This window comes from Thiothrix winogradskyi (assembly GCF_021650935.1).
Taxonomy (GTDB): Bacteria; Pseudomonadota; Gammaproteobacteria; order Thiotrichales; family Thiotrichaceae; genus Thiothrix; species Thiothrix winogradskyi.
Genome location: NZ_CP091244.1, coordinates 3,080,590 through 3,138,260 on the forward strand (window position 1 = coordinate 3,080,590; position 57,671 = coordinate 3,138,260).

General features: G+C 51.4%; 35 protein-coding genes and 1 pseudogene (2 of these 36 only partly in view). 12 read left to right on the forward strand and 24 right to left on the reverse strand.

Features of this window, described 5'->3' with window-relative positions; all coding sequences use genetic code 11:
• From L2Y54_RS15380 to L2Y54_RS15410, 7 genes are all read right to left on the reverse strand, one after another.
• Positions 1–1,286 carry the 5' portion of a DUF4091 domain-containing protein gene (locus tag L2Y54_RS15380; RefSeq protein WP_236497322.1) on the reverse strand. It extends 499 nt beyond the left edge of the window, so the window shows 1,286 of its 1,785 coding nt (coding positions 1–1,286); it begins with the start codon at positions 1,284–1,286; its stop codon lies off the left edge, out of view.
• Entirely contained in the window at positions 1,271–2,338 is a 1,068-nt protein-coding gene (locus L2Y54_RS15385; RefSeq protein ID WP_236497323.1) for a glycosyltransferase, read from the reverse strand. Before L2Y54_RS15385 ends, L2Y54_RS15380 begins: the two co-directional genes overlap by 16 nt.
• The gene (locus L2Y54_RS15390) at positions 2,335–4,017 is read right to left on the reverse strand and encodes a glucosamine inositolphosphorylceramide transferase family protein (RefSeq protein ID WP_236497325.1); all 1,683 of its coding nucleotides are present in this window, start codon (positions 4,015–4,017) and stop codon (positions 2,335–2,337) included. The genes L2Y54_RS15385 and L2Y54_RS15390 overlap by 4 nt, the downstream gene beginning before the upstream one ends.
• A 43-nt stretch (positions 4,018–4,060) precedes the next feature.
• Positions 4,061–5,662 carry an EAL domain-containing protein gene (locus L2Y54_RS15395; protein ID WP_236497327.1) on the reverse strand — a complete coding sequence of 534 codons (1,602 nt, stop codon included), beginning with the start codon at positions 5,660–5,662 and terminating at the stop codon, positions 4,061–4,063.
• Between the two features lie 89 nt (positions 5,663–5,751).
• A complete protein-coding gene (locus L2Y54_RS15400) occupies positions 5,752–7,422 on the reverse strand; it encodes a hypothetical protein (protein ID WP_236497328.1) in 1,671 nt (556 codons plus the stop codon).
• Between the two features lie 96 nt (positions 7,423–7,518).
• Positions 7,519–9,972: an ABC transporter permease gene (locus L2Y54_RS15405; protein WP_236497329.1), complete on the reverse strand. Its 2,454-nt coding sequence runs from the start codon at positions 9,970–9,972 to the stop codon at positions 7,519–7,521.
• Complete coding sequence (locus L2Y54_RS15410; RefSeq protein WP_236497330.1) at positions 9,969–10,655, reverse strand: ABC transporter ATP-binding protein; 687 nt, start codon at positions 10,653–10,655, stop codon at positions 9,969–9,971. Before L2Y54_RS15410 ends, L2Y54_RS15405 begins: the two co-directional genes overlap by 4 nt.
• A 19-nt stretch (positions 10,656–10,674) precedes the next feature.
• On the opposite strand from L2Y54_RS15410, the gene L2Y54_RS15415 reads away from it, so the two are divergent.
• From L2Y54_RS15415 to L2Y54_RS15430, 4 genes are all read left to right on the forward strand, one after another.
• Positions 10,675–11,307 carry an arylesterase gene (locus L2Y54_RS15415; RefSeq protein WP_311196198.1) on the forward strand — a complete coding sequence of 211 codons (633 nt, stop codon included), beginning with the start codon at positions 10,675–10,677 and terminating at the stop codon, positions 11,305–11,307.
• 127 nt (positions 11,308–11,434) lie between these two features.
• Positions 11,435–12,946, forward strand: coding sequence for a circularly permuted type 2 ATP-grasp protein (locus L2Y54_RS15420; protein ID WP_236497331.1), 1,512 nt, complete (start codon positions 11,435–11,437; stop codon positions 12,944–12,946).
• On the forward strand, positions 12,946–13,905 hold the full coding sequence (locus L2Y54_RS15425) for an alpha-E domain-containing protein (protein ID WP_236497332.1): 960 nt from the start codon (positions 12,946–12,948) through the stop codon (positions 13,903–13,905). The genes L2Y54_RS15420 and L2Y54_RS15425 overlap by 1 nt, the downstream gene beginning before the upstream one ends.
• The gene (locus tag L2Y54_RS15430; RefSeq protein ID WP_236497333.1) at positions 13,906–17,265 is read left to right on the forward strand and encodes a transglutaminase family protein; all 3,360 of its coding nucleotides are present in this window, start codon (positions 13,906–13,908) and stop codon (positions 17,263–17,265) included. It begins immediately after the preceding gene.
• Positions 17,266–17,350: 85 nt separating this feature from the next.
• Here the strand turns inward: L2Y54_RS15430 and L2Y54_RS15435 are convergent, their stop codons facing one another.
• The 3 genes from L2Y54_RS15435 to L2Y54_RS15445 form a co-directional block, all read right to left on the reverse strand.
• Entirely contained in the window at positions 17,351–18,451 is a 1,101-nt protein-coding gene (locus tag L2Y54_RS15435) for a hypothetical protein (RefSeq protein WP_236497334.1), read from the reverse strand.
• A gap of 158 nt (positions 18,452–18,609) precedes the next feature.
• On the reverse strand, positions 18,610–19,761 hold the full coding sequence (locus L2Y54_RS15440) for a CARDB domain-containing protein (protein WP_236497335.1): 1,152 nt from the start codon (positions 19,759–19,761) through the stop codon (positions 18,610–18,612).
• A 54-nt stretch (positions 19,762–19,815) separates the two neighbouring features.
• Positions 19,816–20,703 carry a hypothetical protein gene (locus tag L2Y54_RS15445; protein ID WP_236497337.1) on the reverse strand — a complete coding sequence of 296 codons (888 nt, stop codon included), beginning with the start codon at positions 20,701–20,703 and terminating at the stop codon, positions 19,816–19,818.
• A gap of 410 nt (positions 20,704–21,113) precedes the next feature.
• Between L2Y54_RS15445 and L2Y54_RS15450 the strand changes: the two are divergent.
• The 3 genes and pseudogenes from L2Y54_RS15450 to L2Y54_RS15460 all read left to right on the forward strand — a co-directional run.
• Positions 21,114–22,409, forward strand: a pseudogene (locus tag L2Y54_RS15450) (transglutaminase family protein); the annotation flags it as partial.
• Between the two features lie 135 nt (positions 22,410–22,544).
• Positions 22,545–22,982, forward strand: coding sequence for a hypothetical protein (locus L2Y54_RS15455; RefSeq protein ID WP_236497338.1), 438 nt, complete (start codon positions 22,545–22,547; stop codon positions 22,980–22,982).
• A 12-nt stretch (positions 22,983–22,994) separates the two neighbouring features.
• Positions 22,995–23,438, forward strand: a complete 444-nt coding sequence (locus tag L2Y54_RS15460) for a putative toxin-antitoxin system toxin component, PIN family (RefSeq protein WP_236497339.1) — start codon at positions 22,995–22,997, stop codon at positions 23,436–23,438.
• Between the two features lie 20 nt (positions 23,439–23,458).
• Here the strand turns inward: L2Y54_RS15460 and L2Y54_RS15465 are convergent, their stop codons facing one another.
• The gene (locus L2Y54_RS15465) at positions 23,459–23,773 is read right to left on the reverse strand and encodes a hypothetical protein (RefSeq protein ID WP_236497340.1); all 315 of its coding nucleotides are present in this window, start codon (positions 23,771–23,773) and stop codon (positions 23,459–23,461) included.
• Between the two features lie 119 nt (positions 23,774–23,892).
• On the opposite strand from L2Y54_RS15465, the gene L2Y54_RS15470 reads away from it, so the two are divergent.
• The gene (locus L2Y54_RS15470) at positions 23,893–24,933 is read left to right on the forward strand and encodes an IS5 family transposase (protein ID WP_236497341.1); all 1,041 of its coding nucleotides are present in this window, start codon (positions 23,893–23,895) and stop codon (positions 24,931–24,933) included.
• A 115-nt stretch (positions 24,934–25,048) separates the two neighbouring features.
• Here the strand turns inward: L2Y54_RS15470 and L2Y54_RS15475 are convergent, their stop codons facing one another.
• From L2Y54_RS15475 to L2Y54_RS15500, 6 genes are all read right to left on the reverse strand, one after another.
• A complete protein-coding gene (locus L2Y54_RS15475; protein ID WP_236497342.1) occupies positions 25,049–25,819 on the reverse strand; it encodes a class I SAM-dependent methyltransferase in 771 nt (256 codons plus the stop codon).
• Positions 25,820–25,896: 77 nt separating this feature from the next.
• Positions 25,897–26,901, reverse strand: coding sequence for a porphobilinogen synthase (gene hemB / locus L2Y54_RS15480; RefSeq protein ID WP_236497343.1), 1,005 nt, complete (start codon positions 26,899–26,901; stop codon positions 25,897–25,899).
• Positions 26,902–27,011: 110 nt separating this feature from the next.
• Positions 27,012–27,371, reverse strand: a complete 360-nt coding sequence (locus tag L2Y54_RS15485; protein ID WP_236497346.1) for a hypothetical protein — start codon at positions 27,369–27,371, stop codon at positions 27,012–27,014.
• Between the two features lie 105 nt (positions 27,372–27,476).
• Positions 27,477–28,346 (reverse strand): IS982 family transposase, encoded by an 870-nt coding sequence (locus tag L2Y54_RS15490; protein WP_236496529.1) that lies wholly within the window; start codon positions 28,344–28,346, stop codon positions 27,477–27,479.
• Between the two features lie 293 nt (positions 28,347–28,639).
• On the reverse strand, positions 28,640–29,680 hold the full coding sequence (locus L2Y54_RS15495) for an IS5 family transposase (RefSeq protein WP_236497348.1): 1,041 nt from the start codon (positions 29,678–29,680) through the stop codon (positions 28,640–28,642).
• Positions 29,681–29,734: 54 nt separating this feature from the next.
• Entirely contained in the window at positions 29,735–35,461 is a 5,727-nt protein-coding gene (locus L2Y54_RS15500) for a hypothetical protein (RefSeq protein ID WP_236502048.1), read from the reverse strand.
• On the opposite strand from L2Y54_RS15500, the gene L2Y54_RS15505 reads away from it, so the two are divergent.
• The 4 genes from L2Y54_RS15505 (at position 35,442) to L2Y54_RS15520 (ending at position 39,068) form a co-directional block, all read left to right on the forward strand.
• Positions 35,442–36,482 (forward strand): IS5 family transposase, encoded by a 1,041-nt coding sequence (locus L2Y54_RS15505; protein ID WP_236497348.1) that lies wholly within the window; start codon positions 35,442–35,444, stop codon positions 36,480–36,482. The two genes, L2Y54_RS15500 and L2Y54_RS15505, sit on opposite strands and share 20 nt — an antisense overlap.
• Before the next feature lie 369 nt (positions 36,483–36,851).
• Positions 36,852–37,127, forward strand: a complete 276-nt coding sequence (locus tag L2Y54_RS15510) for a hypothetical protein (protein WP_236497350.1) — start codon at positions 36,852–36,854, stop codon at positions 37,125–37,127.
• Positions 37,127–37,516 (forward strand): type II toxin-antitoxin system VapC family toxin, encoded by a 390-nt coding sequence (locus L2Y54_RS15515; RefSeq protein ID WP_236497352.1) that lies wholly within the window; start codon positions 37,127–37,129, stop codon positions 37,514–37,516. The genes L2Y54_RS15510 and L2Y54_RS15515 overlap by 1 nt, the downstream gene beginning before the upstream one ends.
• Positions 37,517–37,526: 10 nt before the next feature.
• A complete protein-coding gene (locus tag L2Y54_RS15520; RefSeq protein ID WP_236497355.1) occupies positions 37,527–39,068 on the forward strand; it encodes an ATP-binding protein in 1,542 nt (513 codons plus the stop codon).
• Positions 39,069–39,077: 9 nt separating this feature from the next.
• On the opposite strand, the gene pgl is transcribed toward L2Y54_RS15520, so the two are convergent.
• The 7 genes from pgl to L2Y54_RS15555 all read right to left on the reverse strand — a co-directional run.
• Positions 39,078–39,812 carry a 6-phosphogluconolactonase gene (gene pgl / locus L2Y54_RS15525; protein ID WP_236497358.1) on the reverse strand — a complete coding sequence of 245 codons (735 nt, stop codon included), beginning with the start codon at positions 39,810–39,812 and terminating at the stop codon, positions 39,078–39,080.
• Positions 39,812–41,311, reverse strand: coding sequence for a glucose-6-phosphate dehydrogenase (zwf, locus tag L2Y54_RS15530; RefSeq protein WP_236497361.1), 1,500 nt, complete (start codon positions 41,309–41,311; stop codon positions 39,812–39,814). The genes pgl and zwf overlap by 1 nt, the downstream gene beginning before the upstream one ends.
• Positions 41,308–42,780 (reverse strand): decarboxylating NADP(+)-dependent phosphogluconate dehydrogenase, encoded by a 1,473-nt coding sequence (gnd, locus tag L2Y54_RS15535; protein ID WP_236497363.1) that lies wholly within the window; start codon positions 42,778–42,780, stop codon positions 41,308–41,310. Before gnd ends, zwf begins: the two co-directional genes overlap by 4 nt.
• A gap of 109 nt (positions 42,781–42,889) precedes the next feature.
• On the reverse strand, positions 42,890–51,460 hold the full coding sequence (locus tag L2Y54_RS15540; protein ID WP_236497366.1) for a glycoside hydrolase family 9 protein: 8,571 nt from the start codon (positions 51,458–51,460) through the stop codon (positions 42,890–42,892).
• A gap of 28 nt (positions 51,461–51,488) precedes the next feature.
• Positions 51,489–55,451, reverse strand: a complete 3,963-nt coding sequence (locus tag L2Y54_RS15545) for a hypothetical protein (RefSeq protein WP_236497369.1) — start codon at positions 55,449–55,451, stop codon at positions 51,489–51,491.
• A 105-nt stretch (positions 55,452–55,556) separates the two neighbouring features.
• Positions 55,557–56,612 (reverse strand): heat-inducible transcriptional repressor HrcA, encoded by a 1,056-nt coding sequence (gene hrcA / locus L2Y54_RS15550; protein ID WP_236497372.1) that lies wholly within the window; start codon positions 56,610–56,612, stop codon positions 55,557–55,559.
• A gap of 152 nt (positions 56,613–56,764) precedes the next feature.
• Positions 56,765–57,671, reverse strand: partial view of a hypothetical protein gene (locus L2Y54_RS15555; protein WP_236497374.1) — the 3' portion only. The gene runs 371 nt beyond the window's last position; only the last 907 of its 1,278 coding nucleotides appear in the window; the start codon falls outside the window, past its right edge; it ends in the stop codon at positions 56,765–56,767.

Here is a 57,671-nt window from a genome sequence, read left to right on the forward strand (position 1 = left end):
ACCAAAGCAGTGTATGCCCACACTTCTTCACCCGCATTCAGCCGCTGTGCCGTGACATTTTTACCCAGATGATCCACGTCGCGCCACAAATCATAGAACTTCGGAATCCACACATCCACCGCCCCGGTCAACGAACCCAACGCAAGGTCTTCATTTAACGGCGGCTCACTCACCTGATAACGAATTTTTTCACCCTTTGGCAAGCGCATCTCATCAAAAAATTCACCCCAGCGCCGCGCATACGCATACGCCTCACGGGTATCTGGCTCATCCACAAACGACGGGTCGGTGTAACACCGGTCTGCGCCCGCGTGTGCCGCACACCAACCGGCATATTCCCGCATGAAACGCTGCGCCTTAGTCCGGTCTTTACCCAAAGGATCGGCAAACGGGTAGCTATCCGCAAACACATAGGTATACGCCGAAGCGTGTTTGTCCTGCATGTAATGGCGCATGTTTTCCGTCACTGTCCCCAAACCCGCAAACTCACGCTGAAAATCGGGTTTGCCATCTGCACCGGCTTCAGGTGAAGCATCCCACAAACTTTCCGGCGACAAATAATGATCCAGCATGAAATCATTGTAAGCGCGAATCAAACGGTTATCAGCCGCCGATTCCCCCGTGCGCTCAAACCCGTAAATTTCCGCCACCCGGTAGCCATTCGTGCCAAACACCGTGCGCAACGGCGAACGTGCAGGCAAGCTAAAACCCCACACCGTCAATTGCACTGGCAATTCGACTGAATCATGCCCATCCGCACTCACGGTCACTTTCGCGCTGTACACCCCCGGTTTAGTCTCAGCAGGCACATGCACATCCACCCACACCGGCAAGTTTTCACCTACACTCAAATTTTGCGGGAATGCCCGGTAAGCGCTGCTTACACCGGGGGATGTATTCACCGCTGGCAATAAAATATCCGGCCATGACTGTGGTGTGTAAGGCGAATGCGGGGAGGGCGTACTGACTTTCACATAACGTTCCCGAAAAACTTCCACACCCTCAATCACGTCTCCCGCTGCACTGCGCAACGGCGACAGGCTCACTTGCACATTTGCCGCGCCCGCTTGCCCTGCCGTGATGACAAACTGGAAACCCTCGTATTCATTGCGGGCAGCGAAAATCGCCACACTATCCGTACCCACGACTGGCTCGAAAGGCGCAAAGCGTTCCAATAGCCCAATCGCTTTCACCTGTAAACCCGGCAGTGACGGCTCAGGCGAACAAGCACTCAATCCCAGCACCAATAAAGCATAGCCATACCAACGCTTTACAGTGCCAGCCATTGTTCTGCCACCTTTTCAATATCCAGATACGCCACCGAGGGAAGCGCGTGTTGCTGGAAGTGCGCGTGTAAATCAGCATCAAGGCAAACCCGATCCAATGCCGTCGCCAACGCTTCCAGATCAGCGGTTGGCACTAATAAACCATTCTCACCGTCACGGATAATCTCACGCGGCCCGGTTTCACAATCGGTCGAAATCACCGGACGCCCTAGCCCCAAGGCTTCAATCAAAATCACCGGGAAACCTTCGTGCAAACTCGACAATACCAAACACTGTGCATTCGCAATATACGGGTAAGGGTTACGCATAAACCCCGGCATCAGCACCTGCCCTTCCAGATTTAAGCGCTTAATGTGTTGCTCCAGCGTCGCCCGCTCTGAACCTTCCCCTAAAATCAGCAACTTAAACGCTTGAGACGCTTGTGAATGTGCATAAGCCTCCAGTAAACCGGGAAAGTTTTTTTCAGGACTCAAGCGCCCTGCCGCCACAATATACGCGCCATCCACGTTAATGGCAGGACGCTCTTTGGCTAACTCACGAATGCGATACAAATTCACCGGGTTATACAAGCAATCAAGATTTTGCAAGCCTAGGTGTTGCTGAAAAATACGCATTCCTTCTCTGGAAACCGCGATGACTTTTTTAGCACGCGGGTACAACCACCGCGCAAACAGCCAATCAAACCGCGTGAAATTGCGTTCAGGGTTACAATGATTCGCCGCAATAGTTTGGCGACTCGCCAAGATGGAAGGAAAGTTGGCGTGTTCCATCACACTGATAATGGTATCAAATTGCTTGACGTTAAAAATGCGCCGAAGCTGGCTGGCACGATCCAAGAAATTGAACACCTTGGATAGAAACCCCGCTTTGGAAGGACACTGAATATCAATCAATTCTCCCGCATACGGGTAATAGCGTTGGCTGCCGTCAAACAGGATCAGCGTCACATCATGTTGCTTGGCAAACTGGAATGACAAATCAGACACCACTTTTTCTGCACCACCCATGCCCAGCGAGTAAACCACCAAAGCGATTTTTCTGCGTACCGTCATGAACTGATTACCAGCGGCTGGCTAAAAAAACGGTTTAACTTCACCACCCAGCGATCCACTCTCCCCAAACGGCGATGCACATGCACCGCATCCGCCACCGATACTGGCGAACTTACACCCAAGGTGTGCATTCCATTCATATCGTGCTGCCCATCGGGCAAATAATGGCTAACCAGTTGTTCACGGTAGGTATTCACATCCAATTGCTGAATCCGATTAATATTCAAGCCACGCCCATAGGTTCCCGCGCAATTTTGTGACGGTCGATACCATTGCCCTGCTGCATTAAAAATACGCCCTGCCGGACGCGCCCGCGCCGCACTTGCCACCACCGGATTTTGCGGATGAGGCTGCCATTTAGTACTCAACGGATCATCCGCATGAAACAAATACAAGGCTTCACTGGGTGAACAGCGTTGGTCCTGGCGCATACTCGCAAACAACCACCAACGCCCCTCGTATTCCATTAATGTCGCATCGTAGGCTTCCACACCGGTCATCAGATTCTTCTCAAACACCCAACGGTGCGGAAAGTCTTCGCATCGGTAAACCTCCACCGTATGATTGCCCGCCGTTTCGGGAATCATGTAATACTGCCCCTGATGCTGAAACACAAACGGATACGACAGGTGGTAGGGCTTTTCCAAAATAGTCACCGGGTCAGAATGCGAACCGTCGGCATTCAGCCGCACACAAGCCAAATGCCCAATGCCCCGTGCGTAAATCAATTCCTCAAAAAATACGTATTGTTCACCGGAGTACTCAACCACAAACGGGTCAGCCCAAAAACGGTCACGCGGCGGAATCCATTTACGAAATTGTTCCAATGCCCCCGCCTCTGTCAACGCTCCTGTGGCTTTACTGAGCAAAATCCATTGTTCCGCACGAAACAGGGAAATGAATAATTTATTGAGGAAATTATTGGGGTAACGCCATAACACTTGCAGTATCGCAGCCACACCGAAATGCGCTGTTTTTTCCGGCGGCGCTAATGCTAAGGGCTGCATCCGCACCTTCACGTTTTGAGAAAATGTATTTTCCCCAAGGTTCAGCAGTTCTTGTAAACGCTGCGGAATAAAGTCCGCCATTTTCCACAAGGTACGCTCGATCCCACGGTTAATTGAAGCCGCATCGGTGCTAGTCGTCGCAGCGAAAATATACTCAGGGGCAGTTTGACCAGCCATCCAACGCTCAAGACCTGAGAGTATCTCGGCTTGCTGATTAGCGTATTCCCGAATGCCGGTGTAACGATCGGAACACTCAAACGCCTGACCAAAAAAGTGCCGCCACACACCGTATGGAGCCACATCAACCAATTCAGCCAACGGTGTCTGCGTACTTAAATCAATCACCACATCCAACGTTTGCTGCTCAAGCAAAGTGTGGTAACGCTTGCCACCCGCATCGCAGCACCCCACATCCCCCAGTAAATGCAGAAAACTGGTGGGTTGCTGTGCCGCTACCGGGCATTTGAACAACTTACCATCAACATAATGCAAGGCATTCAATAAGGCGGCGTTAAGGCGTTGTAGCAGTGTCAACGCAACAGGCTGACGAAAAACAACCATCACCAAGTGCACACAACCGGATGCGAGTAAACGCTCCAGCATTTGATACTGCCATGCGGCAATGTATTCGCCCTCTACGACTAGGGCAGCCCTGAAAGCGTTCACAGACATTAACGACGCTCACTTACTATTGTTAGTCATTGTTACCGATTGCTTATGTCATTGCGCCACCCTGTACATAGGCGGCAGCGGTGGAATAAGCCACTTTGAGGAATTGCTTATCCTGAACAGACGGAATAATCACCTTGCAGCGGCTATCGGCTAATTGATAAATTAAGCGCTGCAAACGCTCAATATTAGCACTGCGGATACTCTCATTAACCAAACCGACCTCCACACTCACCAAAACGGGCTTCACCGTTTGGGCAAATTTCAGCGCTTGAGGCGAATCTGACAGACCATCAACCGCCAAGCGCACACCGAGTGCTTTCAACAGCTTAATAACTTTGCCAAATTGCGAGAGGTGCGCCATGCAATTCTGATAGGAAAGTGCCAATACTATCCGTTTCGCCGCATCCGGCGCAGCATTCAACAACTCGACTACCCGCTTTAGCTCGGTTTCATTATTCAGAATTGCACTGCCTACCGACACAAAAACCAGATAACTGGGCTTTTCATTCCCCTGAGATGACAGGTGCAGCACCACTTGCCCAAGATTCCAGTAATCCAACCGCGAACGCCCGTCCCCATTACCCAATTGTTTGACTAACGCGGCGTAGTCTAATTTCTGTGTCTTTTGTTGAAACTCAGGTTCTGCCAAATAAATACTCGGCAAGTTTTCCTTCATGCGCTGAAGTTTGTGGAAAACCATTTTCATCCCCGCCACGGCTGGCGGCACAATTGGCACAGTGTGTGAAACGCCGTTAGGTAGTGTGCGGGATAACTGCTCATGGTTAATGGCTGGTGCAACACGCGGCGCAGCCGCATTTTGCAAACGCTGCTCTGTAGCCTCCCAGGGGTTATCCTGCTTACGCAGGGAAACGCCTTTCAGCATATTGCGCTCCAGCGGGCGCACATGTAACTGGGTGCAGCGCTTGCCCTTAAGCACCGCCGGGATGAAACGGACTTCCCCACGCATCCGTTCACCCTCCAGCGTGCGTAAGGTAATCAATAAACGGTTAGAAGGCTTACTACCGACATCAGCCGACTTACTCATGGCTTCAAAGGTTTTGCGCTCCGGGCTATCCACCAAATGTGCCACCGGCATGGAACGCACTTCTGCCATGCTTTCAAACCCAAACAAGGTCACATAGGCATTGTTCGCATACAAATGCATTCCCTGAGAAATATAGGCAATCGCTTCCCATGAATAATCCACCAGCCAATGGCAGCGCAATTCCGCCACCCCCAACAAGTGTTTACAGTCACGAAAATCCTGTTTAATCGCGGAATAGCGCAGCAAAAAATCAATGTATTGGGAAAAGTATTCCAAGTCATTCAGCGGCAGGATACAAGACTCCACCCCCATCAACCAAGTCGTTAAACCCTGCCATTCATCACGCGCCACCCACACCAGCAAGGTATCAGGCGAATAACGCTGCAACGTCTCCAATAACTCAGTCGCTGGCTTGGTTTTATCGTGCGGGCAAAACAACAGGTGCGGCTGAAGCTCTTGCAACACGGGGATCAGTTGCTGCACTGATGCCACTTGTTTCAGCTCCAGCAGCATATCAGAATGGCGCAAGGCAGCATCCAGCGAGGCTGTTACCTCGACATCCTGATCAACGACAACACAATGTATCTTCTGCTTTCTCATACCACAGAAGATACGCATCACCTCATGACAAACCTAGATAAAGACCGATTATCGAGTATGACTAGGGGATGAACTGCGAGACGCGTGGTTTAAAGGGACTGCCACAATGAAGTAAAGTCATCCTCATCTTCTTCCAACCCTTTATCAACCAGTGTGGTAAAGCGGAAATACGCAAACGCCCCCAAACATTCATCCAGCAATACCAACCGCACCCGCTCTTCACGCTCGGCAAATTCCAAACGGATTTCATCGCTGACCTGAAAAATATAGGCGGGCAAAATCAACGCTGGGTCAGGGCGCACGCCCTCAATACTGGGCAACATCAAGCCTTCCTGTGGCATTTTCTGTGTCACCTGACGGTTCAGTACTTGCAACACTGACACCTCCATGATTTTGGTAGACAGCAATTCAACGCCGCTGCACAAACCCTTACCCGCGACAAATTCCATCCACTTAATCACACCGATCATCCAGACCGAACTTTCCGCGTTGAAGTCACGCAAGGCTACAATTTCACCCACTCGTGCACCCGACGCCTCCTTGCCTTCCCACCGCAAACCATAACCGCCCACACTGGTATTCATCACTCGCCATGTTTGGATACATGCCCCCTCATCCTCAGCTACCCGATGGATCACTGCTTTGCGTGCCTCGCCCTCATCTTCGTAATCACTCGCCATAAACACATTGAACAACATGTCTTCAGCTTCCGCATCCTCACTCGCTTCGGTTTTATGGGCGCGGCGAATCACCGACAACACATCCGGCATCCGCGTGACCATGCCAATCTGCTCATTTTTCGGAAAGCGGTTATAACTGCGGTTCTGCACCGCCGTCAGGTGATAAATGACCCGCTTGGCAAGGTTACGGCTCAAACCTTCCTGAAGGATCATGGCGGGTACACCCTTCGCCTCCAGCTCACGGATGTGCGCATCCATCTGCGCCACCAACGCACTCAAATTCAGCACCCGCACCGTGGGTGAATGTGGCAAATCACTCGCCAACATCATCACTGCCGGTTCGTCACTATTGAGAATCGCGGCATGAACATAAGCCCCCATCTGTTCCCCACCAGTATCCCGTGAAATCATCACCACATGCGTGTATTGCGTGAAATACTGCATTAAACGCCCAGCTTCCCCCTGACGTAAGCAGTAAGGTTTGGCCAGCGCCAACAAATTCATCTGGGTGTAGCGGGTTTCAATCGTTGGTGCGCCGGGGGCAGCATCCCGCAAAGCAATCTTTTCCACGCCATTTTCAACCGCCAATAAATAGAGGTGGTGAATGTCGTGCCACAAGGTTTCGCGGGTGCGCACATAGACCGAATACGTGAGCAATAGCACCTTGCCCATGAAATCCAGCGCCCGATAAATCGCCAGTTGCAAGGACTTTTTATTGCCCTCTTTTTTGGTCATCATATCCAACGCCGCGACTTGATACGACCCGGCAAACTCCAGCATCAACGACTGGGTAAGCTCAAAAATCTTCTGACTTTTCAAGGTTAAGGGGAATGCCCGCGCCTCCAAGTGACGTTGTAATGCCTCCAGCGCCACATCAACGGCGGGGCGCAACATTTCACTGATCTGCAAACGTGCCATTGCAGGCAACGCCCGCCGGTTCAAATCCACCAGACCGTGAAAAATTCGCCGTGTGGTTTCACCGGGGTCAGTCAATGGCAAGGCGGCAATCCACTCACGCGCCTTGCTGGGTGACAGGGGAATAAATCGATGGTTGGAAATCTGCGCTTCTTCGGTAGCCATGTTCGCTGTGTCCACTATTATTTTTTATATATCTTCCGAGTGTAACAGCACGCCAGACAACAGGCGAACATGAGGCGACAATCGCGGCATTCCCCCTCAGGTTTTCAGCAAGGATAAAGGCAACACAGCCAGCAAGCCCCGTAAATTCCAATACCCCGCTACCCCGACCAACAGACTGCCCAACACTGTCCCGATAAGCAGCGGCAATAAATTCAGGCGCATATCCAGATCAAACAAGGAATACGCCAACACATTGCCCGCCGTTAATGCCAGCAACCCAGCTAACGCGCCCGCCAATGCCCCCAGCAATAAAAACTCCCCCCAAATACGCCGTTGCAGCAATGCCCGCCCTGCCCCCAAGGATTTAAGGATCGCCAATTCACGCCGCCGCTCCGCCTTTTGGGACTGCAACGCTGCCACCAATACCACCACCCCGGCAATCAGGGTGAACACAAAAATCCCCTGTACCGCCAGACTCACTTGCCCCACCAGTGAACGCACTTCGTTCACAATCGCCCCCACATCAATCGCGGTCACGCTGGGAAACTGGCGAATCAACGCCGTCACCAACGGCTTTTGCTCACCCAAATGGACGCTGGTAATCAACGTTTGCGGCAAGGCATCCACACTGCCCGGTGCAGCAATCACAAAGAAATTTGGCTGCATACTGTCCCAACGCACTTCGCGCACACTGGTCACGGTATCGCTCAGCCGTTGCCCCGCAATATCAAACGTCAGCTTGTCGCCCATGCCAAAGCTTAAGGTTTCACCAATACCCTGCTCAATCGACAAACCGCCCCGCTTCCCGTCAAACCATTCTCCCTCCAATAAGGCATTACTCGCCGGAAACGTTGCAAACGATGACAGGTTAAATTCACGTTCCAGCAAACGTTGCGCCCGCTGTTCCTGATAATCATCTGCCTTCACGGGTTTGCCGTTGATTTCCACCAAACGCCCCCGAATCATCGGGTATAGATTCGTTTTCACGCCACGCTCATTCAAGAAACGTTGCAACGGCTCCGCTTCTGCCGGTTGGATATTAATCAGGAAATGATCCGGTGCATCCGCTGGCAAAGTTTGCTCCCAACGATCCAGCAAATCGGTACGCACCGTGGTCAACAACAGCAACGCAAACAATCCCGTGGCAAACACCACCACCAACAGCACCGCCCGTTTGGAACGCCCTAACGCAGGCAACCAACCCCAACCGGCACGTTTACCCACATTCTGTACCAAGCGCAAACCCGCCCCCGCCAATGCCACAAACAAACCAATTCCAACGATCAGCCCGACCAGCAATAATCCCGCCAGCAGCACATCCCGCGCCTGCAACCACAGCAGGCCAAACACCGCCGACACCAAACACACCACCACCAACCAGGTTGATTGCTGCGTTCCTTGCAACGCACCTTGCAAAATTTGCATCGGCGAGGTATTGACCAAGCGCAATAACGGCGGCAACGCAAACCCCAGCAGCAACACCACCGCCGTCAATAAACCGCTCAACGCAGGCATGGCACTCGGTGCAGGCAATTCCTTACCCACAAAGCGGCTCAACCACTCCGCCAAGCCAAACTGCAACAGCAAGCCCAATGCCACCCCAATCGCGGCTGCCAGCAACGCCGTCAACAACAGCGAAAACGCATAATCCACCAACACTTGCCGCCGCGACATTCCCATCGCTTTCAACACCGCCACCGCAGGCAATTCCCGCCGCATCAAACTCGCGGAAGTCAGCACCACTGCCGCCCCCGCTAATACCACACTCAATAATGCCGCCAACCCCAAGAAACGCCCCGAACGCTGCAAGGTTTGCTGCACCGATGCCAAATCTTCATCCAAGGTGCGTACCCGCTCCGTCGGCTTTAATTGCGGTTCAAGATCCTGCTGCAACTGCTTAATCAGCTTGAGTTCCCCAGCAAACAACTGATTGAAACGCGCCCGACTTGCAGGCGACAACAATTGCGTAGCGGGCAAATCCTCCAGATTCATCAACACTACCGGCGCAAGCTGGAACAAATTGCTGCTACGATCCGGCTCTTGCGTCACCACCCGCGTCAATGTGAAAGTACTACGCCCCAAGGTCACGGTTGCCCCCGGCTGCACGCCCAATTCGGCGAACAACCGCGCTTCTGCCCAAATCTCACCTTTTGCAGGCACACTTCCGGTGGAAAGCACTTCAGCCGCATTCGGTGCAGCAGCCGTTTTCAAATCACCCCGCAAGGGATAAGCGCTGGAAACCGCTTTCAATTGCGTCAGTTGCAACTTCTCACCGATTGATGCCATGCTGGGAAAACTCACAGTTTCCGCCGTTTCCAACCCCAATGCTTGTGCCTGTTGCACATAAGCCTTATCCAACGGGCGTGCTGCCGTCAGTACCAAATCACCACCCAAAAGCTGACGGGCTTGCGCCTGCATGGCATTTTCCACCCGGCTTGCAAAAAAGCCCACCGACGTCACTACCGTCACCGACACCACCAATGCCAGCAATAACAAACGCAACTCCGGCATCCGCCAGCGTTGTTGCCAATGTTGAAACAGCAACTTCATACCAGCGTCCCCTCTTCCATCCGATAATGTCGCTGGCAACGTGCCGCCAAGGTATCATCGTGCGTCACCAATACCAAGGTCGTTTGGAATTTTTCCTGCAACGCAAACAGCAATTCACTGATTTCATGCCCCGTGGCGCGGTCAAGATTGCCGGTTGGCTCATCCGCGAACAAAATTTGTGGGCGAGTCACAAACGCCCGCGCCAATGCCACCCGTTGCTGCTCCCCGCCCGAAAGCTGGTTCGGGTAATGGCTCAAACGCTCACCCAACCCCACTTGCTGCAAGGCTTCGATGGCTCTTTGCTCCTTCCCCCCTTGCGGAGGAAGGCTGGGATGGGGGGTAAGATCCAATGGCAACATGACATTTTCCAACGCCGTTAAATTTTCCAATAAATGAAACGCTTGAAACACAAACCCGACCCGCCCCAGCCGCAACGCTGCCCGCTGGTCTTCATCCAAACCGTCAAGGTTTTGCCCAAATAACATGACCGTACCGCTGGTCGGCAAATCCAAACCCGCCAGCAAACCCAGCAAGGTGCTTTTGCCCGAACCCGATAGCCCAGTAATCGCAACCGACTCGCCCGTGTCAATAGCAAGGCTTACGCCTCGGAGAATTTGCAATTCACGTCCCGCTTGGGGGATAGTTTTGACCAAGTTAGTGGTCTGAATAATCGTTTTGTTCATATTCTTAAGGAATCCGTTGATGTTACGCACACTTTACCTGATCTTTTGCCTATGCGGTTTTTTACCAGTCACGACTGTGGTTATGGCGGATGAGACCACCCCTACCAGCAAAAATTCCTCAACCTTATTGGTCTGGGGGGATAGCTTGAGCGCTGCGTATGGCATTCCAGTCGAAAAAGGCTGGGTCAGCTTGTTACAAACCAAACTGGGCGACCATTATAAGGTGGTGAATGGCAGCATCAGCGGCGAAACCACCGCAGGCGGCTTGACCCGTTTACCGGAAGCACTCAAACAGCACGACCCCGATTATGTCTTGCTGGAACTCGGTGCAAATGACGGCTTGCGCGGCATCGACTTGCCTACCATGCGCCGCAATCTGGAACAGATGATTACGCTCTCGCAAGCTGCTGATACCAAGGTCATCTTGCTAGGCATCCAGTTACCACCCAATTACGGCACAACTTTCACTGAAAAGTTTAGCGCCACCTACACCGACCTAGCCAAACAGTATACACTTCCCTTGCTGCCTTTCCTGCTGGACGGTATTGCGGAAAATTGGGATTTGATGCAAGCGGATGGCTTACATCCCACGGCGGAAGCCCAACCACAAATACTGGAAAATGTCTGGAAAGTATTAGAAGCAGCACTCTAGGGGCAAATCTGGAGCAAAACATCCTTCACGCTTGGGCATGAATCTTGCTAGATGTATTACAACAATAAGGTTTGCAGGCTGTTGACAGCCGCTGTTTACAACATCGACTCCTGACTGGAATAAGTCTATGAAAAAAGAATGGAATCAGTATGATCCCGGTTCGTTGTATGACGAATTGATTGCTGCGGTGCATCAACCGCGCGAAGCCAGCTACAAGCTGGTCGAGTATCTGCGTCACCTCACCCCCGACCGTTTCCGCCAATGTGTGCAGGAATCCGAGGCTGTTATCCGTGAAATGGGCATAACGTTCACGGTTTACAGCGATGCGGGCAACATTGACCGCGCTTGGCCGTTTGACATTATTCCGCGCATTATCCCTGCAGCAGAATGGGATTGCACCGAAATAGGGCTGAAGCAACGCATACGTGCACTAAATATGTTCATTCAGGACATCTACAACGGTGGCAAAATCCTCAAAGACGGCGTAATGCCCGCTGACATCGTGCTGCAATCGAAAGGCTACCGCAAAGCGTGCATCGGCATGACCCCGCCGCACGGTGTTTGGGCAAATATTTGCGGCTCTGATTTGGTACGGCACAGTGATGGTGTGCTGTACGTGCTGGAAGACAACCTGCGAGTGCCGTCTGGCGTGGCGTATATGCTGGAAAACCGCAATATCACCAAAAGGGTGCTGCCGGAAATTTTCAATACCCTGCCGATTCGTCCGGTGAGCAATTACCCCGCGCAATTGTACGAAATGCTCGCCTCATTGCGCCCTGATCTGGATGACCCGACCATCGCATTGATGACCCCCGGTATCTACAACTCCGCCTACTTTGAACACGCATTCCTTGCGCAACAAGCGGGTTTGGTGTTGCTGGAAGGCGCGGATTTGGTGGTGGGTAAAGACGAATACGTCTACATGAAAACCATTAAAGGCTTGGAGCGCGTTGACGTGATCTACCGCCGTATTGATGACGATTTCATTGACCCAGAAGTGTTCCGTGAAGATTCGATGCTCGGTGTGCCCGGTATTATGCGTGCATGGAAAGCGGGCAAGGTTGCCATTGCTAATGCACCGGGATGTGGCGTGGCAGATGATAAAGTCATCTACGCTTACGTGCCGGACATGATTCGCTATTATCTCGGCGAAGAACCAACGCTGCCGAACGTGCCAACCTACGTGTGCCGTCGCGATAAAGACCGCGAATACGTGCTGGAACATTTGGCAGAATTAGTGGTAAAACCTGCCAACGAATCTGGCGGTTACGGCATGTTGGTCGGCCCCCATTCCACGGCTGAAAAAGTTGAGGAATTCCGCAAGCTGATTCAGGAAGACCCTAACAATTACATTGCTCAGCCGACCTTGAGCCTATCGGTGACGCCGACTTCGTGCGAAACCGATACTGAAGCTGACGTGCATCGTCGTACCACTGATCCGAAAAGCCGTATCAAAATTGCGCCGCGCCATGTGGATTTACGTCCGTTCATCCTCAGTGGTAAGGACATCTTTGTCACACCGGGCGGCTTGACCCGCGTGGCACTGGTGGAAGGTTCATTGGTGGTGAATTCGTCGCAAGGCGGCGGCAGCAAAGACACTTGGATTGTGGGCGATGTCGTGGAAGGGGAGGAAGTCTGATGTTATCCCGTGTAGCTGAACGTGTTTACTGGATGGCACGTTACTTAGAACGTGCCGAAAAAACCGCCCGCCTGATCAACGTGCATACCGCGTTGCTGATGGATTTACCGGGGCGCATGGAAATCAACTGGTTCACCCTGATTCGCTTGTTCAACGCTGAAAAGGTTTTCAGCGAACATTACGAGCGCGGCAATGAAGCCAATATCATGCAATTCCTGATTGCGGACATCAATAATCCATCGTCGTTGGCAACCTCGCTGGCGAATGTGCGCGAAAACGTGCGCACCTCGCTGGATGTGTTGCCGGAAGAAATCTGGGCACAGGCCAACCAGATTCATTTGCTGATGACCAATAGCTTGCCGCGCATTGCTGACCGTTACGCGCGGCAGATTTTCCTGCGTGAAGTCATGAAGCATTGCCAGTGCATCCGTGGTGCATTGGATAGTCACATGAGCCGTGACCACAGCTTCGATTTCATGCAAATCGGTAAACATCTGGAACGTACCGACATGACCAGCCGGATTCTGGAAATGACATCCTTGCTGTTGTCGGATGATCGTAGCGACACGCTGCGTAAATATGACGGCATCTTGTGGACAAACTTGTTGCAAGCCTTGAGTGCGCGGCAGATGTATTTGCAGCACATCCATTCACGGGTCGAAGGCGCGAGCGTGATGCGCTTTTTGATGAACGACAACGCATTCCCCGGCTCGGTGGGTTATTCCTTGGCGGCAATGAGCCGTCGGATGCGCTATTTGCCTGACCCCGACATGCCGATGACGATGGCGCAACGGGTGCTGGAGCATTCGCAAGCACAAGATGTTGGTGCGATTCCCGCAGAACATGTACACACCTTGATGGACTATTTGCAGAGCGAACTGGGCGTATTGCACGCCGAGATTGCCAAGACATGGTTTTATCCTGATCGTAGTGGTCAACAGCAAACACAAGGGCTTTAAATGAGTATTCACGTCGCTTTAAACCATTACACCGGGTACAAATTTGATCGCCCGGTAAGCCTGTCGCCGCATGTGGTGCGCTTGCGCCCAGCGGTGCATTCGCGCACGCCGATTCTGGCGTATTCGTTAAAAATCAAGCCGGAAAAGCATTACATCAACTGGCAGCAAGATCCGTTCGGTAACTGGCTGGCACGACTGGTATTCCCGGAAAAGACCATGGAATTCAGCGTGGAAGTCGATGTCATAGCCGATATGGTGACGATCGACCCGTTCGATTTCTTCGTGGAAGATTACGCCATGAAGTACCCGTTCAAGTACGACAAAGCGTTACAGAAAGAGCTGATTCCGTACTTGGAAATTGCCGAAGACGGCGAATTATTGAAGGAATGGCTGAAGGGTGTTGATCACAAGCAGCCGAATACCGTGCTGTTTTTGGTGGCGATTAACAGCCGTTTGCAGCAGGACATTGGTTACAACATCCGCCTCGAACCGGGGGTGCAATCGTGTGAGGAAACGCTGACCAAGAAAACGGGGTCTTGCCGCGATTCGGCGTGGTTGCTGGTGCAAATTTTGCGGCATTTAGGCTTGGCGGCGCGGTTTGTGTCGGGCTATTTGGTGCAATTGACGGCTGACCAAAAGGCGTTGGATGGCCCTAGCGGGACAGAAGTGGATTTCACCGATTTGCACGCTTGGACAGAAGTGTATTTGCCGGGTGCAGGCTGGATCGGGCTTGACCCAACGTCGGGGCTGTTTGCAGGTGAGGGGCATATTCCGTTGGCGTGTACGCCTTCGCCTAGCAGTGCTGCGCCGATTGATGGTTTCACCGATAAATGCGAAGTCGAGTTTGATTTCCATAATAATGTGCGCCGCATTCTTGAAGACCCGCGTGTGACTAAGCCGTATTCGGATGAGCAGTGGGCGGATGTGCTGGCACTGGGCAATCAGGTCGAAGCCGATTTGGTGCGTGGCGATGTGCGCTTGACGATGGGCGGTGAGCCGACCTTCGTTTCCATCGACGATATGGATGGTGCGGAGTGGAATACAGCAGCCTTGGGCGAACACAAGCGCGAACGGGCGGGTGTGTTGTTGCGGCGGATGCAGAAGGTGTTTGCGCCGGGCAGTGCGCTGCAATTTGGGCAGGGCAAGTGGTATCCGGGTGAACCGTTCCCGCGTTGGGCGTTGGGTTGTTTCTGGCGACCGGACGGCGTGCCAGTGTGGAAAGATCCCGCACTGGTGGCGGACGATCAGAAGGATTATGGCTACAACGATAAGCACGCCAAGGTGTTTGCCGAAACGGTGTGCGCCAAGTTGGCGTTGAACAAAAAGTACCTCGTGCCGGGTTACGAAGACCGTTTGTATTATTTGTGGAAAGAGGCGAATCAGCCTGCGAATGTGGATTGGTTGACCCTGAATTTGCGGGATAGTAAGCACCGGAACGATTTAGTGATGGCGTTGCAGCGCGGGTTGGATGTGCCGACGGGGTACGCGCTGCCGTTGCGTTGGGATGATGCGACGAAAAGCTGGGCGAGTGCGCCGTGGGAATTCCGCCGCCAAGAGATGTATTTGATTCCGGGCAATTCGCCGATGGGTTTCCGCCTGCCACTGGATAGTTTGGCGTGGACGGCTGAAGACGAGCGTGAAGTCGAAGCGCAGCCTTGCCCGTTTGAAGATCGCCCGGCGTTGGCAGATTTCCACGGCGAAGTCGAGCAGCGTTACAGCGCGTATGTTGCCCCGCCTGAGTCGACGTTGCAGCACGCGGATGCGACCAAAACGATGGTGAAGGAATGGCGCGAAGTGCCGCGTACTACCTTGTGTGTGCAGGCGCGGGAAGGGCGTTTGTATGTGTTCCTGCCGCCGCTGCATTTCCTGGAGCATTATCTGGATTTGGTGGCGACGCTGGAAACCACCGCTGCTGAATTGAAGATGCCGATTTTGCTGGAAGGCTACGAGCCGCCGTCTGATCCGCGCTTGAAGTCGTTTAAGGTTACGCCTGATCCGGGTGTTATCGAGGTGAATATTCATCCGGCGACGACGTGGCAGGAATTGGTTCAGAATACTGAGCTGTTGTACGAAGAGGCACGGTTGTCACGGCTAGGCGCGGAAAAATTCATGCTGGATGGGCGGCATACCGGCACGGGCGGTGGCAATCACGTCACACTGGGTGCGGCTACGCCGAGCGATAGCCCGTTCTTGCGTCAGCCGGATGTGTTGCGCAGTTTGTTGACGTTCTGGCAGCACCATCCGGCGCTGTCTTATCTGTTTTCGGGGATGTTCTTGGGGCCGACCAGCCAAGCGCCACGGGTAGATGAGGCGCGGGATGAGAGTTTGTATGAGCTGGAAATTGCGTTCCAACAAATGCCGAGCGGACACAATGATCAGCCCTGGTTGGTTGACCGTTTGCTGCGTAACTTGCTGATTGATATTACCGGCAATACGCATCGGGCGGAGTTCTGCATCGACAAGCTGTATTCACCGGATTCTTTCAGCGGTCGCCAAGGCTTGCTGGAATTCCGTGGCTTTGAAATGCCGCCTCATGCGCGGATGTCGCTGGTGCAGATGTTGCTGATTCGTACCCTGATGGTGCGTTTCTGGAATACGCCGTATGCGCATCGGCTGGTGCGTTGGGGCACTGCATTGCACGACCGTTTCATGCTGCCGCATTACGTGTGGGAAGACATGAAGGACGTGTGTGCGGATTTGCAGGCGGCTGGCTATCCGTTCCAATTGGAATGGCTCGCGCCGTTCCACGAGTTCCGTTTCCCGGTGTATGGACGAGTGCAATATTGCGGCATTGAGCTGGAATTGCGTGCGGCGCTGGAGCCGTGGAATGTGTTGGGCGAGGAATTGAGTAGCCAAGGCACGGCGCGGTTTGTGGATTCGTCGCTGGAACGGGTGCAGGTGAAAATCAACGGCTTGACCGATTCGCGCTATGTGGTGGCGTGTAATGGGCGACGTGTGCCGATGAAGGCGACGGGCGTGAAGGGTGAGTATGTGGCGGGGGTGCGTTTCCGCGCTTGGCAGCCGCCTTCCGCGTTGCATCCGACCATTGGGATTCATGCGCCGCTGGTGTTCGACATTATTGATACGTGGAATGGGCGTTCGGTGGGTGGTTGCACTTACCATGTGTCGCATCCGGGCGGGCGCAATTCCGAGATCTTCCCAGTGAATGCGTATGAAGCGGAAAGTCGGCGCTTCTCGCGTTTCCGTGAGGAGCATACGCCGGGTGTGATTGAGCCGAAGTTCTTGTCGGAGGCGACGCGGGCGTTCTATGAGCATGGGGCGAAGCCGCAGCCGATGAGTCCGCCGCCGGAAGAGGTGAATGCGGATTATCCGTATACGCTGGATTTACGGCGGGGGTAAGAAAGAAACCCCTCCTAACCTCCCCTTGTCAGCAGAGGGGAGAATGGGAAGGTAACGAAATTTGCGGGACGAGCTTGCGCTGCCTTTATGGTGTTAGCTTGGGGTCGCGGTCAACGTCTAGAGATACCCCAATTTTTGATTTGCCATCATGCCCGAAAAGGTAGGCTTCAAGAGGGTTATCCCCTTTCAGCAGGCACGCAATCCCTCCGGCTTTTACCATCCATATTGGTGCAGTATGTACACAGCTTTCCGGTAATATTTTTGCAAGATCACTATCTTCTGGGCAGGTGTAATAATGCTGGTCAAACAATCCGCATCCTGCTTTGTTGGTAGCGGTGAATCCTGGAGTGACTCCTAAGCCAATCGTTTGCACCGATGGTGAGGGCGCTGAAGTAAATTTGCTCGTCCACATGGAAGGGGAGGTGTCCACCCCTTTTAGTACGCTGTTCAGGAGCATGTTGGATGATGTACTCATGTTGGATGATGCAATGGAGAACTCCCCCTCCTTTTCTGCCCGTATAGCTAGCGTGCTTTGTTTGTTGACATCCCCATCCTGTAACGCGATATGGTAGGAAAGGCCGTAGCCATTAAAGGAGCCTGTTGCTTGGATGATGCCTTGGATACTGGAAACCTCCTCCACTGCAAGGTCGATTTGATTAAAGGTGTTGCCGCAGGCTTCCCGGACAGTCAATGTGTTGCCGGAAAATGATAGGGTTCGTGCGGCACACTCACTGCCCGCTGCAATGTTTTCGGATAAATGCTTGCCATTCAGTGAGGCTACTGATAACGGCTTTGCCTTGGTGTAGGAGACGGGGCTTCCTGTTGCCCCTGTCAACGTCCCGCCATCAGGCGACACATGTAATATTTCTTGGTTACTACCTGTTGCGATGGTTAGGTTGGAGCCATCAATATTCCATGTAATAGCAGTAGTTTTGTATTTGCTGTCAAAGTTGGCGTCAGCGATATTTGCATACGCTACCCCGTTGCCGCTGGCATCGAAGGTAAACATACGTTGCCCAGTGCTGTTGATGTAGGTGTTGCTGGCAATTGCCTGCCTCAAGTCAACGCCTTGCATCGTACTGCTATTGTTCTGTGCCGTTCCGCCGCCGCCGCCACCGCAACTAGCCAAACTCCACGTTACCGCACCCACAAGCAGGATGTCCGGCAGTTTTTGTGCGAAAGTCATCAGGTTATCCTCCACAGATTAATTCTGTACATATAATTAACCATATTTATTTGATGAGTTTATATATTGTGCAAATTGAATCTCATCTGTTGGTAAAGCAGAAATCCCCCTTCCCATTTGTTAGTTGATGCCAAATGGGAAGAGGCGTTATAGATGGGTTAGTTTGTCACCCTGATTCCCGTAAATGAAGTATTGTTACCTTCATCCAGTTCTGCCACTGCGCTGGCTGTGTCCACCATGACGCCAAGGTAGTAGTTTGTACCAACAGTCAGATTACTTGGGATTGTCAGGGCAACAGTCAGTAAATTAGGTAATCCACGGGTCAAAGTGTAGGTTCCTGTTGAGAGAAGACTATCGGAAGAGGTGATTGCCCGATCGGTTGACAGATAATATTTGACCGTTACAGTCTTTGAGTCCCTTCCGTTGTTCTCAAAGTTATAACGCAGCCTTACTGATTGGCCTCTTGATACATGGTAATACTGGTCGCCTTCTGTATGGATTCCAGCACATGTAGTGCCAAATTGTGGTGTACATGGCAGCGTCACACTGCTTGAGTTCATGAGAGGGATTCGCGTATGCGTACTATAACCACCAGATGCGCCAGTACGTTGCCAGTGCGATACGCTAAGGTCTTGCTTTGCCGTATCTGTGGTTAATCCATACACAGCGACCATGCCGTGCGAAAGGTCTTCACCAACATACCCTTCGGAGTAACTTGCACCAGATCCCTTGCGATTAACGTGGGTATACTCATCGCCCATGATGTTGTAATGGTTGGGTTCGTGAGCCGCACCAAAGAAATGACCAAGCTCATGCACTACTGTAGCTGGCATATTTCGCAGTGAACCGCCATAACCAATCGCATTTGCAGCAAGTTGGTTATTGTAGTACTGCCAGTTAGGTGACATACCGATAATCATGTCCGCTTCTTGTATAGCGCATGTGCTGGTATTGTGGCGTGTCCATGTTACTGCGCCCAGTTGATCCACAACATTGGGGTCATCGCTAAAATAAAAATCATTCTTTCCGTTTCCAAGGGAAGGGCTTGATCCGAACCTCAAAGTTACGCCTGCGAAACTTCTGGTTGATGGGTTACGGTTGAAATAACTCACAGCCGTTGTAACCGAATTATAACGCTCTGAGTAGAGTGGCATAGTAGCTGGGGAAGAATAGTAGATATCTGTCAGTGCAGGTGATGCCGTCCATTGTTTGGATTGGCCGTTGCATGTATTCCATGTGGCAGCTTGCCCCGCTTGGGGCAACACCATAAACGTCATCACCGCGATAAACAGATTTTTTAACATCGACATGATATTAACCTCAATATATTTTACTGAAAGTAAGTGTGATCTAGGGGTGGAGAGTTACTTGATAACATCAAGACCAGGAACTTCCATCGCATATCCCTGAACAGCAGAGCGATTGGCTTCGCCCTCTAGTTCACGTTGTGCGATTTCATCCTCTTCCACCGCAGATGATGGGGTCGGTTTGCCAATTACAGGTGGGGCTTCTGAATCAATTGATGGTGGCTTAATATCGAAGACAAAATCCATTCCGGCATCTGCGCTCACAACACCCTTGCCTGTCTTGACCTTATCCTTGGTCTTGTTTTTGATCTTGGGCAGAGTAATTTTTGGTTCCTTAATATTTGGCTGGTCAGGATGCTGACCATCTTTGGTAGGGATTTCCTTTATCCCAAGGGTTACACCATTGACATATTGCTCATCCACTATTTTTGATGGCTTCCGGTTCCCTTTGATTAGTTTATCCTCATCACTGGAATGGAGTTCACGGCCTTCCTCGTCTTGCAATCCACCACCGATAACGCGAAGCCTGCCGTCACTGCAATCGACTAATGGGCAAAAAGATGTGCCGTTACCCATCACGAAAAGGATGTCCTCATCACCCGTGTCGAAGGCTGGCATGTGACTACCTGATGTGAATATCCCATTTTTTTTATCGAGACCACCCATAAATCGTAATGTGATGGTTGGATTTGTGTAATTGCCTGCCAAGATTTCCGAAACGGTATAGGTGACAAATGTATGCGGCATGGAGCCTGAGCCGGTAGTGCTTGAGGAGTTGCGGTAATCAATTGCAGTTACCTTGCCATGTAAGACTAGATCAGCATCACCCGCCATCTCCGAAATGGATTTCTTAGTGTGACCATTCCCGTTCGCCTGCACTTGTGGATAGATGATTACTGCCGAAAGCGTCAGAGCCAGGGCAATCTTGGATATGGATAGTTTCATAAAAAACACCTCATTACAGTATAGTGTAATGATTTCATGCTTTGTTGGAATTCCGGAATTTAGTATCTGAGGCTCAGTGCATAGGCATAGGCATAGGCATAGGCATAGGCATAGGCATAGGCATTTTGAAGTATAAAGCATATAAATCAATTTGTTATAGAAATAAATCGCTCAGCACCCATCAGCACTGGGAGACTTATGCGTTAGCACTTGGATTAGACCTATGATTTCATTCTATCAACTCGATTAATAGATTAGCATCTTGTATTTGTCATTAACAAGACTTTTTTTTAAAAAAAAACTATTTTTATGTTTACGATGTAAATGTTATCTCATATGGGATACACCCAAGCCGCTGGCGTTTGGGTTTGTCTAACTGCACTCGCTTCGGCAGTTCACAATCTGAAATTCTGTACGAAGAGGCGCGTTTGTCACGTTTGGGTGCAGAAAAATTCATGCTGGATGGGCGGCATACTGGCACAGGTGGCGGTAATCACGTCACGCTGGGTGCGGCTACGCCGAGCGATAGTCCGTTCTTGCGTCAGCCGGATGTGTTGCGCAGTTTGTTGACGTTCTGGCAGCACCATCCGGCGCTGTCTTATCTGTTTTCGGGGATGTTCTTGGGGCCGACCAGCCAAGCGCCACGGGTGGATGAGGCGCGGGATGAGAGTTTGTATGAGCTGGAAATTGCGTTCCAGCAAATGCCAAGCGGACACAATGATCAGCCCTGGTTGGTTGACCGTTTGCTGCGTAACTTGCTGATTGATATTACCGGGAATACGCATCGGGCGGAGTTCTGCATCGACAAGCTGTATTCGCCGGATTCTTTCAGCGGTCGCCAAGGCTTGCTGGAATTCCGTGGCTTTGAAATGCCGCCTCATGCACGGATGTCGTTGGTACAGATGTTGCTGATTCGTACCCTGATGGTGCGTTTCTGGAATACGCCGTATGCGCATCGGCTGGTGCGTTGGGGTACGGCGTTGCATGACCGTTTCATGTTGCCGCATTACGTGTGGGAAGACATGAAGGACGTGTGCGCGGACTTGCAGGCGGCGGGTTATCCATTCCAGTTGGAGTGGCTTGCGCCGTTCCATGAGTTCCGTTTCCCGGTGTATGGGCGCGTGCAATATTGTGGCATTGAGCTGGAATTGCGGGCGGCGCTGGAGCCGTGGAATGTGTTGGGCGAGGAGTTGAGTAGCCAAGGCACGGCGCGGTTTGTGGATTCGTCGTTGGAACGGGTGCAGGTGAAAATCAACGGCTTGACCGATTCGCGCTACGTGGTTTCCTGTAATGGGCGGCGTGTGCCGATGAAGGCGACCGGCGTGAAGGGTGAGTATGTGGCTGGGGTGCGGTTCCGCGCTTGGCAGCCGCCTTCCGCGTTGCATCCGACCATTGGGATTCATGCGCCGCTGGTGTTTGACATCATTGATACCTGGAATGGGCGTTCGGTGGGTGGTTGCACTTACCATGTGTCGCATCCGGGCGGGCGTAATTCCGAGATTTTCCCGGTGAATGCGTATGAGGCTGAAAGTCGGCGCTTCTCGCGCTTCCGTGAGGAGCATACGCCGGGGGTGATTGAGCCGAAGTTCTTGTCGGAAGCGACGCGGGCGTTCTATGAACATGGGGAGAAGCCGCAGCCGATGAGTCCACCGCCGGAAGAGGTGAATGCGGATTATCCGTATACGCTGGATTTGCGGCGGGGGTAATAAAGAACCCCCCATCCCCGACCCTTCCCCCGCAAGGGGTGAAGGGAGCAGGAGTGAGTAACTGTCGGGCGCTCGTCTTGCTTTTTGCTGCCTGCACCCTACAATGAAGTTACATCCAATTTTTAGGGTATTCGTATGACTACTGTAACTCCCAGTCCGTTGGCTGAATTGTCAGCCGCAGAGAAGGCGGCGGCTTTTTCGGTGTTTCGTGATCGAGGGGTTAATCCCGCTCAGCTTTTTGCTGATTTACTGCGTTTTGTGGCTATTACCAAGAAAGTCCCGTTTGCGATTGGCAAGGGCGAATCGGTCACGGATGCGCTTGCGATTCTGGATGAGCTTGAAGAGTGGGCAGAGCGTGAAAAAATCATTCAAAAAATCGAAGCCGAAACAGGGCGCAAGGTAAACAGGATTGCATCTGTTGAACAGTGGCTGGATGATGCTGTGCAACACGCGATACACCCTGACCTTGAGGCGATGACCGATGAAGAATTGCTTACAATGGCAGATGCTGAAGTCAAACAACACCGCGCGGAAAAACGGGCGTTGGAAGCCATACAAGCCAGTCGTCATTAACCAAAGCCACGCATGACCCACACAACAAAGAAACTCATCTTTGATACCAGTTCCTTGATTGGGGCGGTCATCAATGCCAAATCATTACCCGCCTTGGTTTTTGCCCAAGCCAAACAGGAACACGCACTTTTCATTTCGTCGGAAACGATTGTCGAGCTTCAGGAAGTTGTGTCCAGAAAAAAATTTGACCGTTATTTCGTCGGAAAAGATGCGAATCGCCGGGAGGATTTCTTTGCTGATTACCGTGCAGTCGCCCAGCTTGTTGAACCTACCCATACTGCGACTGAGTGCAGGGATGAAAACGACAATATGTTTCTATCTCTCGCCTTGTCGGTTGAAGCGGATATGATTGTGTCCAGTGATAATGACTTGCTGGTGTTGAATCCCTACAAGAATATTCGGGTACTGACTGTCAGGCAGTATGCGGAGGAAAATGGCTTGCTGTCGGATTCATGATGCGCGGGGAATGGGGAAGATCAGATTTTCAACGCTTGGCCAAGCGTCATCAAAGACCAACCAGCCTGTTGTAACTTTTTACGCTGTTGCTCTGAAATATCCACATAGACCCCGACTTTCTGATCAGGCCATGCGACATCTAAAATAACCCCTGATGTAGTTTGATAGTAAATGTGGGGTAATGATTGAGGTTGCCTGCGCTCATAGCGTTTGAGTAAGCCATGTAATGCTTCATCAGCTAGTCGATAGGCGCTATCCCAAGAATCAATTTTAAGTAACCTTTGCTGCATCCTGAGTTGGTTAATCGTCTCCATTTGTGCAGGTGTGATCAGCATATGATCATGCAAATGTTCCTTACGGTGACAGTCAATACAAAGGGGAACCTCTAAAAACCCACTGATACCCACACAAATGTGAGAAAATGCTCATCTGAGCCACCGCCCCGTTACTAGCCATGCCCAAGAAAAGTGCCATCAAAACCAGTCTGTTTGCCGCCGAAGAGCGTGAACAGAAACTCGACCGCAAGGGCGACCTGCTGTCCACCCTGAACCAGCACGTCAACTTTGTCGCCTTGGCAGGAGAAATCGACCACATCGCCCCACGCCCCAGTGACAAGCGAGGAGGCCGTCCACCCTACCCAACGGAACTGATGGTACGGGTCTTGGTGTTGCAACACCTGTACAACCTGTCGGACGAGGCATTGGAATACCAATTGCTTGACCGGCTGTCGTTCCAACGGTTTTGTGGCCTGCGTCATTCCAGCACGATCCCGGATGCCAATACCTTGTGGGTATTCCGTGAACGGATCAGTGCGGCAGGTGGTGCGGATGCCCTGTTTGATGCCGTCCAACGGCAATTACAACAACACGGTTTTATTGCCCGTGGTGGTCAAATCGTTGATGCCACGCTGGTGGAAGCCCCTAAACAACATTTCCACAAAGAAGAAAAAGCGCTGTTGGAACAAGCGGCAACACCTGCTGACTGGACACCTGCCCAACGTCGCCAAAAGGATACGGAAGCAAGCTGGACGAAAAAACACGGTAAAAGTTACCACGGCTACAAACTCAGTATCAGTGCCGATCGGAAATACAAACTCATCCGCAAACACCACATCAGCACCGCCAAAGAACATGACACCAACCATTTTGAAGCGGTGCTTGACCGAGCCAACACCAGCCGTGACGTATGGGCGGACAAAGGTTACGAAGACCAATCCCGTGAACAACGCCTCAACCAAGGTAGCTGGCGGTTACACATCCAGCACAAAGCCAAGAAAGGCAAGCCGCAATCCGACTGCCAGAAGCGCCGCAACACCCGCATCGCCAGACCCCGCGCACGGGTTGAGCATGTGTTTGGGTCAATCTGTGCGATGGGAGGCAAAGCCATCCGCAGCATCGGGTTGGCACGGGCAGTATTCGGCCTCAGCATTAAGGCAACCGTGTATAACTTGCGGCGGCTTTGTTCACTCAAAGAGGGCGGAGTTGTGCCCATTTGATGGAGAAATTCCCGAAAAAACAGCAAAAATGCGGAAAAACCACCTGATTGTGGCTTGGTGTGCTAAAAATTGAGATGGGTTGGTGTTTTTTTAACAAAATGTCGATAGACCAACGCTAACCGTTGCAATACGCCGGGTTTTTAGAGGTTCCCATTACATCTGCGACTTCCGAAAAATAAAATGCCCGCCAGCCTTCGTGCAAATACTCATGTACTAAATAGTGGCGATTTTTGACTTCAAAAGAATCAAGGCGTTTTTTGATGACATTACTGCTGAGTGCAAAGAATCTGGGATTCACACTATCAAGCTGTTTGACTAAATCCAGTGCTTTATCAAAACGCTCCAGACTGTTACCCCGGAATTGCTTACTCGCTGTGAACAACAATTTCTGGATAGGTTCGCTAATCGACCAGCCCGGTTTGGCATTATAACTGTTATAAACCATCCCGCCCGCCTTCAGATGACGATGGCATAAGGTGACAAGATGTTGGCGGTTTTCATCGGATACCCACGTAAAAATGCCATGTAAAGCAATGAAATCGCACTCTGGTAATAACTCATTATTTTCAACCAGTTGTGCAAAACTCTTTTCCAGAAAGACAACATTTGTCAACCCTGCTTGCTTGGCAATATTGCGTGCTTGTGCAATGTGTGAAGGATTGAAATCTACCGCATAAAACATGCCTTGCGGGTAATTAGCGGCCATGATCAGGGTTGTCATACCCATACCACACCCTAATTCACAGTAGGTAAAGTTTCCGCTTAGATCTTGTGGTTCGATACCTTGCGACAATGCGCACAAATTGAGAAAATCCGGCTCTTGTTCACGGTAATAACCTGAAATGTATTCAACATCAGATTCATAACCTTCCATCCATTTTTTCATATTAGCCGCCTCTTTTTATAAAAAAAAAGTTATCAGCAATACATGATAACTTATTACATTGGGCGTGTTAAGAAATTTTATTCACGCAACCACTCGGCGACTTGCTTGGCGTAATACGTCAAAATACCATCCGCTCCCGCCCGCTTCATCCCCAGCAAGGCTTCCATCACACAAGCCTTTTCGTTGATCCAACCATTCATGCCCGCCGCTTTGAACATCGCGTATTCGCCGCTGACTTGGTAGACGTAGGTGGGCGCTTTGAACTCTTCTTTGATGCGGCGCACGATGTCGAGGTAGGGCATTCCCGGCTTGATCATCACCATATCCGCGCCTTCTTGCAGATCGAGCGCGACTTCCCACAAGGCTTCGTCGGAATTGGCAGGGTCCATCTGATAGCTGTATTTATTGCCACCCTTCAGATTTGCTGCCGAACCAACCGCATCACGGAACGGACCATAAAAGCTGGAGGCGTATTTCGCGGAATACGCCAGAATGCGTGTGTTTAAATGCCCATGCTGTTCCAACACGTCACGGATTTCACCGATACGCCCATCCATCATATCCGACGGTGCAACCACATCCGCGCCCGCTTCGGCGTGGGAAAGCGCCTGCTTGGTCAACGCTGCCACGGTTTCATCGTTGAGGATATAGCCGTTTTCATCCATCAAACCGTCTTGCCCGTGCGAGGTGAACGGGTCGAGCGCCACATCGGTAATCACGCCCAATTCTGGCACAGCGGCTTTAATCGCCCGCACGGCGCGTTGCGCCAAACCGTCGGGATTCCACGCCTCTTCCGCCTTATCGGTTTTCGCCGATTGCGGAGTCACAGGGAAAATCGCCATTGCCGGAATTCCCAGCTTAAACGCGGCTTCCGCTTCTTTCACCAACAGGTCAATGCTAATCCGCTCCACACCGGGCATGGAGGCAATGGCTTCGCGCTGATTCTCGCCCTCCATCACAAACACCGGCCAAATCAAATCATTGGCAGTCAGCACATTTTCGCGCATTAAACGGCGGGAAAAATCATCACGGCGCATCCTGCGCATACGGGTGTAAGGGTACATTCCGGGGTAAATAGCCATTGCAAGCCCTGTCAGTGAATAAAAGATCGCTTATTTTGCCCGTTTGTCGGGTGAATGCCAACTATTCGCCGCTGGCATCCTCCCCTACACCCTTGTTCTATTCGACATGATCACTGGGTGGTGCTCTTGAATACCACCTTGCTTGTACCGAGGGTTAACGTGGTAGTGACGGTTTTCTTAGCACTTTTAGAACTCAAATGCCGCACTTGCAAGGTATCCCCTGCTTTCACCGTGCCTTTTGCCTTGGTGTAAGTACCGTTGTTGATGCGGTATTCGCCGCCACTGATGCTGATAGCAATCGGTGCATTGATACCGCTAACCGTAACACTGGCAGATTCTTGCCACACATTGCGAGCAACGCTCGTGAGCGCATTAAAGCTAAACGCATCCGGTACACTGTCGATCACCAACGTCGTGCTTTTAAAAGTGAATGATTGCGTACCAAGTTTCAAGGTCGTGATTACGGTCATCTTGGATTTCGTGGATGAGGCGTGACGTACTTGCAAGGTATCGCCGTTACGTACCGTACCTTTGGCTTTAGTATAACCTGAGTTCGGGATAAGCCATCCCTCAATTTAGATCACAACCAATGCTGATGTTTTTAAATCCAGTGCTGGTTTTTTATCTTGATAGGCATATGACACCAAGCCAGCAATGATGTTAATCATATAGTTAGTGAGTGAACGGTGGCGTGAATGCTCAATTTGTGAAATATTTTTCAACTGATCATTGATGGTTTCGATGATGCTCCGTTTACGCAACATCAGTGTATCGAACGTGTCACGCGCCACGGGTTTCATGTTTTTCTTCAGCGAGGTAATCCATTCAACCCCTTGCTCTGCCAACGATTCTGTCAATGCCTTGGAAATGTAGCCACGATCACCAAAGACTTTGCCGACCACTTTTTTCAGCAACGTGGGAACGGGCTTACGGTCATCGGTATTACCCGAAGTAATGGCAAACGATAAAATATTGCCGCAGTCATCCACGACCAAATGAAGTTTGAACCCATAAAACCAGCCTGTTGACGATTTACCCCGCCCTGCGTCTTTGCGAAAGGTGTGATGACGTGGAATACGCAAATTTTCACAGACTTTCAAGGGGGTAGAGTCTATGAAGGCAATACCTCGCCCCGTTTCACAGCGTTGCTGCATAAACAGGGTTAGTGGCAAAAGAACACGCGGCATTAACTCAATAAAACGTTGATAACTAGGGAGTTGCGGGAAATGACCCTTAAGAAATACTTTGACATGACGCTCATAATACCACTTGAAAGTACGATACCCCACTTGGTGGTAATGCACCAAAATCGTCATGATTTCACTATCGCCAAGACCACTGTGGCGACGACGATGCCCGCCTTTCGGGGTCAATAACGTTTTGTTCCATTCGGGATGAAAGTCCTGACAAAAATCGTCAATGGCACAGAATAACCGTGTTAGCATCTCAGTAGCAGCCTTTGGTGGGGTCAATGTTGTGTGTGGTTACTCACATTCTCCCATGAAAGGCTGCGCCTTACCTTATCCCGAACTCAGGTTAGTATAACTGCCGTTATTGATACGGTATTCGCCACCGCTAATACTAATGGGAACCTCTAAAAACCCGGCGTATTGCAACGGTTAGCGTTGGCCTATCGGCATTTTGTTAAAAAAACACCAACCCATCTCAATTTTTAGCACACCAAGCCACAATCAGGTTGTTTTTCCGCATTTTTGCTGTTTTTTCGGGAATTTCTCCATCAAATGGGCACAACTCCGCCCTCTCTGAGCGAACAGAGCCGACGCAGGTTATACACGGTTGCTTTGATGCTGAGGCCGAATACTGCCCGTGCCAACCCAATGCTGCGGATGGCTTTGCCACCCATCGCACAGATTGACCCAAACACATGCTCAACCCGTGCGCGGGGTCTGGCGATGCGGGTGTTGCGGCGTTTCTGGCAGTCGGATTGCGGCTTGCCTTTCTTGGCTTTGTGCTGGATGTGTAACCGCCAGCTACCTTGGTTGAGGCGTTGTTCACGGGATTGGTCTTCATAACCTTTGTCCGCCCATACGTCACGGCTGGTGTTGGCTCGGTCAAGCACCGCTTCAAAATGGTTGGTGTCATGCTCTTTGGCGGTGCTGATGTGGCGTTTGCGGATGAGTTTGTATTTCCGATCGGCACTGATACTGAGTTTGTAGCCGTGGTAGCTTTTGCCGTGTTTTTTCGTCCAGCTTGCTTCCGTATCCTTTTGGCGACGTTGGGCAGGTGTCCAGCCAGCGGGTGTTGCCGCTTGTTCCAACAGCGCTTTTTCTTCTTTGTGGAAATGTTGTTTAGGGGCTTCCACCAGCGTGGCATCGACGATTTGACCACCACGGGCAATAAAACCGTGTTGTTGTAATTGCCGTTGGACGGCATCAAACAGGGCATCCGCACCACCTGCCGCACTGATCCGTTCACGGAATACCCACAAGGTATTGGCATCCGGGATCGTGCTGGAATGACGCAGGCCACAAAACCGTTGGAACGACAGCCGGTCAAGCAATTGGTATTCCAATGCCTCGTCCGACAGGTTGTACAGGTGTTGCAACACCAAGACCCGTACCATCAGTTCCGTTGGGTAGGGTGGACGGCCTCCTCGCTTGTCACTTGGGCGTGGGGCGATGTGGTCGATTTCTGCTGCCAAGGCGACAAAGTTGACGTGCTGGTTCAGCGTGGACAGCAGGTCGCCCTTGCGGTCGAGTTTCTGTTCACGCTCTTCGGCGGCAAACAGACTGGTTTTGATGGCACTTTTCTTGGGCATGGCTAGTAACGGGGCGGTGGCTCAGATGAGCATTTTCTCACATTTGTGTGGGTATCAGTGGGTTTTTAGAGGTTCCCTAATAGCGATGGGTGCATTTACGCCGCTGACGGTGACAACATTCGACTCCATCCATGTCAACGATGGCACATCCGTCTGACTATTGAAGCTGACGACATCCGGTACGCTATCAATCACCAACGTCGTGCTTTTGAAGATAAGTGCCGTTTTGCCTAATTTCACGGTAGTCGTGACAGCAGTGGCGGACTTGCTGGAAGTGGTGTGGCGTACTTGCAAGGTGTCACCATTTTGTACCGTGCCTTTGGCTTTGGTGTATGCCGCGCCATTTTTACGGTATTCACCGCCCGTAATGGTAAGCGGTGTTACGCCTGCTAACCCACTCACGGTGAGGGTGTTCGACTCCACCACCGTGACGGGAAATACGTCTTTTTGTTCCACGAAGTAGTTCAGCGTCGGTGGTGGCGTGACGCTGACTGGCGCACAGGCTGCTGCCCAGATACTACCGTGAGCACCGGCAATGACGGCTTTGTCGGCGAGGCGTTGGTAGGTGTAGGGGTATGCTATCGCTTGTTGCGTTGTCCATGCACGTCCGTCACTGGAGGTGAGCAAGCCTTGGGTAGTCAGCGCAATGTACTGGTTGTCTTGCCAATAGATCGCTGACCATGTGCGGACAGTGGCAACTTCCGTCACACCGTCCACAGTTGGCTTGATGGCGACGGTCGTAGTAAGGCTACTGAGGTTGGCAGCCATGAGATGGCTATTGCCTGCGGAGTCAAACAGCAGGTATTGGCTACCGTTCCAAACCGCGCCGTGTTCTAGTGCCGAGGCATCTTGCCCTGTGTTGGTGGCGCGGGTTGCCCATACCAAACCATCGGTACTGGAGAGAATAACGCCTTGCCCACCGACCACGAACTCGTTGTTGCCCGTATCAACGTAAGCAAGTTTCGCTGTCGTGCCAGAGGTGGCTTGCTGCCAGTTGATGCCGTCCACACTGGTTAGGATTGTTCCTTGTGCGCCAACGGCAACGTAACGACCTTTGGCGTAGGCGATGTCGTTGAGGGCGTTGCCTTGGAAAGCGGTGACGGGTGTCCACGTGATGCGGTCATCTGACCAGAACAAACCACCGAGCAGCGATACGCCGACGTGGCGTGTGCCGGTGTCGGCTTTGGCGACTGCCCAGATGTTGCTGGGGTATGTGCCGTTTTGGAAAATGCCGCTCCATTGGAAACCGTCACCGTTGAGGATGGCTTGTTCGCCTGTATCGCTGTAGCCGAATACCGTAATGGGACTGGTGTCTTTGCTCGCAAAGGTTAGGGCGTGGAAGTGGTTGGTGGTGCGTGACCCGGTTTGTGGGTAGGGGGAAACGTTCGCCATGTTGCGGTAGTCGCAGCCTTGTACCAGTCGTTTTGCCTGTAGAGTGAAGGCTTGGGCGCTGGTGTTGTTGGTGGTGATGGTTTCCGCTGTGCTGGTGGTCGCGTTGGCGCTCACTTTGAGGGTGTTGCCTGCTGCGTAGCCAGAATAGCGGTTGGTGACTTCGACCGTGGCGGTTTGACCTGCGGGAATTGTGCCAAGGTTGAAGGTGTCAGTCTTCGTGGGTGGGAAGCTGATACAACTTATACTCGCGTTATCTGCATGGCTGAGTGGGCAATTGGCTGTGCCTTGGGTTAGGTTGAGCGCTACAGGTTGGGTGCGTGATTTGCCTGTGCTGTCTTCGTCAGCGGGGGAATCGACATTCAACACTACAGCTTCAGCGGCGGCTTTGCCGTTGTTGGTGACGGTGATGGTGTGTTTGGTTAGCGTGTCGGGTGTGATGGTGCTGGGGTTAGTCAGCGTCACGGCGAGGTCTGCTACCACGGGTTGCAGGTCGTCTTTTTTGGTGGGGTCGGTGTCTTTCTTGTATTCGTCAAGATTGCTCAGGGTGTCACCGTCTTTGTCCTGTGAGGCATCGCTGGCATCGAGCGGGTTTAAACCGTATTGGGTTTCCCAAACGTCGGGCATTCCGTCGTTGTCGTCGTCGGGGTCTTTGTTATCACCGATGTTGTCTTTGTCTGCATCTTTGGATTCGGTGGCATCAAGTGGGAAAACGTCGTCTTTATCATTCACACCATCGCCGTCAGTATCGGCTTTGAGTGGGTCTGTACCTTTAGTCGCTTCGTCACTATCGCTGATTCCATCGTTATCGTCGTCGGGGTCAGCGTTGTTACCAATACCGTCTTTATCGGTGTCTAAAGTTTCTTTTGGATCATTTGGGAAAGCATCTTTATCATCAGCTACGCCGTCTTTGTCGCTATCGGGCGCGGTGTTGGTTTTGTCTTGTGGGTAAGGGTCGAGATTGTCTTTTACGCCATCGCCATCGAAATCTACGAAGCTGGAGTTAGTGGCATCAGCTAGGGTAAAGGGATTGCGATTATGTTCAAATAGTCCCGATATGGTGATTGGTGTTTTGAACTCAACACCTGAATTATTAATCAACCATAAGTTAATTAGATGTGAATAGCTAGGTGTTGCGAGACTCACAACTTGTTTATCTGCACCAGACAAAACCACACGATGCGTCCCCGATGTATGAAAATTGTAGTATGGAGCATCACCATACAGATACCAACTATTGGGAGCAGTAGATAACTGAGTGAAATTCCCTTTAATTTCTAAAACCCCAGCCGACAAGTAGTTCGCACCTTTGTAATTGCCATGGGCTCCACTACTATCCATCACAAAATCGCCCTGAACCACAACACGGTCAGCAGCGTTTACCATGTACAACGTACCATAACTGTAAGTGTAACTGCCATCAGTAGCTTGGCTTTGAATCCGGTAATCACCTGTCACTATCAGTTTTCCACCGTTAACGTTCAGTGTTCCTCCAGAGTGAATAAAGTCCCCTTCTATTGTCAAGGTATGACCATTGAGGTCTAGGGTATTTGCCTGCAAAGTAGCGGCATCGCCACTTGCCAGCTTGATGCGGATGTCTTTCTGTAATGTGAAATTTAAAGAACTTACGGACAAGTCCGCCAATGACAACGTGTCCTCAGCATAAATTAACTTATCCGTTGTGTAATCACCCGGCATAAAAGTCACATTGGCAGGATTATTGAAAAATTCTAGTTCAGTAAAATGTGACCGATCAGAACTAGCTGCCATAAAATTTACAACTTGCTTGCCCGTTCCAGACAATAGAACACGGTGTGTTCCTGATGTATGAAAATTGTAGTATGGAGCATCACCATACAGATACCAACTATTGGGAGCAGTAGATAACTGAGTGAAATTCCCTTTAATTTCTAAAACCCCAGCCGACAAGTAGTTCACACCTTTGTAATTGCCATGGGATACACTGCTATCCATCACAAAATCGCCCTGAACCACAACGCGGTCAGCAGGGTTTACCATGTACAACGTACCATAACTGTAAGTGTAACTGCCATCAGTAGCTTGACTTTGAATCCGGTAATCACCTGTCACCACCAGTTTCCCACCGTTGACGTTTAGTGTCCCTCCCGCTTGGAGAAAACTACCGCCAACACTCAAGGACTTGCCATTGAGTATTAACGCCCCACTATTCATGGTAAGCCTACCTGCAATACTAGAATTACCGTCAACAGTTACATTACATCCATCCACTGTAACATTCGACCAGTAGTTACCCGCCAAACTACAATTATAATTCCAAGTGCCATCGCGATATTGTGTTGGCTTCAAAACCAAGGAATTCAATATTCCATCACTTCCTTTTTTAGTCGGATCGGTATGATGCCAATACTCATAGCCATTACTGAAGCCATCTGCATCAAAATCTCCGTGATATACTTCGCCTAAGCTTTTAAAATAATCATTTTCCCAACTGTCAGGTAACTTATCATTATCAGTATCATTCATATCAACCAAACGCTTGGTATAAATGGGAGAAGCTGTCTCTGCAACACTTACACTAAGCGAAACGTCAGCATTACCCCCAGTATGATCGTAGATACTCCATCCATCCACGCTAATATTGTATTTTCTACAGCCACCGCCTAAGTCAACAGCACCAGACAGCGCATAGCTCATGCTTTTTGTCGTGCTAGAACTTGCATTTTTAAACAACAAATTGGCTGTATTTGTATCATCGCCGCAAAACTTAACAGAAACCGAGAAATCTCCAGACTTCCATTCATTAGGCAAATCAACCAACTCCACATTATTAACATTAATTACTTTTATATTATTAGTAAAATGGTAAATAACCTTATCAAGATCATATGAATACTTCCCATCAACTTCTGTAAATAACGTAGGGTAGTAACTGAGTACTGCATCGCCCAACTTTTTTGCCACAAACAGATTAACATCTTGGAATGTTCTAGCGTAAATACGAGCGATTTCAAGTTTATTTTTGACCTTGTAATGATCCACACTTAATGTTGGTTTAATCACAAGAAAAAATCCTGACTGAATTGCATTTGCAGTATCATTCATAGCGTCAATTGCGATGCTAATATTACTAGATAATTTACTATACTTCTTTGGAGCAATTGCAGATATAGTATCTGCAATTATTTTTAATGCTAACGATGATGTTAAAAATGATTCATGAGCCAAAACAAAATTAGCAAAAATTACGTCCCTATCACCCAAACGATACATATCTTTTTTACTAAGCAGATCTGCATATTTATTAGCATTAGCTAAAGAATTCTCCAAGCCATTTATATCTTCAAGTATCTTATATATTCCATCTATTTTTTTAAACTCTTTTTTGCTCAATAACAACTCTGATAAATCTTTAACTTCAATAACAAAGCCCAATAAATCAGTCCGCAGCTTTAATCCATCCAAACTCCCATCTGCGTTATTATATTTCCCATTTTGGAAATTCATTGAAATTCCATAAAAAACAGAGCCAAAGTTAATAATTATTTTTGTTATTTTATTATTTACCAATTCTGCTTCTTTTTCATTTTCCATGTAAGCAGATAAAAGACCCAACTCAATACCACCGTTAGGATAATCAGAGTCTAAATTAAACTTCTTGGGATGCAACAACCCTCTTATTTTTACAATAGCACTAATACCCGAAACAATTGCATCCTTCGCATCTACTAACATCTGAGTGCTTTCAGCAAATGAAGTAGCAAAACCATTCAATGAGAAATGTCTATCTTGAAAACCAGACCAATAAGCACTAACTTCTTCATCGCCTCTTTTGAAAATATCATCAACGCCTGACTCAATCGCGCTATCGACTTCACTTGGTATTTTACTTGAAAAATTTGTATTGTAAGTATTTTCCAAATCAGTCATGGATGACAAAACAATTTCTCTTGAATTATTCAGTGCTACCAAATCATGTAAGTAGTCGTTAAATTGCTCATCTGGGACACCGATCTTGTCAAATCCATCAAGAATCTCGTCATTTGTCAAATAAACATTCATCAAATCTTGTTGAATTTTACTGAAATCTTTAGATGACGTTTTACTGAGAAGATTGATTCCTATCCCATAATTATTGATTGATTGCTCAGTTGATGCCCAAGATGGCTGTACTGAAAAAATCAGCAAAAATGTCGTTACCAGCACAACAGACTGTTTAATTTTAGACCATATCAATACAGAATGACGCTGCACATTACCTTTGTGAATCCACGCACCGAGCTTGCTATGCTGACCACATAGGTAGACAAACAATAGGGAACCTCTAAAAACCCACTGATACCCACACAAATGTGAGAAAATGCTCATCTGAGCCACCGCCCCGTTACTAGCCATGCCCAAGAAAAGTGCCATCAAAACCAGTCTGTTTGCCGCCGAAGAGCGTGAACAGAAACTCGACCGCAAGGGCGACCTGCTGTCCACGCTGAACCAGCACGTCAACTTTGTCGCCTTGGCAGCAGAAATCGACCACATCGCCCCACGCCCAAGTGACAAGCGAGGAGGCCGTCCACCCTACCCAACGGAACTGATGGTACGGGTCTTGGTGTTGCAACACCTGTACAACCTGTCGGACGAGGCATTGGAATACCAATTGCTTGACCGGCTGTCGTTCCAACGGTTTTGTGGCCTGCGTCATTCCAGCACGATCCCGGATGCCAATACCTTGTGGGTATTCCGTGAACGGATCAGTGCGGCAGGTGGTGCGGATGCCCTGTTTGATGCCGTCCAACGGCAATTACAACAACACGGTTTTATTGCCCGTGGTGGTCAAATCGTCGATGCCACGCTGGTGGAAGCCCCTAAACAACATTTCCACAAAGAAGAAAAAGCGCTGTTGGAACAAGCGGCAACACCCGCTGGCTGGACACCTGCCCAACGTCGCCAAAAGGATACGGAAGCAAGCTGGACGAAAAAACACGGCAAAAGCTACCACGGCTACAAACTCAGTATCAGTGCCGATCGGAAATACAAACTCATCCGCAAACGCCACATCAGCACCGCCAAAGAGCATGACACCAACCATTTTGAAGCGGTGCTTGACCGAGCCAACACCAGCCGTGACGTATGGGCGGACAAAGGTTATGAAGACCAATCCCGTGAACAACGCCTCAACCAAGGTAGCTGGCGGTTACACATCCAGCACAAAGCCAAGAAAGGCAAGCCGCAATCCGACTGCCAGAAACGCCGCAACACCCGCATCGCCAGACCCCGCGCACGGGTTGAGCATGTGTTTGGGTCAATCTGTGCGATGGGTGGCAAAGCCATCCGCAGCATTGGGTTGGCACGGGCAGTATTCGGCCTCAGCATCAAAGCAACCGTGTATAACCTGCGTCGGCTCTGTTCGCTCAGAGAGGGCGGAGTTGTGCCCATTTGATGGAGAAATTCCCGAAAAAACAGCAAAAATGCGGAAAAACAACCTGATTGTGGCTTGGTGTGCTAAAAATTGAGATGGGTTGGTGTTTTTTTAACAAAATGCCGATAGGCCAACGCTAACCGTTGCAATACGCCGGGTTTTTAGAGGTTCCCAATAGCAAACCGAACAAGTAGGTTATGGTAGACATGGTAGCAGCCCCTGCTAAGATAAAATTTCTACAAGAATACACCAATAAGAAAAAATAATGAATGCTTCGTTAATTGAATATTACTATTTTTTATCATGACGATGCCTCAGAAAACTCCCCATCGCCATCAATAAAAACGTACAATACAAAACAATCATGTACATAAAACAGGAAGCAATCCCATGACCACTTGGACAGTTGCCACCGCCCGCCAAAACTTCACATCCCTGCTGGAAGCCAGCCGCCTCAGCGTGCAGCCAATTTATCGCCATCACCAACTGGTCGCCGCCGTGGTAGATGCCGCAACCTACCAACGCCTACAGCAACAACACCTGCAACAGCCAAGCCTAGCGGATACATTCCGCGACCTACGCCAACTCATCAAGGCAGAAGATGCGCTACCTGTCATCCCACGGCATACACGAGCAAACTCCTTCGCAGAAGGACTCGCCGACTAATGCTCTGTGACACCAATATTATTAGCGAATTAGCCAGACTCCAGCCCAACCCCGGTGTAGCAGCGTGGTCAGAAACCGTCACGCATATACACCTAAGCGTCATCACCGTGGAAGAAATTCACTTCGGCTTGGCATGGAAAAACAATGCGCGGATTCGCACATGGTTTGAACATTTTCTGCAAAATCACTGCACAGTGTTACCCGTTACCCCAGAAATTGCGCGATTAGCCGGAGAAATGCGTGGTAGCCTGCAAACGCAAGGCAGCACCCGCGAACAAGCCGACATGCTCATTGCCGCCACCGCCGCCGTACATGGCTTACCACTCGTCACCCGCAACGAGAAAGATTTTGTCGGATGTTGCATCAGCGTGATTAACCCGTTTTCGTAGGCAAACCACCATGAAAAAACTCCCTATCGGCATCAGTACACTCAGCAGCATTCTCAACGACGGCTGCATCTACGTGGACAAAACCGCCCTGATCCACCAACTGGTGACAACCAGTCGCTATCACTTCCTCTCACGTCCGCGCCGCTTCGGTAAATCCCTGCTGGTTGACACCCTCAAAGAACTCTTCGAGGGCAACGAACTACTGTTTCAAGGGTTAGCCATTCACCCGCTATGGGACTGGACAAAAAAACACCCCGTCATCCACATCACTTTCAACGATGGCGTGCATACCGACCGCACACAACTGGACACCCTCATAATCGGGCAACTCAAAAAAAATGCCGAACGACTAGGAGTCAAATTACAAGAAGGGCTTATTTCACAACAATTTGCGCAATTGATTGAAGACAGCGTAGAAGCCTACTCACAACCTGCGGTAGTGCTGATCGACGAATACGACAAACCCATCCTCGACCAAATTCTGGACAGCCAACGCGCCGCCGAATTGCGTGACGGTCTAAAAAATCTCTATTCGGTACTGAAAGGGCGCGACACCCTGCTGCGCTTTGTACTATTGACCGGCGTATCCAAATTTTCCCAAGTCTCACTTTTCAGCGGGCTAAACAACCTCAACGACATCACGCTGGATGCCCGTTACAGCGCCCTGTGCGGCTACACCCAAAGCGAACTGGAACACCATTTTCATGACCATCTAAAAGGCGCGGATATGGCACGAGTGAGGGCATGGTATAACGGCTACAACTGGTTAGGGGAATCCGTTTACAATCCGTTTGACATCTTGTTATTCGTCGACAAAGGGCAACAATTTCGCAGCTACTGGTTTGAAACAGCCACCCCCAGCTTTTTGCTGACCTTACTCAAAACCGGACATTACTACCTGCCGCAACTGGAATACCTCGAAGTTCAAGAGTCCAGCCTTGGCAGCATCGACATCGACAATATCCCCGCCGAAGTGCTGCTATTCCAGACAGGCTACCTCACCATCCACGAAACCCTGCAAATGGGCAACCAATTGGGTTTCGTCTTAGGCTACCCCAACCTTGAAGTCAAACTCAGCCTAACCACCCATTTACTGAGCTACCTCACCCCAACCAACAGTCGCGCCCCGCAAACCAGCATACAAATCTACCGCCTACTGGCAAAAGCAGACATGGACGGGCTACGGGATACGTTCAAACGCTTCTTCGCCAGCATCCCCCACGATTGGTATCGCAATAACAGTATTGATCAGTACGAAGGCTATTACGCCAGCCTGTTCTACGCCCACATGGTCGCTTGTGGTGCGACCACCATTGCGGAAGATGTCACCGCCACCGGACAAATTGACCTAACCGCCATCGTGGACAACAAGGTATTTATTTTCGAGTTCAAAGCCATCGACACCGAACAAAGCAGCGGCACAGCATTGGCACAAATCAAAACCAAACGCTACGCCGACAAATACCGCGACGGGCGGGAGTTATATCTGGTCGGCATCGAATTCAGCAAACAAACCCGCAATATCGTTGGGTTTGAGTGGGAGAAAGGCTAACGCGCCCCACTATTGACCGTAAGCAGAAGCATCCACCAACAAGCAAGCATCCTCCCGCACCGCCAGCGCAATCGGCAACAGCACACAGCTACGCCATTGTGCCAGCGCATCCACCTTCCCCGCCCCCGTCACCAACACCAATTGCTGCCGACACGCCTGCAACGCCGACACACTCAAACTCACCCGCTCTGGCGGCGGCTTCGGCGCATCAAACACCGCAACCGTTAACCCCTCACCCCCCAGCCCCCTCTCCCTCAAGGGGCGAGGGGGAGCAAGAGATTCTTTGTCTTTAGCCCCTCTACCCTTGAGGGAGAGGGGTTGGGGTGAGGGGTCTCCCGGAAACAAACTCGCCGTATGTCCATCTTCCCCCATCCCCAACATCACCACATCAAACGGCAACTTCTCACGGATAGTCTGCGCATAAACCACAGCCGCCGCTTCCGCCCCCAACTCCGCCGGAATCGGAAACCGCCGCGCCGTCGGCAAGCTCATCCGCGAATTGCGTTCCCCATCCTCAACTGGCAAACACCGCTCATCCCCCCAAAAAATCTCCCACTTATCCCAATCCTGCAACGTATCCGCCAGCAAATCATACGCCCGCTGCGGCGTGCTACCCCCCGCTAACACCAAGCGAAACACCCCACGTTCCCGAATCGCCACCGCTGCCGCCGCTGCAAGCCACTCACACGCCCGTTGCGCCACCGCCTCCGCATCCACCAACACTTGCGTATCACTGGGTAACATCACTCGCCTCCATTGCACGACAAGGTATGCCGCCAAGCGCGATCAGAATCCCCAAAAATCTTTTCTGCCGCCTTCGGCCCCCAACCACCTGCGGGGTATTGCAACGGCAATTGCTCATCATCAGCCCAGCGCTGCATCACCGGGTCAACCACCGTCCACGCCGCTTTCACCTCGTCATACCGCAAAAACAACGAACGATCGCCCTTGATCACATCCAGCAACAACTCCTCATACGCCTCCGCCTTGCGCTCACCCGGCGTACTCACCGACGCATCCATCACAATCTGGCGCGTGTGCATTTCCAACCCCGGCACTTTTGCAGAAATCTCCATACGCACCGCGTCTTCCGGCTGAATCCCAATCAGCAACCAATTCGGATACGGCTGATACACCCCGCTGCCCTTAAACAACTGCATCGGCGGCTGCTTAAAACGCACTGCCACCAACGAACGCCGCTCTTTCAACCGCTTGCCAGTACGCAAATAAAACGGCACATCCTTCCAACGCCAATTGTCGATATACAGCTTCATCGCCGCATAAGATTCGGTATGGCTGCCCGCTGCCACTCCCGTTTCCTGCAAATAACCGGGAACAGCTTCACCCTTCACCTCGCCCGCCGCGTATTGCCCGCGTATCGCATGGGTCGCAAGCTGCTCCAGATTCACCGGGCGAATGGATTGCAACACCTTAACTTTTTCATTGCGCAAGGCTTCTGCCTCCAGCGACACCGGCGGTTCCATTGCCAGCAATGCCATCACTTGCAGCAAATGGCTTTGGATCATGTCGCGCACCGCCCCGCCGCTCTTGTCGTAATAGCTGGCACGCCCGTCCACTCCCACCGTTTCTGCGTGAGTAATCTGAATGTGGTCAATGTGATAACGATTCCACAACGGCTCTAAAATCAGGTTAGCGAAACGCAGCACCAGCAAATTCTGCACCGCTTCTTTGCCCACGTAATGGTCAATGCGGTAAATCTGCTCTTCCTTAAGGTGTTCACTGAGGCTGTGTTGCAAAGTACGCGCCGACTCCAAATCGTGACCAAATGGCTTTTCGATCACCATGCGCCGAAAACCTTGCGCCTCATCCAACAATTGCGCCGTCGCCAGCCCTTCCGTGACAGTGACATACAAATCCGGGCTGACCGAGAGGTAGAAAATCACATTATTGGCGCATTCGCTATCACGCTGAATCCACGCGCCCAAGGCTTGGTAAAACGTCGCCTCGGTCAAACTGCCCGCCAAATAGTCCAAACGTTGGATAAAACTTTCCAACACCGCATCATCCACCACACCTTGCTTCAGCAATTGCTGGCGCACTTCTGCCCGCCACGAATCCTGCGTGAATGGGGTACGTCCGCAACCGAGGATTTCCACATCATCCGCCAAATGCCCCATGCCATGCAGTTGGTAAAGCGCTGGCAATAACTTATGCACCGCCAGATTGCCTGTCGCCCCAAAAATAACGTAAGCGTGTGAAATCCCCGCGCAACCGCAACTCATGAGTTCCTCCTCCCTTCACCCCTTGCGGGGGAAGGGTCAGGGATGGGGGGGATTCCCCACACCGTATGAAAATGCAGCGCAGGGTCGCGGTCTACCCGCTGATAACCGTGCGCCCCAAAAAAATCCCGTTGCGCCTGCAAAATATTCGCCGAACCCTCCGCACAGCGATAGCCATCAAAAAATGCCAACGCCGACGACAATGCCGGAGCAGGCACGCCCTGCATCACCGCCAACGCCACCGCTTTACGCCAACCACTGGAGGCTTGCTTGAGTTCCAGCGCAAAAAACGGGTCTTGTAACAGGCTTTGCGGCACTGGTTCGCGTTCAAAACTGGCTTTAATGTCGCCAAGAAAACGGCTACGAATAATGCAACCTGCCCGCCACAGCAAGGCAATGTCGCCATACGGCAAATTCCAGCCGTATTGTTTTGCGGCGGTTTGCATCAGCATGAAACCTTGCGCATACGACACCAACTTCGCCGCATACAGCGCATCATGAATAGCATCGAGATAGGCTTGCCGTTGTTCTGCTGGGACAGGTGCTTCTAAACCGCCCAAAATGTGAGAAGCAGCCACGCGCTCATCCTTACGCGCCGACAACATCCGTGCATGAACCGCTTCACCAATCAAGGTCAGTGGCACGGCATGTTCGAGTGCGTCTTGCGCCGTCCATAACCCCGTGCCTTTTTGCCCGGCACGGTCGAGGATTTTGGTCACAAGTGGGCTACCATCCACATCTTTCTGGCGCAAAATCTGGCTGGTAATGTCGATCAAATACGATTCGAGCTTGCCTTGGTTCCACGTAGCGAACGTGTCCGCCATTGCGTCGAAATCCATCCCCAGCGCGTGTTGCATCAAATGGCAGGCTTCGGCAATCAATTGCATATCGCCGTATTCGATGCCGTTATGCACCATTTTGACGTAATGCCCCGAACCGCCTTCCCCCAGCCATTGGCAGCAAGGAACACCCTCCACCTTGGCAGCAACGGCTTGGAACATGTCGCGAATCGCAGGCCATGCTTCCACCGCGCCACCGGGCATCAAGGAAGGACCATGCCGTGCGCCCTCTTCCCCGCCGGATACGCCCATGCCGACAAAACGAATGCTTTTCTCAGTCAATTCCTGCCAGCGGCGCGTGGTGTCTTTGTAGTTGGAATTGCCGCCGTCGATAATAATGTCGTTGGAGTTAAGCAGCGGCAACAGTTGTTCGATCACCGCATCGACCGCACGACCGGCTGTGACCATCAGCATAATAATGCGTGGCTGCGCCAGTTGGTTGACGAATTCGGGTAAGGTTTGCGCGGCTTGAATCGTGCGACCCTGTGCCTGTTGCGCCATGAAGTGTTCGGTGAGGGTATAAGTGCGGTTGTAAACGCTTAAGGAATAGCCGTGATCATTCAGGTTTAGCGCAAGGTTTGACCCCATTACGCCGAGACCGATTAAACCGATATTGCTGGGAGTGGTGTCCATGCCTACCTCGTTGTCATGTTAAGTATGGTGGTGGGTAGGTGTAGGATAGCAGAGCGTGTGAGGGATGCCCACCAAGCGTGGCAGGCATCCATCTTTGTAGGCAGGATTACTAAGTCGTGCTCTTGAATGCAACTTTAACCGTACCGACCGTAACCGTCATGGTCACTGTCTTCTTCACGGCTTTGGAACTCAAGTGCCGTACTTGCAGAATATCCCCTGCTTTGAGCATTCCCTTGGCTTTGGTGTAAGCACCGCCATTAATGCTGTATTCCCCGCCACTAATACTCACGGCGGTTGGTACATTAATGCCGCCAATGGTCGCAGAATCAGACTCTACCACCGTGTTCAACGCTACGGCGGTCTTAGCTGAAAAACTGAAAACATCAGGTGTCGTATCAATTACAATCGTAGTGGTGCTGAACACGGGTTTTGCAGTCCCAACTGTCAGAGTAGTTTTGACCGTAGCCTTGGATTTGCTAGAGGTAGTGTGCCGCAGTTGCAGGGTATCACCGGCTTTGGCGCTACCTTTGGCTTTGGTGTAAGCCCCGCCATTGATACGATACTCGCCGCCCGTCACACTGATAGCTACCGGAACATTAATGCCTGTCAGCGTAACCGTAGCCGATTCTACCGCAGTGGCTAAGGCAACGTCGGTCAGGGCGGTAAAATTCAGTACATCTGGGGTTGAATCAATCACCAAGGTAGTCGTTTTAAAGGTTAACGTCTTAGTACCCAGTTTGAGTGTGGTTGTCACCAGCGTAGCCGATTTACTCGAAGAGGTGTGACGTACCTGAAGCGTGTCGCCGTTTTTAACCGTACCTTTAGCTTTGGTGTAATTGCCACCGTTGAGACGATATTCACCATTAGTCACACTCAGACTGGTCGAGGCTGAAAGACCACTCACGCGGATGGTATTAGATGTTATCAAGGTGACAGGGTTTACCCCCGTTTGGTCGATGAATGCATTGCCGTCAGCTACCGTTGGGTCAGAACCTTGCTGGTATTCTGCCAGATTGCTAATCCCGTCACCGTCCTTGTCTACACTGCTATCGCTCGCATCCAGCGGATTCAAACCATACAGAATTTCCCAACTATCAGGCATTCCATCATTATCATCATCGCTATCGGCATTATTGCCAATGCCATCCCTGTCACTATCCAGCCATTCATTGGGATCATCCGGGAAGGTGTCCTGATCGTTGGGCACGCCATCGCCATCACGGTCAGTATTGTTGTTGCCACCATTGTCATTCAGGTAGCTAAGCAAGGCATTGTATTTGGCAGAAGACGTTTGCTCCACATGCTCCAACGCGCCCCACGCCCCGTAACGCCCCGGCGTGCCAATATCCGTAAAGTGCATGAATAAACCGCCACCCAGTTGTTTCCAAGTATTCAGGTACTGGGTATATACCTCTCCCATACGCGGGTCGCGGTTGGCGGTGCTGAACAGGTTGATCACGCCGGTACTGAGAGTTCCCCAGATGTCGGCAATGTGTTGCCCGCCTTCGTAAGACACCAATTGCAGACCGTGTTGCTGCGCGAATTGTTGGTTATTACTGATCCAGCCTGAAGCTTGCTGAAGCGCTCCGCCCGCAGGACTATTGCTGAGAATGCCGCCGTGCTGCAATTCCGTAAACAGCTTGCCCAAACCACCATCAGCTTCCGCCAGCCAACCTTCTACTTGAGATTTCACCGTGCGGTCACCCAGATAGCCGCCAAAATAAGGGGCTATCGCCAGTGCATCAATACCGTAGTCACGGCACGGACCCTGCTGCCACAAGGGGCAGTCGAGTGCTTGTTCTGCCGGATATGTCCACGCCGCTTGACCACCCAATACGCACACCACCCGATTGGCATCGTTACCAAACACCTCTTTCCAGATGTGGCACATTTCGGCGGTGCGTTTGCCGTACCAATTCATGCGCACGGTGTGGTCATCCGCCACCGCGTCAGGCCATAAGGCACGACCTTGCTGGAGGGCGTAAGTGCTTTGCGCGAAAATGGTATTCCAGACTTCGTTGGAATATTCCACATACACCTTCTGGTGCGGCGGCAAGTCGTCGCGTACCTGTGTGGCAAATTGGCGCATATAATCATCGTCAGCTTGGTGTGGCAGAGTAAACCAGGGTGTTTTATCGAGTGTATTTGCCAATTGCAGCATGATTTCCAGTGGAATACCGGTTTGTTTGCCGTAGTGAGCGTAACGCGCATCCGTCGGTAATGGGCGGTCACTCCAGCGTTCCTGAGTGCTGGCATTGGTCGACATCCAATCCATGAAGCGCAATACTTGAAAGGGGCGAGTACGTTCAAGGAAATCGGGATTGAAAACGTGCTGCGCATAAGTCGTTTCATACGCTTCCGGGATAATACGGATATTGCGCAAGTAATTGCCGGTACGGTTGGGGTCGGTGGCGGTCAAGGTCATGAGGATTGCTGTGCCATTATTGGTATCCGGCACGATATTAATGACATAACGCCCCGCTGTGGATTCTGCCGCCAACTTGTGAGCAGAAAAGCTGTAACTCAGTGTGCCTTCACCCTCGTACAGCACCACATAACGCCCGCCCTTGAATTCTGGGTACATGGCCCAGTAAGTAGAAGCGCGGGTGAAAATGGGCGTATCTTCGGGTTTGGGCAGGGATTTCACCCAGCCATTGGCATCAAGGTCAAGCTGTGCCTGTTCACCCGTGTCCCATTGCCCGGTACAGCCGGGGTCAGGGGTGGTTACCCAATAGGCGCACTGGGTTATCCAAGTACGCGACATCTTGAACAGATCAAGGAATGGCATCTGGGAACTCCAGTCTGCCAGACCGCTGAGGTTGGTTCCCATCACTGGCGCTGCACCATCCCGTGTGCTGGGGTTGGTGTTTGCGAGATACTCGTCTTTGTTGCTGATACCGTCGCCATCCTTATCAGCAGTGGCATCGCTGGCATCCTCTGGGTTGAGACCGTAATGGCGTTCCCAGTCATCCGGCATTCCATCGCTGTCGCTGTCCTCCTGCGTCAGTGTGAATTGCAGAGTGGCGGCAACCGCACGGGCATTACCATTGATAGTACCGATCGTGACCGCAAGGGTTTCGCTGGCTTCGATCAAATTATCGTCGATACTATCCAGACGTATGCTTGCGCTAGTTGCCCCAGCCGGTATGGTGAGGGTTGGTGAGGCGGCTTGGTAATCCCCACCGCTCGTTGCCGTACCGGCAAACTGTAGGTTGAGGACGATTGGCGTGGGTAACGCCTTATCCAGATAGGCAGTGAGCGTGATACTGCCGCCTTTTTCCGACATCTGCGTTACGGATGCTCCCAGCGTCACCACTGCCTCGTAATCCGTTCCATTGAGGTAATCCAGCAATGCATCGTATTTAGGGGAACTGGTTTGCAGGACGTGTTCCAACACCCCCCAACTGCCCCATTTGCTGGGAATGCCGATGTCGCTGAAATTCATCATCAGACCGCCACCCCGTGCTTCCCACCCTTTCAGGTAATCGAGGTACAGCGCTCCCATACGTGGGTCACGGTTCGCCTTGATCAACAAATTGGTAATGGCACTGTCATTGACCACTTCACCGACACCGACCAGATGTTGCCCGCCTTCATACGCCAACAGTTGCAAACCACGGTTGTTGGTCAGTGTGTGATAATTGTCTATCCAGCGCATGGCTTCTGCCAGCGCCCCGCCAGCAGAGCCATTACTGAGAACACCGCCGCTTTTCAGTTCTGCGAATAACTTGTTCAGCCCGCCATCGGCTTCACGTGTCCAGGCGGTGACTTGAGCCTGATTGGTCAAGCTGCCGATGTAATGACCAAAGTAAGGGGCAATGGTAATGGCATCAATGCCGTGGGCGCTGCACGGTTTGTGTTCCCACAGTGGACAATCCAGCGCGGTAGAGGCAGTCCAAGCATTGGCGGCTTGTGCGCCTAACACACACGTTACCCGGCTGGATTGTGCGCCAAAGGTGTCTTTCCAGATGTCACACATTTCAGCGCTGCGTTTACCATACCAGTTGATGACTTTGGTGAAATCGCTATTCGTGCCACCCGACCAGAGGGTATTGGCTTGTTCGCGTACCCACGCATGTTGGCTGAACTGGGTGTTCCAAACTTCATTGGAATATTCCAAGTAAATGGGCAATGTGGGGTCGAGCGTATCGCGTACCAAAGCGGCAAACTGACGCAGGTAATCGTCATTCGCCTTATGCGGCATATTGAACCACGCTGGTTTGCGGGTTGCGTTCGCCAGTTGCACCATCACTTCGACAGGTGCGCCAATGACTTTACCGTAAGTGGCATAGGTGGCAGCACTGGCTGGTCGCCGGTCTGCCCACTGTTCCTGTTCATTGCCATTGGTGTTCTGCCAGTCCATAAAGCGCAATGCCTGAAACGGTTGAATACGAGCCAAGAATTCAGGGTTGAACGTGTTGCTTTGGTATGTACTTTCATCCGCTTCACGGATCAGCCGCAGGTTACGCAGGTAATTGCCACTCTTGTTGGGGTCGGTGGAGGTGATCTGAATATGGATCAGACCACGGTTGATGTCGATGTCCAGCACATCACGCCCGGCGGTGGATTCGGCATTCAGCTTTTGTGCGCCCAGTTTATATTGCAACGTGCCGTCACCCTCATACAGCAACAAGTAGCGCCCTGACGGGAAATTTTTGGGCACATCCAGCACCGTCCCGGCGATGGAGTAACCGGGTTCTGCGGGAGCGGGCAGGGATTTCACCCAGCCATCGGCATCCAGATCCAGTTTGGCGTTTTCATTGGTTTCCCAACGTCCGTTGCAATCAGAATCGCGGCTGTTGTCGCATTGGGTCAGCCAAGGGCGTGACTGCTTGAACAAGTTGGTGAACGGGCGTTGGGTTGACCAATCGGAAATGCCGCCGAGGTTGGAACCCAGTCTGAGTGGCGCAGGTTTTGATGCTGGGTCATTCGGATTGGAGCTTGCCATGAATTCCTGCTGGTTGCTGTAGCCGTCCCCATCCTTGTCAGCGGCTGCATCAGCAGCATCCAGTGGATTCAGTCCGTACTGCGTTTCCCAGCTATCCGGCATCCCGTCGTTGTCATCATCGGTGTCCTGACTGTCAGGGATGCCATCACCATCGGTATCCACCAATGCGTTACTTCCCAGCGGTTCTGCCATCAGCCCGAAGACCCCCACCGCAATCGCCATCTCTTGGATGGTGAATTCAGACATTTCTACCAGATCGGATTCATCGGTATAGCGCCGTAAAATCGGGTAAGGATCATCCGTATTGTACATCGTGGGGTAATTATTCGCGTCTTCCTGTGCTTTGCGCTGCGGGGTCTTGCCATTGCTCATGTGCGCAAAAATGCCAAACACCGGAATGCCGGGAACAGGTTCGTCAACCCCATCGTAGATGGAAACCGTGTGCAGCGGGTTTTGCGGGTAACGCTTGCCGATGCCGGTAATAAAGCTAAATGCCAGTGGATTCGCGCCCAATTGTGCATCCAGATTCAGGGCAGCGGTATCGCGGTATTTCTCATCACCGGTCAGCGCCCATGCCTGCAACAACGGAAAGGCGTACATCGTGCTTTGGGTAAACGTTCCCCATCCCAGCCAATCCGGTACATCCAGCCTTGCCCCGTTCTGATAAGGGCTGGCGAGGGTTTGGGCGCGATTATTGTTGGCATCCAGAATGATTTTATTGCGGATTTCCTGCTGAATAGCCGCATTGGTATTAGCTGCCGGAGTGCGCAGATAAGCCCAGTACGCCCGTTTGTAGAAATGCTGCCATTCATGCCAGCCCCAAGTGTGACTATTGTTTGCCCACCAGTTTTCAAAATGTTGGCGGAAAGCGCTTTCGCCGGTAGTACGGTACAGTTCAGCAGCCGCCCATAAGCGGTTGTCGGAGTCATCCGCATCGTTGTATTCACCCGAACAATTATTGGCTACGTTTTTAAAGCCACCTTGCGGCGTGTTGTTAGGGTGGGCTTGCAGGAAACTCCAAGCCAAACGAGCGCGTTGCAAATAAGTGGCAGCCAAGGCACTGTCATAGGGTTGCCACACCCGTGCAGCACTGGCGAACAGCGCTGCCGCCAAGGCAGTGTCATGGGTAGTTTTGGCGTAAATATGGCGCGGCGCAGTTTCCTTGTGCGGCATGTCGCCGAACCAGCATTCTGACGTGACCTTGTGGTAAACGCCGCCATCACTTGACTGAAGGCGCACAATCCAGTCCAGTTCCCAGCGGGCTTCATCCAGCAAATCCGGTACACCGTTGCGGCTTTCAGGAATGTTCCATGCGTTGTCACGGAAATGCTCCGGCTGAATATCGTAGGTTGTCAGCAGATACCACAGCGCGGTGGCGGCGGTTGGCATGTATTTGCCGTAATCCCCGGCATCGTGCCAGCCACCATGCACATCCTTGAAACCGCCAATCGGTTCATTGTTGTACAGAGGTGAGTTAGTGAGCGTAGCATTGTAAACGCCGTCAATTTTGCGCCCGTTTTCCTGGTATTCATGACTGAGCGGGCGGGTAAAACGGGCTTCGGCGTAGGGTTCGGTCAATGCTGTGCCGCTGCGCTGGTAAAACAAGCCACGAGCGGTCGTGTAGGCAGCGTGATTCAGTACATCCTTGCCAATTTTGAAAGTATCCGAGATGCCAAGCCCCGGAACGTAAGCACGGTATTCCCCGGCTGTGGTGAGGGCACTGAAATCAAACTGGTAAACATCTTCGCCAGACAAATGCCAATTGGCATGGCGTAACGTCAGGGGTATCTCCAGCACGGTTTGAGCGTTCTGTGCATTCTGGATAGAGACAGTCGGCAATGGCGTTGGCAGGCGTAACGCCCCATAAGGCAGGGCGAACATGCCGTGGATAGTGGCATTCAGGTTGTCACCTGCTTGCCAGTCATTGCCTGTTTTTGTAATCAACGCCCCATTGCTGGTGCTGCCCCAAGACTGGCGGGAATTCTGCCGCGCCAAAGCACGCAAATCATTACTGGTAGCTGCATTGACAGCCGTGAACGGGTTACTGCCAAACCCGGTTTTGTACCACAGGGTTCCATTATCGCCAGCCACCCAGATACTGCCACTGTGATTCCAGGTCAGCGCATGTAAATCGGCAGTCCCCGCTGGCTTGTCCGTCCACACCTTCCAGCGATTGTATTGATGGAACAGAATCGTACCGTTTGCACCGACTGCCCACAAATCATCTGCCTTGGAACCCCCAATGGCGTGCAAATTGACCGTTGTACCACTGGTTTCTGCCGCCCACTTGACACCATCCCAGCGGATAATGGTGCCATTATCACCGACTGCCCATGCACTTTTGGTGGTCTCTGCCCATACACCGCGTAAGGTTGATGCGGTGGGGCTGGTAACGGTTTCCCATACACTGCCCTTGTAACGCAAGATGCTGCCGTTTGCACCGACGATCCATCCCTGATTCAGTGGGTCGAAGGCTATTGCCAGCAAATCAGTGCTAACGGGAGAGACGACTTGTTGCCACTGTTTCCCATCCCAGTGCAGGATAACTCCGCCATCGCCCACTGCCCATGCGGAATCTTCGCGGGTGGCGGCAATCGCACGCAGTGGGGTCGTCACGGGTGTGGTTTGTTCTTGCCAGCCAGATTGCTGGTCATGGAATAGGATTTTGCCATTGTCGCCGACTGCCCAAACACCACCGCCCAAATCGCCGAAATACCCACCCACATAACCAACCTTAGGGCGTTCCGGCAGATAACCGACCTGATTGACCTTGATATTCTGGTTAAGTTGTTGCTGGTCAGCGTAGGTGAAACGGTATGGTATGGGTGTAATGGCATTACCAGAACGGTCTTTGACCCCTTGCAAATTCAGGGTGTATTGCCGCCCGTTCTTAAGCGGTTTGGCAAAGTGCAAAAACAGGTCGTAACGGTTTTGCGGTATACCGCTATTGTCGAAGCGCTGGATACGGTAGTGCATTCCAGTATCGACGGGTGAGGTTGCTGTACTGTAATCGCTGTCGTCCACGCTGTGCAGGCTGTAATTGCTCAAAGCGCGGATACTGGCTGCATCATAGGCTTCGCTGAACGTCAGGCGCAGGACAGTACTGCTTTCTGTTATTGGCGCTTGTTTGCCAACGGTGATGAGCGTCGGCGGGGTAGTATCACGCAAGGCGATATTATCCACATAGCAGGTACGGTTCTGCTCATCCATTGCCCAAGCCAAGGTTTCCACATTGCCTAAAGTCCATTCGGGTGTGGCAAGGGTAGCCAGTGGGATTTGTACTTTGCGCCAAGTGTTGTCGATGACGCCCCCGTCGATGTGGTTGAGGAGATTGACGGTATTGCTGCGGCGATTCCAAGTACTGAGATGAAAAGCTGGGGGTTCAACGTAACCACTCGGACAGCGGAAATAGAATTCCAGCACATCATGGGCGGAAAAATCACGCCGCGAACCACCGCCGCAGTAGAGCCGGTAGGCTGGACCGTGCCATTTAGTCGGGGTTAGGCGTAATGCTTGACTGCCGTTTAGCCCTTCGCCGGGTGCTGTTTGCAGGTAGAACAGGCAGCGGTTGGAGCCATCGCTGGCATTTTCGACCAGAACAGGAACAGAGCCGGGTTCGCCGTCATAGATCAGTTGGTCGCCAATGCCATAGTAAGGCGAGTCATCCGCCAGTGTGGCGATGGGTAGCAGTAACAGCAGTATTGATAACCACAGCTTACGTATAATGTTCATCAGCTAACTCCCTGTTATGGAATTTCTTTTATTGTGTTGTAGTTTTGAATAGCGCTTTGGTCGTGCCGACAGTGAGGGTCGTGGTCACGGTTTTCTTGGTGCTTCTGGAACTCAAATGGCGTACCTGCAAGGTATCCCCTACCTTCACCGTACCCTTGGCTTTGGTGTACGCCCCACCATTGATGCGGTATTCACCACCGCTGATACTGACGGCAATAGGGGTATTGATGCCGCTGACGGTGATGCTTGCCGATTCGATCCAGCTATTAAGCGCAACGCCGGTGAGAGCAGTAAAGCTAAAAGCATCAGGGGTGCTATCAATCACCAACGTCGTGGTGCTGAAAACGGGTTTTGCGCTGCCCACGGTCAGGGTAGTTTTCACCGTGGTATTGGATTTGCTGGAAGTAGTGTGCCGTAGTTGCAGGGTATCACCAGCTTTGGCAGTACCCTTGGCTTTGGTGTAAGCCCCGCCATTGATACGGTACTCGCCCCCCGCCACACTGACGGCTACAGGTACGTTGATACCACTCAGGGTAACAACATTAGATTCCAGCAAACTGCCAAGGGCAACACCTGTTTGTGCCGTAAAGCTGATGGGATCAGGTGTGCCATCAATGACTAAAGTGGTGCTTTTGAAGATGTAGCTTTGCTTGCCCACTTTCAAGGTAGTCGTGACAGTAGTAGTGGACTTGCTGGAAGACAAATGCCGCACTTGCAAAGTATCACCATTTTTCAACGTGCCTTTTGCCTTGGTGTAAGCACTGCCGTTGATGCGGTATTCACCGCCAGTCACCGTGAAAGGGGTAGCAGAACTCAAGCCACTGATTTGAATGTTATTTGACTCAACCCAAGTACTCAGCAATACATCCTTTTGATCCACAAAACTAGTCATTACCGTCACAGGTTGGATGCTTGCCAACCGGTACTTGGCGTTGTCGTAGGCAAAGGTTATCCGTTGCGTTTGACCATTCAATCTCAGATCAAAGCACGGGGCATTCCCACCGCAATCCCCTTTCTGCAAACTAATCTCCTGCAATTGTTCAGCCTTAGGGGCTACTTGCAGAAGAAACACCCGCACATCCTCACTTACCGGACTCAAGGGTTTAAAACGCACCCGCTGGCGCTGGATTGTGGTATTAATGCGTGTTTTATAGTTAATGATTTCAGGGTCAAGGCTGAACTCACCTGCCTGCCATGAGGCGGCAGCAATACGCCCCACCACGCTGGAAGGGGCAGTGCGGTCAAGACGCGCACATTCGGGTTTCAGCCGCAAGCTATGGGTGTTTTCCAGACTCATGGCCACATTCTGGCGCGAGAAAGAGCAACTGCTGGCAGCGTCGGTATCGACGGTGGTATGCCAGTATTCCTGCACATTCGCGCTGCCCCGCTCCGCTTTCACCGCAAACGCATCCGCTACCAGAAAATTGCCATCCCCCAAGGGCAACATCCAGCGGTCAAAGTAGCGCAACCAGCCCAGTTCAGCATCATTCGTGCCATACACGGCCTGCGCATCCAGATGTAATCCAGTCAAATTACCGATTGTCGCTTTAGTCAGAATGCCGCGTTCGCCGTAAATCTGGCTGCTGTTGATGGTGGCATTTTGGTATTTTCCGCCGGTATAACCTGTTTGAGTAGCATCTTCGACAACCAACGTATTCGTGCCCAATGGCAAATTATCAAACAACTGGACATTCCCGTTATTCAATAAATAGGGTTTGCCTTGAGCGGTAAGGGCAATTTCACCGTAGCCGAAGTCATACAGCAGGCGGTTTCCGTAGGCTGACCAGATCAAACCACCAAAATCCAGTTCCCGGTGTGGAAAATCAGCCGGTGTACCGCTCACCGCCAGATAGGTTTGATCGGCTTGTTTAAAGCGCAAGCCTTCCTGTTGTGCCAACGGATTGCTACCCGGTAAATACTGCCGTAGCGAGCCGGTAACGGCATTTGCAAACAGGCTAACCTGACTACCGGCTTGCGCGGTGCGCTGACATTGCCCAGCGAGATTGATCCAGTTACGCGCCATGGAAGGTTGCACCGTCCAAGGGTCATCCAACCCCTTCACGAACCACTTATTGCTGAAATAATCCAATATCTTGCAGGTATCGAGTGTGGCTTGCCCGACAGGTTTTACCCCGGTCATTTCCTCCCATAACAGCATGTGCAAGGGATCGAGTGTGTACCAACCGAGTTTTTCCCAAGAATCCCCAAAATCCACCATTGCACCATCAGGAGCCATGAAATCCAGAAACCAATTCGCCGTTTTAGCGACACGTTCCCAGCGCACGCTATCCAGCGGCACACCAAAGCCCTGCATCATCAGGTTGTTGATTTCCCGCAAGCTGGAATAGGAAACATTGGTGTATTCAACAATGCCTTCCATGTATGCACCATCCGCTAGGTAAAAGTCGCGGTGCAACCACAGGCTTTCCAGCACTTTCTCCAATACAGCCGGGGCGCGAGGGTCTTCGTGGTAGTAGGCAATGGCCCAGTAGGCGGCTCCCCTGCCGAGCAACGGTGTCCAGTTATTGCCATTGAAAATCGACCAGTCTTTATCAGCGTATTGCTGCAAGTAGCAGTCAATCAATGCACCCATTTTGGCATCAATACGCGCTTTGTCGGTGACAGCCAAATCACTCCAAAACACATCCACGAAAATCGACCAGAACTTCATCTGCTGTTCGGTGCCAATATCGAAGCATTTGTAACCCCAATCCCAGACCACCGAATCGAAACGCTGCATTTCATAGGCAATAAAGGCTGCCTGCAATGCCTGCGTTTCGGCAGCGCTATACAAGCAATTGCCACCTTCCGCATGACATTGCTTGAGCTGGCGTAACAAGAACATCACCCGCAGGGCGCGGTCAGTATTCCATGTCGAATTGGCGGGCGGGTTCAGGTAAAAAGCGGCATCATCCACCTTTTGCAAACTGCTGGGCGGTGTTTCCTTACAGGCGCTGTAACCCTTGGTGTGCTTGTCCCACACGTTTTTGACATTAAAGACACTGCCCCAATCGCTATCGTTTTTGCTGGTGACACAAGTTAAGGCTTCAAACGGTTGCCAGTAGGTTTGCCATTCCGCGCCATGACCGAGAATGCGTGGGTGTTGTTGCGCAGGTTGATGCAGTGGGTTGAGTGCCTTGGCTGTTTTCAAGGCAACAGAATGTAACTCCAGATTTTCATTTTCATGCGGCGTGCAAACCGTCGGGTTAGCCTTTTCACAGGCTTTGGTGTACTGATTGTAGGTCAACAGGGTCACCACCACTTCATCTGCGCCACGCAAGGCTTCCGGGACAGCCGCCTGAAACACTTGTTTGCCGCTGTAACCGATCTTTTCAATCGGGTCATGTGGCCCCGTTACGACGTATTGACTATCACCGGGTTTTGCCCACAACAGGAACAACCCCGCAGGTATATCCGGTTGCCAATCCGCACTGACATCCAGTTTGCACCGCCCTGTCACGGGATCGATTTCGGTGGGATGGCAGTTAGTTGGCGTAGAACCAAACAGTTTGTACCAAGACAGTTCGTATTCCAAGGTGCTAGCGGTGTGACCTTGCGGAACCGAAAAGCGGAACTGAGCCCAAGCGGGCGCTGGAGTCAGCGGGTAATGGATATTGTTGAGCGGCCATTTGGTGAGGAATTTGAGTGCGCCATCATCGGTTTGCGCCTGCACCTTGCAGACATCCGCGCCATTACCGCTCGCACGTCCACCAACACTAACCTGAGCAGCAGACCAATACGCGGCAACATTGCACAAAGTGGGGTTATAAGTTGCTTGTCCATTGACCACCGGGCTAATGCGGTCATAGCGCACCCCCGCATCCGTTTGCGGACGCACCGCTTGCAACGGCGTCGCAGGAATAGCGGGCAAACCACTCTCCGGCAACTTGATTGACGCGGCAGAGGCCACTTGCGGTGCAACACCATACAATAGGCTAATCAGACTAATGGCAAGCAGACGATACAGGATGTTCATCACTGAAGTTAACATAGCCGTAGCCCCTCGCTGGCTGATACATTGACTAGATTGTTATTTAACCACTTATTATAATAATAATTAATGACAATCGTCACATAAATTATGGTTTTTGATACTTCAGTGCCGAGATTTCAATGCCAAACTCAATAATTTCGCCGTAATATCAACAACCGGGATCACCCGCTCATACGGCATTCGCTTCGGGCCAATCACGCCCAACACGCCTAACTGTTCGCCATCGACTTCATACGGGGCGGTGACGAGACTGCATTCGTCGAATACCGCTTGACCGGATTCGCGCCCGATGAAGATTTTCACGCCATCGGCCTGCAAGCATTTGTCCAGCAAGCCCAAAATATCGCGCTTGCGGGTGAAGGCGGCAAACAATTCGCGTAGTTTGGTAATATCCGACAAATCGTCGTAACCCATCAAGTTGGTTTCGCCCGCAATCACGCAATCTTCATCCGGCTTCTCACCCAGATCGGCAACCGCTTTTTCGCCCAATTCAATCGCGGAAAGCATCATCACGTTCATGTCTTCACGGTGCTGGCGCATTTCTTCCAGCAAGGCAGCGCGGGCTTGCTGCAAATCCTTGCCGATCAAACGTTCATTGAGGAAATTAGCAGCTTGTTGCAATTCTGAGGAACTGACATCGGTATCGAGTTGGATAATACGATTTTGCACTTCATTGCGGTTCATCACCAAAATGGCGAGTACTTGACGGCTGGATAAGCTCAAAAATTCAATCTGGCGAATCGAAGACGGGTTGCGGCGCGGCAAACTCACCACGCCGGTTAATTGGGTAATCCCCGACAACAAATTGGAGGCGGATTGGATTAACGCCCCAGGATCACGTTCGGCTTTCAATTGGCCTTGCAGGATATGGATGGCTTGTTGTTCCAGTGGTCTGATGTTCACCAACGCATCCACAAACAGGCGGTAGCCTTGTGAGGTGGGAATTCGCCCTGCCGAGGTGTGCGGCGCACGGATGTAGCCCATGTCTTCCAAATCTGCCATCACATTGCGGATGGTCGCGGCGCTCAAATCCAAGCCACTGCTGCGGGCAAGGTTACGCGAGCCGACCGGCTGTCCGTCTTGGATATAGCTTTCCACCAACACTTTGAGGATGTGGCGGGCGCGTTCGTTGAGTTCTGGGTGCGATGTGCTTGTCATGCCATCATTTATAGGGGCAAAGCGTCACAGATACAAGCCTGTTTAACTTGCAATTGATGTTGTGCCGATCATGCAGCCTTTGTTACGTGCCGACAGAGTGATGAGTAAAAGGGAGTCGTGCTTTCTGACGACTCCCAAATCGCAGAAACCAATCAGGGTTTGAGCGGCTCACTAACGGTAGTGATGCCGTTAGCTTGCAGGTCTTCCAAAGTACTACCATCGAATCCGGCACGAATCATTCTGCCCTTGGTCAAATCGCCACTGGCAAGCGCAAGCAGCATGTAACCATCACCGCCATTCAACTTAATCAGGTTTTTAGTGCCTGCAACTTCTTCGACAGGTACTGTTCCCTCATCATACTTACCACCACATTTATCACGCAATGTAGCCGTCGTACCACTGAAGGAAATCGTCATGGCACTGCAATGTGTATTGCCTGTCATGTCAAAACTGATGTGTTTGCCATTCAATGCCGCCAGCGTCAACGGCTTAGCTTTGTGGAATTCAATCAAATCACCATTAGTGGTATCCGTTGTGTTTTCGGCAAACACGTCGATGGTGTCACCATCTTGGCTAATTTTGTGGAGCTTGAATTGATTACTGTTGCCGTCTTCGGTGAAGCTCACCAGCAATTGACCGCTGTTTAATTGCCAAGTGCCTACGCTTTGGACGAGATCTTCGTTGTCAAAATGATTCATGATGGTAAATGTCCCATCAGAATTGAACAGGGTTAGGTCAAGGGTTTGTTCACCCTCCTCAGCCATTACCGTACCGGAAATTTCGCTGGTCTCCCAAGGCGTAGAGCCGACAGCGTTGTAAACGTGTTTAGCGGCAGCTTCTTCCGTCACCATCGCTTGGTTCACCAATGCAACTTGGCTGTCGGTTTGGATTTGCGTCAATGTGGCAGTATCCAAAATGGTTTCTAAGCATTTAACTCTATGACAATCACCATCTTTAGCGATCAATGCTGCTAGATCGGTTTTGACCGTAGCACTCAATTTGATCTTGGATACGTCGATTAAATCAGGGTTAGGGTCGGTATCCATCGTTTGCAGGAAT

What these genes read in the sequence shown, in the direction of transcription:
- L2Y54_RS15385 (WP_236497323.1), bottom strand. Translation starts at nt 2,338, where the DNA reads ATGACGGTACGCAGAAAAATCGCTTTGGTGGTTTACTCGCTGGGCATG.
- L2Y54_RS15390 (WP_236497325.1), bottom strand. Translation starts at nt 4,017, where the DNA reads ATGTCTGTGAACGCTTTCAGGGCTGCCCTAGTCGTAGAGGGCGAATAC.
- L2Y54_RS15395 (WP_236497327.1), bottom strand. Translation starts at nt 5,662, where the DNA reads ATGAGAAAGCAGAAGATACATTGTGTTGTCGTTGATCAGGATGTCGAG.
- L2Y54_RS15400 (WP_236497328.1), bottom strand. Translation starts at nt 7,422, where the DNA reads ATGGCTACCGAAGAAGCGCAGATTTCCAACCATCGATTTATTCCCCTG.
- L2Y54_RS15405 (WP_236497329.1), bottom strand. Translation starts at nt 9,972, where the DNA reads ATGAAGTTGCTGTTTCAACATTGGCAACAACGCTGGCGGATGCCGGAG.
- L2Y54_RS15410 (WP_236497330.1), bottom strand. Translation starts at nt 10,655, where the DNA reads ATGAACAAAACGATTATTCAGACCACTAACTTGGTCAAAACTATCCCC.
- L2Y54_RS15415 (WP_311196198.1), top strand. Translation starts at nt 10,675, where the DNA reads ATGTTACGCACACTTTACCTGATCTTTTGCCTATGCGGTTTTTTACCA.
- L2Y54_RS15420 (WP_236497331.1), top strand. Translation starts at nt 11,435, where the DNA reads ATGAAAAAAGAATGGAATCAGTATGATCCCGGTTCGTTGTATGACGAA.
- L2Y54_RS15425 (WP_236497332.1), top strand. Translation starts at nt 12,946, where the DNA reads ATGTTATCCCGTGTAGCTGAACGTGTTTACTGGATGGCACGTTACTTA.
- L2Y54_RS15430 (WP_236497333.1), top strand. Translation starts at nt 13,906, where the DNA reads ATGAGTATTCACGTCGCTTTAAACCATTACACCGGGTACAAATTTGAT.
- L2Y54_RS15435 (WP_236497334.1), bottom strand. Translation starts at nt 18,451, where the DNA reads ATGACTTTCGCACAAAAACTGCCGGACATCCTGCTTGTGGGTGCGGTA.
- L2Y54_RS15440 (WP_236497335.1), bottom strand. Translation starts at nt 19,761, where the DNA reads ATGTCGATGTTAAAAAATCTGTTTATCGCGGTGATGACGTTTATGGTG.
- L2Y54_RS15445 (WP_236497337.1), bottom strand. Translation starts at nt 20,703, where the DNA reads ATGAAACTATCCATATCCAAGATTGCCCTGGCTCTGACGCTTTCGGCA.
- L2Y54_RS15455 (WP_236497338.1), top strand. Translation starts at nt 22,545, where the DNA reads ATGACTACTGTAACTCCCAGTCCGTTGGCTGAATTGTCAGCCGCAGAG.
- L2Y54_RS15460 (WP_236497339.1), top strand. Translation starts at nt 22,995, where the DNA reads ATGACCCACACAACAAAGAAACTCATCTTTGATACCAGTTCCTTGATT.
- L2Y54_RS15465 (WP_236497340.1), bottom strand. Translation starts at nt 23,773, where the DNA reads ATGCTGATCACACCTGCACAAATGGAGACGATTAACCAACTCAGGATG.
- L2Y54_RS15470 (WP_236497341.1), top strand. Translation starts at nt 23,893, where the DNA reads ATGCCCAAGAAAAGTGCCATCAAAACCAGTCTGTTTGCCGCCGAAGAG.
- L2Y54_RS15475 (WP_236497342.1), bottom strand. Translation starts at nt 25,819, where the DNA reads ATGAAAAAATGGATGGAAGGTTATGAATCTGATGTTGAATACATTTCA.
- hemB (WP_236497343.1), bottom strand. Translation starts at nt 26,901, where the DNA reads ATGGCTATTTACCCCGGAATGTACCCTTACACCCGTATGCGCAGGATG.
- L2Y54_RS15485 (WP_236497346.1), bottom strand. Translation starts at nt 27,371, where the DNA reads ATGACCGTAATCACGACCTTGAAACTTGGTACGCAATCATTCACTTTT.
- L2Y54_RS15490 (WP_236496529.1), bottom strand. Translation starts at nt 28,346, where the DNA reads ATGCTAACACGGTTATTCTGTGCCATTGACGATTTTTGTCAGGACTTT.
- L2Y54_RS15495 (WP_236497348.1), bottom strand. Translation starts at nt 29,680, where the DNA reads ATGCCCAAGAAAAGTGCCATCAAAACCAGTCTGTTTGCCGCCGAAGAG.
- L2Y54_RS15505 (WP_236497348.1), top strand. Translation starts at nt 35,442, where the DNA reads ATGCCCAAGAAAAGTGCCATCAAAACCAGTCTGTTTGCCGCCGAAGAG.
- L2Y54_RS15500 (WP_236502048.1), bottom strand. Translation starts at nt 35,461, where the DNA reads ATGGCACTTTTCTTGGGCATGGCTAGTAACGGGGCGGTGGCTCAGATG.
- L2Y54_RS15510 (WP_236497350.1), top strand. Translation starts at nt 36,852, where the DNA reads ATGACCACTTGGACAGTTGCCACCGCCCGCCAAAACTTCACATCCCTG.
- L2Y54_RS15515 (WP_236497352.1), top strand. Translation starts at nt 37,127, where the DNA reads ATGCTCTGTGACACCAATATTATTAGCGAATTAGCCAGACTCCAGCCC.
- L2Y54_RS15520 (WP_236497355.1), top strand. Translation starts at nt 37,527, where the DNA reads ATGAAAAAACTCCCTATCGGCATCAGTACACTCAGCAGCATTCTCAAC.
- pgl (WP_236497358.1), bottom strand. Translation starts at nt 39,812, where the DNA reads ATGTTACCCAGTGATACGCAAGTGTTGGTGGATGCGGAGGCGGTGGCG.
- zwf (WP_236497361.1), bottom strand. Translation starts at nt 41,311, where the DNA reads ATGAGTTGCGGTTGCGCGGGGATTTCACACGCTTACGTTATTTTTGGG.
- gnd (WP_236497363.1), bottom strand. Translation starts at nt 42,780, where the DNA reads ATGGACACCACTCCCAGCAATATCGGTTTAATCGGTCTCGGCGTAATG.
- L2Y54_RS15540 (WP_236497366.1), bottom strand. Translation starts at nt 51,460, where the DNA reads ATGAACATTATACGTAAGCTGTGGTTATCAATACTGCTGTTACTGCTA.
- L2Y54_RS15545 (WP_236497369.1), bottom strand. Translation starts at nt 55,451, where the DNA reads ATGTTAACTTCAGTGATGAACATCCTGTATCGTCTGCTTGCCATTAGT.
- hrcA (WP_236497372.1), bottom strand. Translation starts at nt 56,612, where the DNA reads ATGACAAGCACATCGCACCCAGAACTCAACGAACGCGCCCGCCACATC.